Below are 57671 nucleotides of genomic sequence, written 5' to 3'. Positions count from 1 at the left end.
ATACCAACAAGTGAGCTTGGTAAAGAAGATGTAAAACAACTTCGTGACAATGTGTTTGAATTAATGTGGAATTATATTGAATCAAGAAAATAACGAACTACTCCGGTAAATTATAGAAGAACTTCGAACGGTTGATACGGAGGTCACGCAACAATCCTGACTTTGGATTAATACTTATACTGAATGAACGGTAAATACCAACCGGTGTAACATTAATGGCCAGCTGCCAGCAATGAAGATCTCTCGAAATAGAGGTGGTTAAATATTGTAATGTTTTTGTTTGAATATCAAACACACCATTCGCCTGCACTTTCCATTTCTCTGTTAAATTAAAATCACCGTTGAAGGTCACTGATTGAGTGATCAATGTTTCAAATCCAGAGTAATCAAGTTTTAACTGGCGGTTAAGATTCAATGAATAGCTGAGGTTCAAACTCCAGGGAATATTAAAATCAGCAAACTCGCCCGGATTACGTTGGATTGCATTCAACTCACGGCTTTGTTCATCGAAATCGGCATTATTCCGCCTGTTGCGTTCTGATTCCTGTTTTTCCTTTTCTTTCTTTTCGTCTTTTGGTTTGCTTTTGAATTGGGTACTCACTGATACAAACCCGCTGGTAAAACGGCCTAATGAAAACTTATCGGCCTGCCAGGCATATTGCCGTTTACGGAAACCTGTTTTAGTATCAACCTGGTAAGGCGAAACGTTTGCTCCTGCCGTTAAATTGATCTTTTCAAACAAATTACTACGCAGGTAAAAATTAAAATCACTTAATGCAAAAGAATCGGCAAGCATATTGTAACTGGTGCTCATGCCAAAACCATCAATCAATCTTATCTTTTTTTCCGCCGCTTCTGAAGTATCTTTTTTATCACGCACTTTCATCTCCAGGTTATTATCGATTGATAAATTGATGGAGCCCGAACGGCCATCAGGAATATTCGCTGCCTGCGAGCCATTAAATTTATCGAACCACAATTCTCTTCCTGTTGAATCAACCTGTGATCGGTACCATTTACTTCGGTTCATATCCGGCCTGTACCCTAAACCAAATGTTGGACGAATGACATGACGCAACGCTTTTACATTCCCTTTCTTAAAATCAAGCTTGCCAAACACAGCCGTGCTGAAGTTTAAACCAAAACTCATTTGCCGTTCCTGGTAAAAACCTTTTTCACTTACCGTTTCAACTGATTTTGTTGCAGGATTCCAACGGCGAACAAAAGTGCGTGAATGCCATGTTTCATCATAACTGATGGCAGGACCAACCTGCAGAGGCCCCAACGCAGGCAATGAAAGCTGAATAGGAATGCTGTGTCTTGCACTCCAGTTCAACGTATCAAGTAAATGTTTGAGTGTAAACGTTGTGTCTGTAAATGAGAACTGGTTACGGAACGTACCGTTATACGACACGCCTAATTTTTCGTACCATTTAGGTGTACCCACCAACTCTTTTTTCTGAAAAGGATACAGAGTGTTCACTGTAAATCCAATATCCGGCAAACTGATGTTATACTGTTTTGAATTTGTATTCTGGCTATGGTTTGCTGTTACCGATAAATTATATGGCTTACCTGCCCAGGTACGTTGGTAAGCAATGGAAGATTGTAATGTATTATTAAAGTTCTGCGATGCATTATTGGGAAAATAGCGGTTAAACAAACTCGTGGCAACGTTTACACTTGCACTGAACGATTGTCCGGGTCTTGCCTTGCCATCTAAACTATGATTCCATTGAACAGAAAAGTTACGGTTAGGCGGCACATAATCAGGATCACCTTTGAAACCGATTTTTGTATTGAGGTAACTGATGTTAAAACCGCCGCTGTAACGGTAACGCTTACGGTATGTTGGTGAAAGAAACAAGCTGTACGAACCATATGAATAAATATTGGCCCTGATGGTGGCATCCCAATATTCACCAACTGTTTTATAATATCCCAATCCTTCCAAACCAAAACCAAGCTGATCATTCGCTACAGGTTGAGGAGGTAACAATCCTGTTCTCCTGCCTTGCTTCATCGGAAATAAACCAAACGGTAAACCAAGAGGGATCGGTACATTTTCAAATTCAGGTCGCACCAAACCTGTTACAGCCACTTTATTACTGATGAATTTTACTTTACGTGCTTTAAACGCAAAGTGAGGTGTATCGTAATTACAGGAAGTAAATCTTGCTTTCTCTGCGAAGAAAACTGTGGGGCTGATGCGTTTAACCTTCTCACCGTAAATAAACATCTCCCCTTCCTGGGTATAAGTGCCGATGGTTAAACCACGTTGAGTTTTAAAATTATAGCGGATGGTATCAGATGTAAATGCACTTTCTGCCTGTTTAAAGGCAGGCACTCCAATCCGTTTTCCTGTACTGTCTTTTGTAGAAAAAGCAGTAAGAATCTGCGTAGGCTGATCAAGCCGTATAACAGCGGCATCGAGTGCCACATCTTTAAATTTAACCGATGCTTTGTTATAAAGGAAGATCTGTTTGCCTGGTATATCGATTACCATTGAATCTTCTGCTTCAAAGTCAACCTGTGCATCAATGGAATCTTTTGACAGTTTAAGATCAAACGTATCGATCTTTTGGATCATTGAGTCCTTACGCTGTAAAGAATCGACAAGATTGACTGAATCTTTTTTCACCGGCACCGTATCAATTAACATTCTGTTCTGCTGCGCTGTTGATCCTTCTCTCGTCTGTAAAGCAGGTTTAGTGATCGGCTTCTTTGCTGGTTTAACAGGTGTTGTATCAGCAACTGAAAATGTTAAAGCTTGCAGAAAATGCGATGGCGAATGAAATGCAGAACGACCACTTACCGTTAGGCCATAGAGCAGCAATGCTGCAACAGCGGTGATGAAAACAGATTTATGATTAACTTTACGGCGTTGGAACATATACGGTGGCGACAAAAATAGCCACAATTGCATTAACGAACTGTGAATGTTGCTTTTGAATTACTAACGCAAAACGAAATTCGAACTATGAACAAGAACTGGTTTCCCGGAATTGCCTGTTTGCTGATGTTGGGTCTGGTGGCTATCTCCTTCACCAGTAAGAAAAATAATGCTGCAGCAGCAGGAAAGATCAGGACCATTATAGTAGATGCAGGTCATGGTTTTAAAGGGACCATCGGCGCACGCCATGGCTCTTTTGGTACAGAAGTATCGGAAGATCAGATTTCGTATGAAGTTGCCAAACGACTGGTGGCCATTCTTCAAAAAGAAATGCCTGAAGTAAAAATCCTTGAATCAAGACCTACCGTTTATTTTGTAGAGAACAAGGCACGTGCTGAATTTGCCAATAATAATAAAGGCGATCTGTTTGTATCGATCCACTGTAACTATGTACCTAAGTTGAGGGAAGTAGTGAGAACAGGTTCCCGTAAAGAAACCTATTATGTTACAACCGGAAAAGGCAAAAGCAAAAAACGTGTAAAGAAAACAAGAACAGTTCCTGTATATAAAACTTACTACCACGCAAACCCTGCACACGGTACCGAAACATATGTATTTGCTGCACACAAGCAAGACGATAAAGAAGATTTCATTCTTGAAAACGGTGATATTTTCAGCAATGAGGAAGATGATGGAACCATTAATGTTAACATTAACGACCCGATTGTTAAACAGCAGGTGGCATTATGGACCAAACAGTTTTTTGGCAACAGCGTAAAACTGGCTTCTATTGTTGAGGAAGAATTTGTAGGCATCGGCCGCTTCAGCCGTGGTGTAAAACAACGCCAGAAAGGTATTTGGGTATTGCAGGCCACTGCTATGCCAAGTATTTTGATCGAGCTGGGCTTTTTATCGCACAGACCAGAAGAGGAATACCTCATCAGCGAAGAAGGCCAGCAACAAATGGTTGAAAGCATTGCCCGCTCTATCAAGCGCTACAAAGACCTGGTGGAAAAGCCTGCGGTGCAAAATGCGGCTAATAATTCCCGTAAGTAATTAGTTTACACTTTTTAACAGCTGTTTCTCCCCTTCTTCATTGCGGCGGGTAAACATTTCTTATTTTTGACTCAGGGAAGGCAACAATTAGCCTTCCTATCACCAATTAATGAAATGAGCCATACTATTTTCGGGCTGTTTTACTAACCGGCTAAGAAAATTTTATGGCGAGTGATCCCGGTAACCATCGGGGTGGCTAAAAAGCAATTAAACACACATGCAAGTTTCAAACGAAACCAAAGTCGGCGCCTTAACCGTAATAGCTGTTACCCTTTTGATCCTCGGTTTTAATTTCCTGAAGGGCAAAACCCTCCTCAAAAAATCAAATGTGCTCTATGCACGTTTCCCCGATGTAGGTGCACTTGAGCCGGCCAACCAGGTAAAAATAAAAGGTTACCGGATTGGTAATGTGTATAAAATCGATAAGCTTGATAAAGATGTAAGTGAAGTGGTGGTAACCATTAACCTGCTCGATGAAATCAATATACCCAGCAATTCAGTGGCTGTTATTAACAGCAGCCTTACCGGCAATTCATCTATCAGCGTTGTGCCCGGCGATTCCAAAACCTTTCTTGCGAAAGGCGATACATTACAAAGCATCAGCAACCCCGATATCCTGTCAAAAGTGATGACAAGTATTGACCCGGTGATGGCTAATGTGAAACAGGCGGTTGATTCGCTGAAACTCTTATTGAGCAATGTGAACAGTATGTTTGATGCGAATACAAAAGCCAACCTGAAACATACCATTGCCAATCTGAAAACCACATCCGATAATTTATCGGTGATGCTCAATAGCAAAAATGGTGCGCTGGCAAAAACATTAACCAATGTTGAAACCTTTACCACCAATCTTAATACCAACAACGAGAAGCTGAATACCACGATTGAGAACTTCAAAACAACTTCTCAAAAGTTATCGGAACTGGAATTAAAGGAAACAGTTACCAATCTTAACAACAGCATCACACAATTACAGGGAATTTTGCAGAAAGCCAATAGTAAAGATGGTTCACTTGGTTTGCTGATTCATGATCCGAAACTTTATAACAACCTGCAGAACACAACTCGCAGCTTAAATATTTTGCTGGATGATTTCAAACTGCATCCGAAGCGTTATATAAATGTTTCTGTCTTTGGGGGCAAAAAAGATAAATCCGAACCATTGAAAGCACCATTGGCCGATAGCATCTATAACAATCAAAAATAATTGAACGTGTTTGTTCGCATTGGTTTACTGTGCTGTTTGCTTTTTTGTGTGAGTGTATTATCTGCCCAGCAAAAAACACTTCCTCCCCGCCCCTCACAATCAAGTGACACGGTCAGGGTCGTTGAGATCCTGAAGACCAATCGTTTTGATTTCAGAACAATTGATTCTGCTACTCAATTGCAGATACTTGTTGGCGATGTGCATATTCGCCAGGGACGCACTTTGTTCTGGGCCGATAGTGTTGTGTACAATGAAAAAACAAATTTCATGCAGGCCTATGGCAGTGTACACATCAATGATGCGGATTCTGTCAACATCTATTCTCAGTACATGCAATACGACGGTACGAAGAAATTAGCCACCTTTCGTGATAAAGTAAAACTCAGCGATGGCAACAGTACTTTGTACACCGATGAGATGGATTATGATATGAACGGCAAGGTTGGTACTTACCGTAATGGCGGCCGTATTGAAAGCAAACAAACTACACTCTACAGTAAGGAAGGATTTTATTATGCCGATATAAAAGATATTTATTTTGTTGGCAATGTAAAAATGAGTGATCCTGAAGTTGCACTGGCAAGTGATTCGTTGTTATATAATACCAGCAGCCAGGTTGCAACATTTATTGCGCCAACAACCATCAAGAGCGGAAAATCGATCATTAATACAAGAGAAGGTTATTATGATCTGAAATTGAAGAAAGCAAAGTTCGGCAAACGATCAATCATGCGAGACAGTACTACCTACATGATCTCAGACGATTTTGCATTTGATGATAAGACCGGTTACGGTGAAGCAACAGGAAATGTTCAATACAAGGATACTGCACAAGGTGCATTACTTTTTGCCAACAGGGTTTTCTTTAATAAAGAGAAAAAGAATTTTCTTGCTACGGAAAAGCCGGTGATGGTAGTGGTACAGAATAAAGATTCAGTTTACATTGCTGCTGATACGATCTATTCAGGATTAATGCGGGACCTGGCAGGAATGAAGAATGGCTATATCAGTGCGTTTGATACATTAAAAGGCAAACAGATCATCCAGGTTGATTCCATTTTAAAGAATGATTCGAGCACTCTTATAAAAGATTCATCGTTGGTTATTGCTGACAGTATTGCTGTTCAAACAAAAGATACCATTGCAGCAGTCGTTGAAAAGCCAATCGTTGTTGCACAAAAAGACAGCATCAGCAATCAACCTCCTCCACTCAAAGTAAAACCCGTATTGGTTTTAAATGATTCAACAAAACTGCCAACAGCCGACAGTAATGCTGTTGCTGTAATGGATTCATCTGCCATCAAAAAAATACGACCCAAAGAAGAAACAGATACCCTTCGCTTTATCACCGCCTTCAGACATGTACGCATCTTTAATGATTCATTGCAGGCCGTTGCTGACAGTTTATTTTATTCAGGTGTTGATAGTGTATTTCAACTCTTTCATAACCCTGTTGCATGGAGCAAAGGCAGCCAGGTAAGCGGAGATACCATTTTCATCTTTACCGAAAATAAAAAGCCGAAACGTCTCTACGTATTCGAGAATGGTTTGCTTGTGCAAAGTGTAAAAGAAAGTGCAAGTTTTTTTAACCAGATCAAAGGACGCACCATTAACGGTTATTTTATAGATGGTGAACTTGATTTTGTAAAAGCAAAAGGCACGGCAGAAAGTATTTATTATGCGCAGGATGATGACAGTGCTTTTGTAGGTATGAACCGCACTACTGCAGATATGATCGATATGTATTTTAAAGACCGCAGTCCGCAGAAAGTAAAATTCACCAGCTCGGTAAAAGGCACCACTTTCCCTATCCGTCAATTACCGGAAGAACAAAAGAAACTGCAGAACTTTCAATGGCTCGAAGACAAGAGGCCAAAGAATAAACTGGAGTTGTTCCTTTAATAAAATAACATTCTTTCAAGAAGAAAGACCGCAATTGCTGCAAAGAAACCAACCAATGCCAGCCAGCTTATTTTTTTGAGATACCATACAAAGTTGATGGCTTCAATACCCATTGCAGCAACACCTGCTGCCGAACCAATAATAATGGCGCTGCCACCAGTGCCGGTTGTTAATGCAAGAAATTCCCAGAACGGATGATCAGTTGGATAAGTTGTAAGATCGTACATGCCTTGCGCTGCCGCAACCAGCGGAACGTTATCAACTAATGCTGAAAGTAGCCCCAACGCCGTTCCAATTAAATAATCATTTTTGAAGAAAGAATTGAGATGCGTAGCAGCTTCTTTCAGCAATCCGTTTGATTGTAAAGCTGCAACAGCCAATAAAATTCCAAGGAAAAAAAGAATGCTGGGCGTATCGATTTTTTGTAAAGCCCCTGCAACACTATAACGTTGCATCAGCCTTTCTTCTTTCTTTTTGTGAAGAACAGTTGTAATGATCCACATACAACCCAATGCAAGCAACATCCCCATAAATGGCGGCAAATGTGTAACAGTTTTAAACAGCGGTACAAACACAAGGAAACCCAACCCGGTTGCAAGAATAATTTTACCATCCCTTTTATCTGTTTCAGTCGATGTTGCTTTTGGCATGGCAATGATCTTTTTCCCTTTGAACCTGTACATCACAATCAAAACAGGAATAATAGCTGCCACCAAACTTGGCAGAAACAATTGCTTAATAATATGTGCAGCGGTTATTTGTCCGCCAATCCACAGCATAGTAGTGGTCACATCACCCAAAGGCGACCATGCACCACCGGCATTTGCAGCAATAACGATCATACCTGCAAACCAAAGACGATCTTCTTTTTCACTCAGCAATTTTGTGCATAAGGAGGTCATTACAATGGTTGTGGTTAAATTATCCAGTATGGCCGATAAGAAAAAAGTAATGAAAGAAACAATGAGCAATAACCTGCTTTTGCTGGTTGTATTGATCTGCCGGGTAATGATGGCAAAACCATTGTGTGAATCAATCAGCTCCACAATCGTCATGGCACCCAACAGGAAAAACAGGATCGATGCAATATCGCCTATGTGATGCATCAACGCTTCGTTTACATCATGTGACGATGAACTGTCAAGCATAAAGATGGTCCAGCAAAGAGCACCCGTCATCAATGCAGTTGCGGCTTTATTAATTTTAACTGCATGCTCAAATGCAATCGTCAAATAACCAAGAATGAAAACAGTAATGATCAACGCAGCAGCCATTGGAAATTGTGTTAGAGGCGCAAATATAAACCATAAAAAAAGAACGATCGTAATTACGGCTAAGAGCAATAAAGCAGAACAGTACGTAGTTCTTTCTATTGTTATGTTTTCTTTCACACAGTAAACGAAGAAATCAACGTTTTTGAAAACAACAGCTCGTTACAGTTTAACAACTCATGCAAACACCCCCGATTGATTGGCATTATTTTAGTTAATACGATCACAACTTCAACACTATGATTCAAAAAGGAATTCTTGTATCGTTTGTTTTTTTACTTACTGTTGTAACCTGTTCCTACGCACAATACCGTCACCAGGCAGGTGTTCGTTTAGGCAGTGCCGACCAGGTTGTTTCCACCGGATTCACGTATCGCTATCATTTCAATAACGGCAAAGCTGTGGAAGCAATTCTGAATCTCAGAGATCCCATTTCATTGGGTGCTCTGTATGAAGTGTTCAAACCCATCAATGCCGTTCCTAATCTGCAATGGTTTTATGGAGGCGGTGCTTATGTTGGTTTTAAGGGAGCAGATAACCTTGGTATTGCCGGCATTGCAGGTCTCGATTACCAGTTTAATGAAGTGCCCATCAATTTATCCATCGATTGGAAACCTGAATTAAATTTCATTCAGTCGGTTCGCTTCCGTGCATCAACCGTTGCTGTATCCGTTCGATTCTCGTTTCTCAAAAAATAATTTCGTTCTCTTGGTTTCTGAAAAAGGTCTGATCTTCATCAGGCCTTTTCTTTTTCATGGAAAAGGTTGCCAACCTTTCTGCAAAATAGTTTTAATGATCAGGTACAATCAAGGTTGGCAACCTTGTAAACACAACCCTTTCTTTTTCATCTTTGCTATTGTAACTTTAGTATATGAAGATCTTCACCTCTGAACAGGTAAGAGCATGGGATGCTTGTACCATAGCACTGGAACCAGTTGCTTCCATCGATTTAATGGAACGTGCTGCCATTGCATGTACCAACTGGATATTGCAACATCAGTTCTCAAAAAACAAACTGCACATTTTCTGCGGCAAAGGAAATAATGGTGGAGACGGACTTGCGATTGCACGTCTCCTGTTACAGGAAGGTGTTTCTGTAGTTGTGTATATTTTTGAAACCGGCGCAAAAGGCACCGATGATTTTCAACATAATCTTGAACGGCTGCACAAGCTCACCAAAGAAATTCATTTCATTCAGTCAGCAGACTTCTTTCCTGCATTAACAGCTGATGATGTAGCGATTGATGCATTACTGGGCACCGGCTTAAACAAACCGATCGATGGATTAATGCTTCAACTCGTAGAGCATATCAGTAACTCCCCTGCCGCTGTTATTTCCATTGATATACCAACAGGCATGTTTGCTGATAAAAGCTGTAAAGAATATACCTGCATAAGAGCCGATCATACATTGAGTTTCCAGGTGCACAAACTCTGTTTTATGATGCAGGAGAATGCAGATTGGTTTGGCGAAGTACACCTGCTTGATATTGGTTTGCATCCGGCTTATTATCAAGAGACAATTGCTTATCATCAACTCATCGATCAGGAGATCATTCGTTCTGTTTACAAAAAACGAAAACCATTTTCGCACAAAGGCGTGTTTGGTCATGCATTGATCATGGCGGGCAGTTATGGGAAAAACGGAGCAGCCGTTTTATCTGCAAAAGCTGCTTTGCGCAGCGGTGCAGGTTTGTTAACGGTGCATACACCTAAATGCGGCTACACTGTATTACAATCAACAGTGCCGGAAGCAATGCTTGAAACAGATATTGAAGAACAACATCTTTCCAAACTACCTGCAGACATGTCGAGATATACTGCAATTGGTATTGGACCGGGTATTGGATTACATGAACAAACAGCAGAACTTTTAATGAACCTGCTGCGTACTGCACATCAACCTGTGGTAATTGATGCAGATGCATTAAACCTCTTATCGATCAAAAAAGATCTCACCAAACATTTGCATGAAGAATGTATCCTCACTCCTCACCCAAAAGAATTTGAACGTTTATTCGGTAAAACAAATAATGATTTCGAACGTAAAGAACTGGCGCTGCAGAAAGCAGAAGAGTTGAATTGTGTGATCGTACTGAAAGGCCATCATACATTTATCGCAAGTCCTAATGGTGATGCTTGGTTTAATAACACAGGTAATTCCGGAATGGCAACTGCAGGCAGCGGTGATGTATTAACAGGAATATTGACGGGTTTGCTGGCGCAAGGTTATAATGCAGAAGATGCAGCGATACTCGGCGTGTACATTCATGGAGCTGCAGGTGATCTTGCTGCACAGCAATTATCGCAGGAAGCAATGATGGCAGGTGACATCAATCAATACATCGGTAATGTATTTCTTCAACTGTAACAAACTAAATACATGCAGTTGAAGATCTTTCTGAAATCGTTTAGTTCTATCCTGCTGCACATATTTGTTTTGATCGAAGTTGCAGCACAAACAAATAATGATTCATCTGTCAATAAAAGTCATTTAATTGCTTTACCGGTTATTTCCCGATCCATTGAAACTGATTGGTCGTTTGGCGCAGGCGGTACTTATACATTTTATACAACACGGAAAAAAGATTCTACTACCCGAACCTCCTCTATTCGTTTTCTTGGAACTTATTCACTGCGAAAACAATTTTTGTTTACAGTGAATGGACCGGTATTCTTTCCCGGTGAAAAATATATTCTCAACAGTCATTTCTCCTTCAGTTCTTTTCCTGATCGCTTTTGGGGATTGGGAAATCACACACCCGACTGCAACGAAGAAGAATATAATTTCAGGCAATTCTATATACGGTTGCATGGTGAACGTTTGATTGGCCAAAAATTATTTGCAGGACTCATTTATGATTTTCAACGAGTGATTAATATAAATACACAACCAGGCGGTTTGTTTGATCAGCAAAATGTTGCAGGTAAAAATCCTTATCAGGTATCGGGATTGGGATTAAGTTTTTCCTGGGATACACGCAACAATACTTTCTGGCCAAACAAAGGACATTTATTCTCGTTGCAGGCCACGCATTATACATCGCTGTTGTTTTCTGATCATCGTTACAATAATATTATTGCAGATGCAAGATGGTTCATGCAAATCAACCGTAAGCAGATACTTGCATTGCAGGGTTATATCTTTTTAAATACAGGTGCTGATGTGCCTGTCAGGAGTATTGCCTCACTTGGTGGCGCCGACCGGATGCGGGGCTTTTTTAACGGCCGCTACAGGGATGATCATTTGCTGAGTTTACAAACAGAATATCGTATTCACTTATATAAACGCATCAGTGCCGTTGGTTTTGCAGGTATGGGTGATGTGGCAGGTCGTTTCAGTACACTTTCATTACAGCGTTTGAAGTATTCGTATGGTGGCGGACTTCGTTTTGCGGTAAACAAAAATGAAAAGCTGCATATCCGTTTCGATTATGGTTTTGGAAGTGGTAAAGGCAACAACGGTTTTTACCTGCAGTTTGGAGAAGCGTTTTAAGAAATAAAAAAGGCAGTCCGCATAAACGGACCGCCTTTGAACTTAACCCCTGCCCGACGGCAGGCGGGAAAAACCAACCTAACTAATCTTTATCTCCTGTTGTTTGGTTTGCGCACCTGCAATAACAGGTAAGCTCACCTGCAACACACCATCCTCATACTTTGCTGTAATAGCAGTAGCATCAATGGTTTCATCTAACGTGAACGTACGTGCAAAACCGCCACGACTGTATTCACGTAATACCCAATTGAATCTTGGAAAGCCTTCCGGTGGTGTGTAGGAAACAGTTAACTCATTCCCTTTTACATTCACCGCAAAATGCTCCTTGATTCGTCCGGGTGCAAATACCAGCATTTCAAAACTGGATTCGGTTTTGTAAATATTAACTGCGGCTCGTTGCATTGAACGGTAAAGCAGGTGCCGTTTGCTGCTTCCGTAGTGATCGCCTTTTGCGGCGTGTGACTGATGATACATAGTCATTTCTTTTTTGTGAGAAAAAATGTTTACCCCAAAACAGACGGACAATTAAAAAAAATACTTTAACCGCTTTGGTTAACCATACTGCACAAAAAAACCCAGGCAATGCCCGGGTTAAAAAAATGATTGAATACCTTATGTACAATGCGTAATTTATTCAACACCCTGTTTGTTTTCTACATTTGTGGTTGTCACTTTTTCTTCCGGGTAACGACCGCAACGCTTCCACCACTCCTGTTTAAAACGGGCTTTCTCTTCATCCGTCATGGTGCTCCAGTTTTGTTTCCAGGCCGGGCCACCTCTGTGTTTTCCTTTTCCGCCAAAACCGCTGAACAATATCTTACTCAATAAAAGTATACCTATCGCCTGCCAGAACGTGATCACATGAAAACCTGTTGCCGGCACCAATGCTGTATTCCACAAAAACATCACCAGCCATCCAAACCCAAACACGGCTGCAATAATCAGCACGGGTATAAAGGCCATCCATTTTTTATTCCTGTTCCTCATCATCGTTAAAAATATTAATTGTTTAGAAAATCGTTGTACAATGTTTCAAGTCTTGTACGCAGGTGTAACACTGCATACCGCTTGCGTGAGATAATGGTTTTAATATTTTCATTTTCACGGTCGGCAATTTCCTGCAGCGTCATATCTTCCAGTTCGTTCCACACAAATACGTTTTGCTGTTTTTCCGGAAGTTCCTGCAGGGCATCCATCAATTCATCCCAAAACAAACGCTGCATACTTTGTGTTTCAGCATCTTCATCATCACTCCGGAGTATGGATGAAAAGAAACTTGTCCCCTCATCATCTTCGTATGAATAGTCATCAATCAACGCATCTTTCTTCTTTCTCGATTTATCGATAATACGGTTACGGGCTACCCGGAATAACCATCCGCCTATATTATTAATATCGTCCACAGCCGGTAAGTTGCTGAATTGGTACCACACATCCTGCAGAATGTCTTCCGCATCTTCGTTTGTCTTTACACGACTGCGTATAAAGCCAAACAACTGCCTGCTGTAGTTGCTGATGGTTGATATGATTGTTTGCTGTTTGGCCATTGCCTCCATGCCATCGTACATTTGAATAGGTAGACGAAGGCTATTTTGATTTTACTTTAAAGGTGCGGGAAAAAGTTGAACCGGCTGTTTATTGCCATGACCCATGCTGTTCAATAGGACATAAACCAAATTATTAGAACCTATAACTTCAGGTTCGCTATTTTGAACTGCAACTTTTTATAGAATTCCATTAATTGATCTTCATCTTGGGGATTTTCGGATGTTTCATCAATTATTTTATCGAGTTGTCTTTTTAAACTTTCAGTAGGGTAGTTTTTTAAGAAATCTATCTGAAAATTGACATAAAGGGAGTGACCTTGTGTTTTTGCTTCCAATGCAAGTTTTAAAGAGTTGGATATAAATCGGATTACATTTGATTTCTCATAGTCAGATAGAACCCTTTCACTTGAATTTGGAGTTAAGGCTAACTTTAGGGCCATGATTTCATCCTTCAAATTTTTAACTTTCGTATCAATATCTATTTGAGTCATAATATCATCAAATGAGTACTTGTAAGAATTTAACCTATTTAATATTGCGTTTTCTATTTCGCAGAATATTAAATAGCAAATATGCTAAAAAGGGAATACCTATATAAACTATAAGTTCAGTTAAGTCGTATACATTGATCCCATATGAGCTGTTACTAAAAGGCCAAAAGAACTCACTTTTCTTAATCTGATAATGTGTAGCATCTGAAAAAGTTGGTCTATTAAATACATTATACTCTTTCTGTATCGATGATTCTAAACCGCTCTTTGCCAATAAAAACATGTGCCCTACAATCCAAATTGCAAGTACCAATCTAAAAATTTTCATATTTAGCGTTTACGGTTCATGACACCACTATTTAATGCGGGTCAAATTTAATTTTAAGCAAAATAGTCGTTTTCTCTTTTGCCTCTGTGGTATGCTAAAGAAAAAAAACGCCGCCCTTGTTGTGTGTTGTCATCAGCAAGGGATTTCAAGAATTTGTCCATCCTTCGCTGATGAAGCATAGATAAAGGCAGGATAAAGCCTACTTAAAGCGTGGTAAAAGCGCTCAACAGGTAAAAAACAGACGGTGCCAACGCCAAACAAAAAGATACATGAAGCACCAACACGCCCGCCACATAACCCTTAACTCTTCACACATAACCAAACTCAGAACTTTTCACCAATACCTCTTAACCCGTGACCAAAACTAAAAAATCAGCACGAACGAGCCCTTTTTTCCCGCTTTTCCACAACCATTAACGCCCTATACTATTTTACACCCATTCCCCTATCTTTGCCGCCCTTGATCACACTGGCTTTTAGGGTGATCTTAATAAAAATCAACAACATAGAATTATTGTTTATGGAGAATTTGATTTATCTCGTTCCCGCTATGGCAGTCGTTGGCTTGCTGTACATGTTTGTGAAGTACAACTGGGTTTCAAAACAGGAAGCCGGTAACCCACGGATGCAGGAAATCAGTAATTACATTGCTGAAGGTGCAATGGCCTTCTTAAAAGCTGAGTGGAAAGTGCTTGGCTACTTTGTGGTAATTGTGGCTATTCTTTTGGGTGTAATGTCAATGGCGAACCCTAACAGCCACTGGAGTATTGCCCTCGCTTTCATTGTGGGTGCAGTTTTTAGTGCAACTGCCGGTTATATTGGTATGAAGATCGCTACCAAAAGCAACGTACGTACGGCACAAGCTGCACGTACAAGTTTAAGCAAGGCATTGAATGTGTCGTTCACCGGTGGTTCTGTAATGGGGCTTGGTGTGGCAGGTTTGGCTGTGCTTGGTTTGGGTGGTTTGTTTATTATACTGAAAGCCATCTTTGTTCCTGCAGGTGCAGATGTAAATGGTGCAGAAATGCTCACCGCTATTGAAGTGCTCACGGGCTTTTCATTAGGTGCTGAGTCAATTGCCCTGTTTGCCCGTGTGGGTGGTGGTATCTATACAAAAGCGGCCGACGTAGGCGCTGATCTGGTTGGTAAAGTAGAAGCAGGTATTCCTGAAGACGATCCACGCAACCCGGCAACCATTGCCGATAACGTTGGTGACAACGTTGGTGATGTGGCGGGTATGGGTGCTGATCTGTTCGGTTCTTATGTTGCAACCGTATTGGCAACAATGGTACTCGGTCAGGAAACCAAATCAATCGATGCATTTGGTGGTATGGCTCCTATTTTATTACCCATGATGATCGCCGGTATCGGTATTCTCTTTTCTATTGTTGGTACCTGGATGGTTCGTGTAAGCGATAATGCAGGCATCAGTACAGATAATGTACAGAAAGCCCTGAACATGGGTAACTGGGGATCAATTGTTCTTACAGCTATTGCCTGTGTTGGTCTGGTTTATTTTATCCTTCCTGAAACAATGGTGCTGCGTGGTGCTGAATTCACCAAATGGGGTGTATTGGGCGCTATTGCAGTTGGTTTGGTAGTGGGCGCTTTAATGAGCATCATTACAGAATACTATACAGCTATGGGTAAACGCCCTGTGCTGAGCATCATCCGCCAGTCTTCTACCGGTCATGCAACTAACGTAATTGGTGGTTTGGCTGTTGGTATGGAATCTACCTTCTTACCAATTCTTGTTTTGGCTGCCGGTATTTATGGTTCATTCTTATGTGCAGGTTTATATGGTGTGGCTATTGCTGCTGCAGGTATGATGTCGACTACTGCTATGCAGCTGGCGATCGATGCCTTCGGACCAATTGCTGATAATGCCGGTGGTATTGCTGAAATGAGTGAATTACCAAAAGAGGTGCGTGAAAAAACAGACGTATTGGATGCGGTTGGTAACACCACTGCTGCAACAGGTAAAGGTTTTGCGATCGCTTCTGCTGCCTTAACAGCCTTGGCTTTGTTTGCTGCCTTCGTTGGTGTGGCTGGTATCAGTGGTATCGATATTTACAAAGCTGATGTATTGGCTTGTTTATTTGTTGGTGCAATGATCCCCTTCATCTTCTCTTCACTGGCCATTCGTGCAGTGGGTGAAGCAGCCATGGCAATGGTGGAAGAAGTGCGCAGGCAGTTCCGTACCATTCCCGGTATTATGGAAGGAACAGGCAAACCTGAGTATGATAAATGTGTTGCCATTTCAACAGAAGCTTCTATTAAGAAAATGATGTTGCCTGGTGCTATCACCATCGCTTCTCCTTTGATCATTGGTTTTGCAATGGGACCTGAAGCATTAGGTGGTTTCCTTGCAGGTGCTACTGTAAGTGGTGTGTTGATGGGAATGTTCCAGAACAACGCCGGTGGTGCATGGGATAATGCCAAGAAGAGCTTTGAAAAAGGTGTTGAGATCAACGGCGAAACATTCTACAAAAAATCGGAGCCACATAAAGCATCTGTTACGGGTGATACAGTGGGTGATCCGTTTAAAGATACTTCTGGTCCATCAATGAACATCCTCATTAAATTAATGTCGATCGTATCATTGGTCATTGCTCCTACCCTTGCGCAGATGTATGGCACAGGTGGTCATGCAAACCATGAGCAAAAGGTTGAAGTTAAAATGGAACAAACAACTTCATTAACAGATACAAAATTTGAAAATCCATTTGTAGCAGCTATTGTTGCTGATGGTTTAGTTGATGCAAAGAAATTCAGTATTGAATTGAAAGACGATCAACTGAGCATTAACGGTACAGTACAACCGAAAGAAGTATTGGAGAAATACCAATCGCTGCTGAATGGCAAAACAGAATTAAAGATCGATGTGAATTGATCGGTCATATTATAGATTTCAATGAACTGACCCCGGGATTTTTCCTGGGGTTTTTCATATCCAGCCAAAAAAAATCCCTCCAAACTCCCTTTTCGTTAAAACTGGAATGATGTTTGAATTAGTATGCATCACGAATTGGATTCTAAAACAATAAAATTTACTTTATGAAACTGAAATTCAGTACAATTCTTTCAGGAATTGTGATCATGACTACGGTATTACTCTCTGTCGGTTGCCAGAAGAACAAGAGCAATGGCGATAAACCCCGTTTACAGGTTCGCTTAACAGATGCTCCTGATCCTAACGTAAAGGAAGTTTGGGTTGATATTAAAGGTATTGCTATTAAAATGGGTGATAGTGCCGAAATCACTTTGGCCAACTCTTATCCCGGGCTTTATAACCTGCTCAACTTTACCAACGGCAAGGATACCCTCCTAGCAGATGCAGAAATTCCTGTAGGTCGTATTTCACAGATTCGCCTGTTACTTGGAGATAACAATTACATCATTACAAAAAGTGGTGAAAAAATCGCCCTTACTACACCCAGTGCACAACAGTCTGGCTTGAAAGTACAGATCCAGCAGGATGTTACGGGTGGTATACTCTATCGCCTCATATTAGATTTTGATGCAGGTAAATCAATTGTAAAAGCAGGCAACAGTGGTCAATATATATTGAAGCCAGTATTGCGTGTTCTTTCCTTTGTTCCATCTGGTGGCAGCGTGAAAGGTGTTGTTGCACCTGATTCAATTGTAACAGCAATTTATGCCATCAAAGGACCAGATACAATCGCATCAACCTTTACACAAGTCGGTAACGGTAACTATATGATCAAGGATATTCCTGCAGGTAGCTACAGTTTCTCTTATGTGCCTAATGATACGATTCATAAAACAGCAGCACGTACAGTGCCTGTAACACTTGGTCAGATTACCATAGTTGATACAGTGAAACTGGAGAAAAAATAATTGTTTCCTTTGATGTCCGTTTAAACCGCCCATGTCTGGGCGGTTTTTTTATGCCCCTGCTTTTGTTAACCATTTCTGAATTTTACGAGCGGTCTTGGTTTTTACGAACAGGGTCGTATATTTGATACGAAACAAGTCGTAAGCAATGAGTATAAAGCAAATGAAACCTACGGAAAGTGAATTGGAAATCCTTCGTGTTTTATGGGAGCGTGGAGAAGCAACCGTAAGAGACGTACACGAAGAACTCAGCAAAACAAAGGATGCCGGTTATACCACCACCCTTAAGTTGATGCAGATCATGCATGAAAAAGGAATGGTGAAACGTGATGAGAGCAGCAAAACGCATAAATACACTCCTTTGATCTCACGTGAAAAAACACAAAAGCAATTTGTAGGTAAGATGATCGATACCTTGTTCCAGGGATCTTCTTCACAACTGGTGATGCAGGCCCTGGGTAACCACAAAGCATCAAAAGAAGAACTGGATGAAATTCAAAAACTAATTGATAACCTGAAACAGCAGTAACCGCATGCAGGATCTATTCCAATCTGCATTTTTACAGGCTTTGGGAAAAGCAATTGCCGACAGTATCTGGCAAATGGGTCTGTTGTTTTTGCTTTATCAGCTGCTTGTATTTTTATTCCGCATTAAACAGGCTACCGTTAAAAACTTCATCAGTACTGTTTTTTCATTGGGCGGATTTGTATGGTTCATTTCAGGCATTGCACTGCGCTGGCAACAGCAACTTCAACAGAAAACAGCACTCATCATCAGCGAAGGGAATTTGAATAATTCGCTGCTGAGCAGTTTTACAAAAGATAATCGCTGGGAATTATTCTTCAACTGGCTCGATTATAAAATACAGTTTGTTCTCCCCTATCTCTCCATTGCATACTTATTTGTATTGCTTTGGTTTGGGGTGAAACTGATGGTGCAGTTACAAGCCGCCAATTCATTACGGTATAAAGGATTGAGTTCTGTTAACGATGATATGCAGGAATTCTTTGCATACCTGGTTGAAACAATGGGACTGCAACGACCTGTTCAGCTTTTCATCAGCAAACAAATTGATATACCTGCTACCCTTGGTTTCTTAAAACCAATTGTGCTGTTACCTGCAACTGCAGTTACACATTTAACTGCCGCACAGTTGGAAGCAGTATTGTTACATGAGTTGGCGCATATTAAACGCAATGATTATTTCTGGAACCTGTTACTTTCTGTTTCAGAAACCATGTTATTCTTCAATCCATTTGCATTATTACTCATTGGTATTGCAAGAAGAGAACGGGAAAACAGTTGCGATGATCATGTAATGAACTTTCAGCAAAATGCAGCTGTGTATGCAGAAGCATTACTGAATGTAGAGAAAGCAAGAATTCAAAACCCGCAACTGGTAATGGCACTTGGTGATAATAAACATCACCTGATGGACCGTGTGAAACGCATCCTGAATATGCCTGCTGAGAAAAACAAGATCAGCACCAGGTTACTGGCGTTAGTCCTTTTCACGATTGTATTTGCATTGATGGGTTGGCTCATCAAAGAACGCCAACCGGTTAAAGAAGAAATGAAGCAGGCAGTATTGAAAGAGCAACCCTTAAAGGAAAAAATTAAGACCGTTTATTTTACAACAGACGCCGTGGTGAAACAAAAGAATGATGCGGTGTTGCTGCGTGATGATAAACAAAAAATAAGACTCGAACTGAAGGATAAAATAAATGAAGAAGATATTCTTGTATGGAATGAAAGCGAAGACAAAGAGATCAAGTTTGATAAAGTGATCTTTAATGATCTTCCTGTTGAGTGGTTTGAGCAATTGGTAAAACCAGGCGTGCGTGTTCGTTTACCTGATGATAAGCAAAGACCGGGCATACTGTTGCATCATGGCCCCGACTCTGTCTTTATTGCCGAACGGGAAAGAGAAATGGAATTATATGTTGAAAATGTTGATCGTTTAAAACAGTGGCGTGAGCGTTTTCCGCAACCCAAGATGCGTAACAAAGGTGGCGCAACAATGATGCAGTATCCTAAAGGCGCAAACTTTGATTCACTCATGCAAAAATTAAGCGGTCAGTTTAATTTCACCTTTGAAGGCAACCACCCACCTCCTGAGGTTATGTTCCGTGAATACTTTTCAACGGAAAGTTTTTTTAATCATTCAAAAGGCGCTGCTCAGCAACAGGCAGCAGATGATGAGAAGAAAGAACGCATCAAAACAAGAATCAGCATTAACCGTAAGCCAAGAAAAGATACAACCGATAATGCACAAGTGAAAAGCAGAATACAGATTGCAGCACCTGTAGTTGCTTATCTCTATAACGACAAGGGATTACGTGAAGACATGCAACTGGCACAACAACATGTACAGATCATTTTAGAAAACAATCATGTGCGGATGATGAATCAACAACCTTGCGGCTGTCCCGATTCATTGCAGGTGGAAGGACAACGGACTCCACAAACTCCACCCCAACCAAAGAGAGTAATCAGAAGATTAGAAGTAATTAAATTGTAACGATTACCAAACACGGCGTGGACAAAGATCGCCGTACTTATTTCCCAATAAAAAGCCGATCACAATTTCATGTGTGCCTCTTTGTGCGTATTGCAAAAGATATTTTGAATTATTTACATCGTAAGAGTAACCTACGTTCACTACATTGGAAATATTGAAGCCAGCCATTGCAGCAAAGCCTTCTTTTATACGATAGTTACCTCCTATCCAGAAACGATCCTGGTATTGTGCTTTTACATTTATATCTACATACAATGGCATGCTTGGGATATAACGCAGCATTACAGATGGCATCACATTCACATCTTCACCTGCAAGCACACGGTAACCGGTAGTAACAAATACATGCGGTACCAATGTTGATTTATACAGGTCATCATCAACCAGATTTATCTTCTGTGGAATGATCTGCTGCACCGATGCACCTGCAAAAAACTTATCAGAATAAAGCCAAAGACCTGCATTCAGTTCAGGTTTAATCTTACGCAGTTCACTTGTAAAACCTCCAATAGCAGGATCAACAGGATTTGCCAATTGAATTTTTGAAGCATCCACATTAACACCTGAAATACCGGCTGCAAAACCTGCAGACAAATTAAGTTTTGGTGTTAATCCTAAATGATAAGCATAAGATGCTGTTGCATAAAAACGATTGATATATCCCGTTTTATAATTCACTACACTTGCTCCTACTCCATGGTGTGCTTCAGCTGCAGTGTATTCTTCCCAATATTGTTTTCCCCTTGGATTTTCGCCCGGCACTCCAAATGAAGTGGCACTTGTTCTGTAATCTTCTTTACCAATGGGCGTATGAATAGTTGCATAAACCGTTTGTGGCGCTCCGGGAAAACCAACCCACTGATTGCGGTAACTCAGTTTTATATCGGTATAATTTTCTATTCCTGTTAATGCAGGGTTAAGTACATAAGGATTTAAAATGTACTGGGTATAATGCGGACGTTGCTGTGCGGCAGCCACTACTCCAATCATCACCATCAATCCAACAACTAATAATTTCTTTCTCATCATTAACATGGCTGCTTCATTATCGTAAAATAGTTACATAACCTGTTATGCGTTTGCGGCCGTTCTTTGGATCAAGCACATAGTAATAAGTTCCGGCCGGCAAAGGCGATCCTTTATACTTACCATCCCAAGGCGTAGAATAACCGACAGATCGATACATCATAGTCCCGGCTGTATTGTATACTTCAATAACAGCACCCGGATAATCATTCAGGAATTTAATTTCCCAGAAATCATTAATGCCATCACCGTTTGGCGTAAATGTATTTGGTGGTGTTGGCGATTTAAGAATTTTCACAAAGAGATCATCTGTTGCCTTACAGCCAAACCCATTTGTAACAGTGAGTAAATAAGTAATATCATCTTTTGGCTGCAGAATAGTTGGTGATTGCAAAGTAACGTTATCAAGATAAGTTGATGGCGACCATAAGAATTGTAAACCTGTTCCACTGGCAGTAACGTTTGTGATCTTGCGTACACCATCTTCCAATACAGTAAGGTCAGACCCTGCATTTACAATGGGTACCGGCCACACTTCAATTGTTTGATCACTTGTACTTACACAACCATTGCTGGCATTGAATGTGTAACGGATGTTATGCGTACCAACACCTGCAACTGAAGGATTGAATAATCCATTTGCATTAACTCCCGGTCCTGTATAAACGCCTGTACCAATCAAGCCCCCCATTTCTGATGCCTGTCCCAATGAGAATGGCTGATCATTCAAACACACACCAAACAATGTACTGAATTGCGTAAGCGGACTTGCATTAACGGTAATGGTTTTAATGATCTCATTTACACAAAGAATACCTGAATAAGATCTGTAACGAATCTGGTATGTTTTGGTCAATGGTGATTGGAATGCAGGATACAGATGTTTGTATACTTTACCGGCAGCAGGTTGATCATCGGTTTCTACCACAGTTGGTGCATTGGCATTATCCCAATAGATCTCCACTTTGGTAACAGTACCAAAATCAACAGTCGATCTGTCTTCCAGTTCAATATCCTGGTTACTGCAAAGTGTGCTTGCAGAACGAACCGTGAAATCAGCTTTTGGAATAGAACCATTCACAGTAAACGGTATAGCAACAACAGAATCTTTACAACCATCTTTTGATGTTACTTCAAGAGACAGTAGATAGTTATCTGCTTTATTAAACTTAATCGAAGGAGTTTTGGATACACTTGATACAGGTGTTGGCCCCGGAACAATTGCAGGAGTACCTGTATTAAATTTCCACAGGTAACTCATTTGCCCTGCACTGTTATCTGCAATGGAAGAGGTATCTGTAAAGATGGCTTGTGCATCACTTAAACAAACTTCAGGTAAAACAAAGCCAACTTTGGGTAATGGATTAATGCGCATGGTACGAACGAGCGTATCACTCTTACAACCTTTTGAGTTCTCCGTTACAAAGCGAACTGTATAATCTCCCCAGTTGGAATACGTATTGTTTGCAGACAGGTTACTGTTATTAATTGTATTAGCATCGCCAAACTGCCAATAGCTTCTTACAATTGAACCAGTGTTTGCAGTTGATGTATTAGTAAATGTGATCGCATTCTTTTCACAAACCAAAGCACTTGTGGTGAAGTTTGCAGTTGGCCAGGGATTCACCACAACTGTTTTCACAACCGTATCACTTACACAGTTCTGATCGGTAAATACCCAAAGTGTTGCCGTGTAAGTACCGGGATTTGTAAAATTCTTTACAGGATCTTTTTGTGTTGAAGAAGTACCATCGCTGAAACGCCACTCCCACTTTGTAACAGGATGCGTAAAACCATTCGATGCATTTGTAAAAGTTACCGGCGTTTGCCAGCATACTTCAGCAGGTGCTGTAAAGTCAGCTTTGGGCTGCGGATAAATTTTATCGACTGCTTTCGTAGTTGAATCGGCACAACCATAAGCAGTTGTTATTTTCAGCTTTGCATTAAACGGTCCAACTGATGGATACAGATGAGAAGGACTTTGAATGGTTGAACTATTCAATGCCCCGCTTGCAGCATCACCAAAATTCCAGACATAGTTAAATGCGCTTTGCGATCCATCAGCAATGGTTGATGTGCTGTTGAAACTGATCACAGGGTTCGGCATACAACCATATGAAACAGTAAAATCAACTACAGGATTTGGCCTGATGGTAAACGGCAATGAATAAACCGGGCTCAAGCAACCGGTATTTGTTTTCAATTGTAAGGTAGCGGTATAATTTCCTGTTGCGGCAAAAGTGGAACTTACGTTTGCTGCAGTTGTATTATTAATTGGCGAACCTGTGCCGGTATTCCATGTCCAGTTTGTGATTGAACCAAACCCACCGGGCAGTGAAGATGAATCTTTGAACGTAAGTGCTTTGCCAACACATAACGGATCAATCATTCCAAACTTTGCAACAGGTGCTTTTGTAACCGTAATGAACTGCTCGGTGGTATCACTCAAACAGCCTGCATCCGTCATAGCTACATAACGTATTTTAAATTGCCCGGGATTACTGAAAGCTTTTGAAGGATTAAATGTGCCGGCAGTCGTTGCATCGCCAAAATCCCAATAATGTTTTATGATCGGTCGTCCGCTGCTTGTATTAATTCCTGTAAAGGAAATCAATGAATCGGTACACCCTGCTGCGGGTGTATTGGCCCATGAAAAAGTTGCTGCAGGCGGATCAAGCACTTCCAGGTCGAAGTTGATGATCTGTTCACCCAAACAACCATCGGGGGTTGGGTTGTTCACTGTAACCACCACAGGATATTTGCCCGCTGTATTATAAATGTAATTACCCGGCAGTTTAAATACATACAATGTTTTGCCATTCAGTATAAATGTTGAATCAGCAACCGGCGCATTATCAATTACATCAGGATAACCTGTGAAGTCCCACTTCATACTGATGGGCAGGTAAGGAAGTGTCAACGATAAAAAGAAAGGAGAACTTTTGCAGGTAACCGGACTTTTAATCACTGCATTGGCGTTCTGTGTTGTTACATATTGATACAGGTCGATCACATTGGTGCCCGCATTGTAACCGTAAGATTCTGCGTTACCAAACCCATAGGCAATGGCATTAAAACCGGAATCCGACTGGATGGTATAAACACCGGAGGTTGGTAAGCTTTGTTTCAGGTAAGAATAATTTGCATCACCCGGGTGAACCGTGAATGCCCCTGTTGGCAATGTATTGCCATTTGCATCTTTTAATCTGAATGAGCTGACGCCTGTTCCTTTATTCGGGACCACCACGTTTATATAATGCTGGGTAATGGCAAAATTGGACGTAGCATTCCAGATCACCTTATTGATATTCTGTTCCACCGGACTCAGATAAATTACTTCAGGATCACCGGGAGAAGCGTTACCACACGCTCCCTGCGAGGTGAAATATTGCGCAACAGTAATTGGATTATCTGCCTCAATCAACATCGGTTGATTGGTTAATGGAAGATCATAATAGAATCCGCCAACCAATGAAGCTGTTGAAAGAGCTACACCGTTTACTTTTACGACTGTTGAAGAACTGGACACACAAATTCTGTACAGGTTAAAGGCCTGCGGACTTGAGGCTGTTGCCGTTAAATACTTTTTCCCCCAGGCATTTTTTGGAAACGCCTGTGCCATATAGTTATCGGATGAGGAGGAAGTGCTGTTCGTTGGGCAAGTAATGCTGATACGACCGCTTCCGGAAAACACAGCTATTTTTTTACAACCACTACCGGTGTTGATTGAACGAATAAACGTTCCTGTAAGATCCACACCTGAATGATTGTTACCGGAGGAAGCATTGGTAAACTGCCCCATTATATTATATACCTGTCCCTGTGTAAGTGTTACTGTAAACGGAACACCCGCCGGTCTGCCTAATGTTGCCTGGCTGGGAATAATTTCAACGCTGGTAGTACCTGTATCGGCAGCAATTACATAAGCCCATGAATTGGCATTTACCGTATTGGCCCTGTTTTGAAAATTGATGGAATAATACTCACGCCCCAATGTATTGGTTGGAAAAAGAATGGTAGCACCGGAAACACTCTGGTTGTAGATATGAGCATAAGCTACAATGGGCTGATCACTCGTAATATGAATTCCTTTGTTTTCCGGAGCCGAACTTTCGTTTAATAAACGGGCATCCTGCGCTCCTGATTTGGGTAATGGGTTCGACGTAAAAACGGTATTGGCGGGAACTGAATAAGTTACCGAATAACCTACACCTGGAATGGTTACAGTTACATTGGTGGCAACTTCAGTGGCGAAGTACAACACCATGTCCTGACTGTTGCCTGTGGTCATCACCTGGTGGTAACCGTAAGCAACCCAAAAGTCTCTTCCTTTATTGGAGAAATCCTGGGCGAAGGAGTACAGATTAGTCAGCAGCAAGCAGGCTGACAACAACATCAATTTTCTCATTACGTAAGCATGTGGATGTGGACGTACAAGTTAAGTGTTTTCTTGTACAAGACAGGGTGCTAAAAGATCAAGTTCAGGATTTTTTTATCCGGCGGAGATAATCTGTGGCAAGCGGTCCTTCACAAAAGAGCAAATCGAGGATGCCGAGGTTGGGTACAAACCCATGCCGCTCAGAAAAAACCTGCTGGTAAACGGGGAAATTTTCAGACGGTATTGGTTCAGATTTTTCAGGTCGCCGGGAAATCAGTTTCGCTGCTTCCTCCTCACTATAAGCCAAAATGTCAACTTTCAGTTTCAATCGCTGAAGACAGTAATCCATCGTTTTCAGGTTCAGATCCAGCAGATATTTTTCCTTCCGCAAAAACAGCTGCTCCAGGTCCGGGGCATAATCTTCAAACCAGGGAGCTTTCCGGTAATTGTCGTGGATGCCCCGCCAGTGGATCCGCTGCCAGGGTTCGGCATAGTTGATCTTCACATCCTTCCATTTTACTTTTTGATTACGACCACCTTCCAGCGGAACGGAGAGCGGGAGGGGGCCATTTGCGCCCATGAGCTTCGTCCGGTTCAAATGAAGCGCACGGAAGTAGCTTTCGTATGCAGAAAAATATACATTTGTTTGATTGATAAACTTTAAATAAGAATAAATATCTCCAAAATAATGTAAATCAATAGTTTGATTACTTTTATTACCCTGCAAATTTAACTCTGAATCATTTTTCATTTTACATACCTTATTTCAGTTTTCTAACCCTTATTAACCAGATTATTAATACCATTAAAAATAACCTAACTGATTTTAAAACAAATTTTTAAGAACAAATTTTACAACTACATTTTTGGGTGTTGATTTTCAACCTGCTGTGCACCGGAACCGGCTAACTATTTTAGCGCAAATTTAAGGCTTCTTTAAAAGCACGCCGAAGAAATGTGAACGGCTTGACTTAATTTGCAGCAAAACAATTTGAACGTGTACAGGCTCCCTTCCCTCCTTTTTTTACTCTTCATTTCCAGCCTTTCCTGCAACAGTTTTAAGATCCCTGAATACAAGGAATTTCAAAACCTGCGGCTTGAGTCGATCGGACTGAATGAGACCACCGTGTACATGGAACTGGTTTACAACAACCCGAACCGGATCGGTTTCCGGGTGAGCCATACTGAATGCGATGTGTATGTGGATGATGTTTATTTGGGAAGAGCGATGAGCGACACCCTGATCAAGGTTGCCAGAAAGTCAGATTTTATTATTCCCCTCCGGATCAAAACTGATATGAAGAATGTGTTTAAAAATGCCTGGTCGGCATTGTCGAGTCGGGAGGTAACGGTGAGGGCATCGGGCGTAATTACGGCCGGAGTTGGCGGACTTTACAAAACCATTCCCTTGGCCTATGAAGGAAAACATGAGGTGGGGTTGTTTGAGCCGAGGCCATAAATTCAATCCTTGAATATGCTATTGATCATGTCTTTAGTGACACTGCTGCTATACCTCTTTCATCGAAAATTTCCTGATGGCCCGGGGAGATCGCAATATTATAAGTATGGTTATTTGTTTTTCTCGGCTCTGACATTTTATTCATTTGTCATTTACAGCATTTTTTTTGACCTCAGCTTACCCGTGTTTTTATTATTTTTTTGCATTGGAGTAGTGGCCATCCCTATCATTATTTACATATATCGAGCAAGGCTTTAATCCGTGAATGACGAAATTATTGAAAAAGCTGTTTTTGCGATAAAAGGCCATTTGTACATATACCAAAACCTGGTTTTAACCGTTTTTACCTTAACACTTCTGCGTTACCGGTGCGATAGCTAACGCAGAGATAACGCAGTTGACAGGCTGTATTCAGCTATTAAACACATTTCACCTGACCTCATAAAAACAGCAACCTGTGGCTTTTCAAACTTCTGCCTTTCTTAAAGGCAAACTCGGCAACATTGTTTTTTACACCCGCAACGGCCGGCACATTGCCCGGTCAGTTCCTGATAAAGTGCGTCAAACAGATGCTACCAAACAGCGCAGTAAAAATTTTGGTATTGCATCAGCAGCCGGAAAACCCTTACGTGGTTTACTGGCCCCGGTTCTTCCTTTTCCAAAAGACAGGAGTATGCAGGTGCGTTTTTCAGGCGTGCTTGCAAAATGGCTGGCTTTGCAACAGGTTCATGAGCTGGTGCCACAACGCCCACTCCCATTTGTTACGGGCTTTTGTTTTAACCCTGCCACCAGCATTACCGAACGTGTGCGTATACCGTTCCGGATAGAAACACAGGATGCATCCGGCGTGCGGATAATTGTACCTGCTTTTGTGCCTGTAAAATCGATTTCAGCTCCTGCCCATACCACGCTTGTTGATGTGCATTTTAGCGTGGCATCCTGCAACCTGCTGAAGGCTGCAGCCACCGGCAGCAGTATACAAAGCATACGAATTCCCTATACCAGCAGCCTGCAACCCGAACAGGAACTGTTTTTTCCTGTTGCCGCAGTTCCGGGATCAGTGGTGCTGGTTGCAGCTTCTGTAATTTATACGTTACAGAACGGTAAACAGGAATTACGGCCGGCGTTTTTACCATCAGCTGTCATAGATGCCTGGTATTTGTGAGTTTGTTGATTACTTCGTCTCCTACTATCAATGTTCAGCCAAAACATGCCCCACAGTTTACATAAATTAGTAAAAGAAAGTAACTGGTAAACAGGCAAAGAAATTTCGTTTTCAGTCTGGATGCTTTAGATAGGGTGTTTAAAACATGCATACCTCCGGGGAATATAATGCCGGTAAATGTTGGCTAATATGTTTGCCGGATATTTTATGCTGCAGAACAGTATGATAGCCCTTTCATTTATGATAGCGGAAACTTATATTTGTTTTATGGATACTTCAACTAAAACAATACATGAGGGCCGCAATGTAAAACGTTTCCGTGAAATGCTGGGCATAAAACAGGAAGCACTTGCAAGTGCGTTGGGAGAAGATTGGAACCAAAAGAAAATATCGTTGCTGGAAGCAAAGGAAAGTATTGAGCCGCCAATTTTAGAAGATGTGGCAAAGGCTTTGAAAGTGCCGGTTGATGCAATTAAGAATTTTGATGAAGAAGCTGCTATAAATATTATCGGAAATTCATTTCATGATGAAGCTGCTGCTTATAACGAAAATTACAAATGTAATTTCAATCCATTAGACAAGTATATTGAAGCAATAGAAGAAAACAAAAAGCTTTATGAACGTTTACTGCAGACCGAACGGGAAAAGGTAACATTGCTTGAAAAATTATTAGAAAAGAAATAAGCATCAAACGGATTAGCTAAAAAACCTCTGCAAAATGCAGGGGTTTTTCGTTTTACATAATCAGGCAACAACAGCTGGTTTCTCTAAATTAAGAGCGAGCGTCTGAACTTACCAATGGGCTGTGTCCAGCCTGCCAATGCAGCAATCTTTTTCAAATGTTTATTAAAATTGGTAAGTGCGAGGGCAGGAAACACTTTCGCATTCCGCTTTTTATACCGACAGAAAGAACAAAAAATTGAAGCGTCAAAAAGCGGGCATTATATGACAACACCTTACAGTAAGGGCATTTTTCGAAATACGATATCTCAATCTTTAAGCTTTATTAGCCAGCCATCCTCTACCATATTTGGCCCATACTTTTTAAATTCGAAGCTCCCTGTATAGCCAGTAATCATATAAGAATAATCAGGTAAGGTAATTATGGCTTTAGCTTCTTCGTCACCATTTCCTCCTAAAGTTTTTTGCCAAAGTTTATTTCCATTCTGGTCTATTTTATAAATTAACATGTCTCTGCCTCCATGATATCCTGTTACATCTCCATCATTGCTCCAAGTAACTCCACCTACTAAACACCCCCCATCGCTTGCAGCTGAAATAGAATTCGCCCTATCAGGATTTGATCCCCCAAATATTTTTTGCCATATCAAACTACCATTATCAGAAAGTTTAGCTATCCAAAGATCTTCATCAATGGTTCCTAAAGAAGTTTGTCTGTTTCTGAAAATTTTTCCTGCAACTACATAGTTGTTGTCTGATGTCATAGTTATTGAAAAAGCCCTGAGCCCTTTTTCGGAAGTTATTGGTCTTTGCCATATTAAATTTCCATTTCCATCCAGTTTCAAGATCCATGCATCGGAACCGCTTCCCCCAATTACGTCTCCATCCGTACTTTGTGCATATCCAGCTATTACGCAACCGCCATCTGTAGATTTGACGATGCTATATGCTTCTTCAACTTGTAAGCCACCAAAAAATTTCTGCCAAATTCTATTCCCATTTGCATCTAATTTTAATATCAACATATTGCGATTCATCGTATTGCCAATAAAATCTCCATCGTTGCTATAAGTTGCTCCAGCAATCAAATAACCGCCATCATCTGTTGATATGGCAGCGTTGGCGTAATCAAAACCGCTTCCGCCAAAAGATTTTTGCCAAAGTTTATTGCCATTCCTATCTGTTTTTATTATCACGATATCCGAATTCCCTTGGTTAGAAGAAATATCACCATCACTACTATGACTTTCTCCGGCAACAACATAACCACCATCTGATGATGTTAGAACACATTTCGCCTCGTCGATTTTAATCCCACCAAATGTTTTCTGCCAGATTTTGTTACCATAAATATCCGTTTTTATCAGCCACATGTCAGTTTCACCGTAAGTAGTATTATGTTCGATTTCTCCACTCATTGTCACTCCTGCCATAATAAATCCATTATCGCTGGTTTTTGCTAAAGATTGTATGTGATCAACAGAACCTCCACCATAAACTCTATACCATATTTTTTGGCTAATTACAATATTAATAGGCTGTGGAATATTGGTGCCAATCGGTGTTATTGTAATAGTTGCGGATTTGTTTCCGCCAGTCGTATTGTCATCTAAGGAGTTAATAAATACTTTAGCGTTACCATTTCCATTTGTATTGTCAACCTGAATCCAGTTGACATTTGTGGTTATCTTCCAATTAATATTCGATTCAATATAAAATGAATCTTGATTATTTTTAATTCCAATTGTAGTCAGGCTATTTAAATTGGTTCGTAAAAATGGATATCTGCTTTGCTGCTCCAAAAGAATATTAAACGATTGAACACCTTGTGTACCGGGTGAACTAATTGTTATGGTAGCATTTTTAGCGGAATTACCATAATTTGTTTCTAATGCAGTAACAACAATTATTTGTTTACCGCTTCCAGAAGTTACGTTTGTTTTTATCCAATTTGTAGCTTCTGAAGGAGATATGGTTATTACCCAATTTACGTTACCTAAAACCTCAAAAGAATCTACAGAGCCAGCATCAGCATTTAATGATATCTTAGTTTCGTTGACTAATAACTCAGATTTTGGTTTGCTATCGTTGGGCTTATTACAGGCGAAGAGAAAGGTCAGGGTTATAGTAGTGATTAGAAATGTTTTCATGTCATTGTACGATTATATCAAATGTAAGAAATTAAGATTTCCTAAATGACAAGAAAAATACTTTATTTCATCAATCATGAATCAACATAGAAATATTCCCCAAGTGAAAACACACGGCACAGGCAATAAAATAGAACGATATTATTCGTACGGCAAAGCAATAATAAAAATCCCGACAATACTTGCCGGGATTTTTTATCATAAAAGTCTTTATTGCTTTTTCGGTGGCCCTCCTCCATCTTCCACCCGTTTACAACAGATCGGCAAACGTTTATAAACTTCTTCATTTGCTTTTTCATCATCGGCATCGAAACCGAGATTATTCATTGCTGCCCGGATATTTTCAATATTGGTACGGTCGCTGAGATAAGTGATGGTGGTGATTTTTTTACGGATGTCCACCACAACTTTCGCCACACCTTCTTCCACTTTCATGAATTTTTCGATCTTGTCTTTACACTCGGCACATTGTGCCTGCGGTGTTTTTATCTGCACAACAATGGGCTTTTTGTATTGGGCAGAGAGGCCTACTGTTACGGATAGAAATAATACAGTTAAGAATGTCTTCATTGGTTTATATTTTATTTGATAACGTTATCGTAAGCCTGTTTTGTTATTTGGTAAACTTTAGGAGTACCCACCCCAACCCCTCCCGGGAGGGGATTCAGCACAGTTCAGCTTCAGATTAAGAAATTCTGCAGCAGCATACTTTTACTCACAAGAACAATAATGAAATTATCGAATTCCTGTCCAATTTGCCGGGTCGGCGCTCCATTTTAACAAAACTTCCTGTTCGCCGGCTTCCACAATATTCTTTTCAATTGCCAGTTGAATGAGTGTTGGGTAGTTTGTGAGAGAGCGATAGCCCAGATCGTATTTTTCAAACGCCTGTTTGGCCACATCAAAACCATAGTTGAAGATGGACACCATACCAATCACTTCCACACCAGCCTGGCGCAACACATCCACTACCTGCAGACTGCTTTTTCCCGTTGAAATAAGGTCTTCAATCACCACCACCTTTTGTCCTGGTTCGTATGAACCTTCAATCTGGTTGCCCAGCCCATGTTCTTTTGGTTTGGGACGCACATAGATATACGGCAGTTTTAACTGATCGGCCGCCATTGCTCCCCATGCTATACCTGCTGTGGCAACACCTGCCAGCAGTTCTGCCTCTGGAAACTCTTCGAAAATAACGTTACACATCTCACTTTTTATGAATTCCCGCACGTGTGGAAAGGATAATACCTTGCGGTTGTCGCAATAAATGGGGCTCTTCCAACCACTTGCCCAGGTAAAGGGCTCTTTTACATTTAACCGAATGGCCTTAACTTGTAATAGTTTCTCAGCAACAGCTTGTTCGTTTGTCATGCGGCAAAATTAAGGGACAAGGCACAAGGTGAAAAACCAAAATCCAAAAGCCAAGGCAGAAGAGGAAATACAAGGAACAAGGCACAAAAGGAAAAAACAGAATCCAAAACCCAAAAAACAAAAGACAAATTACAATGCAAAAGGAACAAGGCACAAGAGGAAAGCCCAAAATCCAAGTGACAAAACCCAAGGGAAAAGACACAAGGAACAAGGTACAAGTGGAAAAACCAAAACCCAATATCCAAACAACAAGAACAGACAAGGAACAAGGAACAAGGCTCAAGAAAAAAAACAAAATCCAATACCCAAAAAACAAGAAACAAAATATAACAGAGGCAATGATTAAGGAACCTAACTTGTAACCTTAAACCTTCAACTTTAAACCCTTCTATGTACATCAAAATTTACTTTGGAGATAAGCCTGTTTTTCTTTGCGATGAAATTGATGAGATGATTCATGAATACATGCATCACCCTGATGCGGTGTTTATTGATGAAATATCAGGTCCCGCCATTAAATCATTACTCCACGAAATTGTGAAAGAAGAATTTCATGCCGGTATTTTATGGAACGAAGACCTGGAAAAACTGAAGAAAGCTTTCTTTAAACATTTCACTATTGTTACAGCCGCAGGCGGGTTAGTTGAAAATGAAAAAGGAGAATATTTATTGATACATCGCAGAGGTAAATGGGATCTGCCAAAGGGAAAGCTTGATCCAGGTGAAACCATTGAACAATGTGCCGTGCGTGAAGTGGAAGAAGAAACCGGTTTGCAAAAACCTGAACTTAAAAAACCAATCACCATTACTTATCATACCTATGATGAATTTGGTAAACACATTCTGAAAGACTCACATTGGTATAAGATGAAAGTAAAAGGACAGCAATCCATCAAACCACAAACAGAAGAAGATATACACGATATTAAATGGGTGAAGAAAAAAGATCTTTCAACCTACATGGAAAATACGTTTCCGTCAATTAAGGATGTGTTAGCGATGGTATGATGATGATTTACCCCCCCCTTTCAATATCGTTTTTGGTGAAAGACAACACTGCCCCACCCGGGGAGGGGATAATCACTCTGTTAATGTAAATTGGGTTCAATTAAATCCCACAGGTTGCCATACAGATCTTCAAACACTGCAACGGTTCCGTATTCTTCTTTTGATGGTGGTCGTACAAACTTTATTCCCACAGTAAGATAGTATTCATAATCACGGTTAAGATCATCGGTGTATAAGAACAGGAATACCCTGCCACCGGTTTGATTTCCTACCCTGCTCAGTTGTTCTTCGTTGGCTGCTTTTGCCATCAAAAGACAGGTGTTGCTATTACCCGGAGGTGCCATTACCACCCATCGTTTTGTTTCACTCAACGTCGTATCTTCTATTAAACTGAATTTCAATTGATCCCTGTAAAATGCAATGGCCTCATCGTAGTCTCTGACAACCAATGCCAATTGTGCTATTCTTTGATTCATACCTTCATTTAAGTGATAAATATAAAGAGCCGGTCATTAACTATCCAAACCAAGGGTTGCAGCCTAAAATAAATCGACTGATGCGGTCAATAAAGCTTACCTTTACACGTCATTTGAGTAACTTCTGTAAGCGAATTATCATTTCCTCCCTCGTATTTTTCTTTTACACCAGTATTCTGCTCAAGTTTTTAATATTTAAATTCTCCTTGGTATGAATATTTATGTTTCCAATTTAGGTTTTAACGTGCAGGATGCCGAATTAAAACAACTTTTCAATTCGTATGGCGAAGTTACTTCTGCCAAAGTGATCATGGATAAATTCACGAATCAGAGCCGTGGTTTTGGTTTTGTGGAAATGCCTGATGATGCTGCTGCACAAAAAGCAATTGATGAGCTTAACGGTACTTCAACCGATGGCCGCTCATTAAAAGTTACTGAAGCAAGACCCCGTGAGGAAAAACCACGTACCAACAGATGGTAATTTTTAATACCGTACAATTTATTTTATCACTTTAATCAGAATACAGTATGACGAATGATATGATTGAAAAGTTTATTGAAACGAAAAATCGTGAAAATTCTCAAGTGAACATTCACTTTAAGCAAAGAGATACCGTAAAAGGTGTTTTTATCCGCAACAATGATTATGATGAGCTGAAAAGCAAAAACTTCTGGCGCATTGTTTCAGAATCAAAACTGGAGGAATGGAAAAAGACAAAAGATAATACGCTTGCCCGCATTTTCAATGGTGCAGAATTTACCCGTTTAAGCGAAATAAACTAACTGATATCGGTATCAAATAAAAACTCTGAATATGTTTACACAAACCTGGAAAAAATATTTACCAGTGATTTTAATCCTGATGAAAAGAGCTTCACAGGAAGATCAGGTATTAAAAGTGAACCAAACCGATTTTGAACGTGCAGCAGGCGGTCGTAAAATTAAATTCAGCTTTGGCAATGTAGAATTGAAAAAAGCGAAATTAAATTCACAAGCCAAGCATTCACCTTTTGCAAAAGATTTTGCTACTGTTCTGCAGGAAGATGATCTTACAAGGGGTTTTCTGTTGCAGCGCTGGTTTGAATTTTCAATGAGTACCGATTTTCAATTAACGATCAAACATCATCCATTTGAAGCAGAACCATCACAGGATACTGCTGAACTTGAAAATAACGAAGTAGCGTTAGCTGAATAAAGAATTGCAAAACACATTCAGCTGTCCTTACACTAACAGCCTATACCGCTGTCTGCAACAATTGCAGACAGCTTTTTTCATTAAAGGATTATTTCTATGCAACGTTCTGTCATTACAGGTACAGGCTCCTACATACCTCCCGTTATTCAAACAAATACAGATTTTACCAGGCACTTATTTTATTCAGAAGATCATCAACCATTACCTACTCCGCCCGGTGAAGTAGTGGAAAAGTTTAAACAGATCACAGGTATTGAAGAGCGCAGGTATGCTTCTGATGATCTTACAACTGCAGATATTGGCGCTGTTGCAGCCAAAAAAGCATTAATCGATAGTGGTGTTGATCCTGAAACGATCGATCAATTAATTGTTGCACATAATTTCGGCAATGTATTAAAGAATACCATTCAAACAGATGCAGTGCCTTCGCTTGCTGCAGGCATCAAACATAAACTGGGTATTAAAAATCCCAATTGCGTAGCATATGATGTGTTGTTTGGTTGCCCCGGCTGGTTGCAGGGAGTAATACAAGCCGATGCATTTTTTAAAGCAGGCATTGCGAAGAAAGCACTGATCGTTGGAGCTGAAACATTATCCAGAGTAATTGATGTATATGATCGTGACAGCATGATCTTCAGCGATGGTGCTGGCGCAGCTGTACTGGAATACAAAGAAACCACAGAAAATGGTGCAGGCATCCTCAGCGCATCTGTGCAAACTCATTCAATGGAAGAGGTTGATTACATCAACATGGGACCATCATTTTATCCCGGAAGTGACCCGCATGTGCGTTATATTAAAATGAAAGGAAGAAAGGTATATGAATATGCTATGAAGCATGTACCAGCTGCCATGAAAGACTGCTTAGATAAAAGTGGTGTGGCTATTACTGATCTTAAAAAAGTTTTCATTCACCAGGCCAATGAAAAAATGGATGAAGGTATTATCAACCGCTTGTATAAACTATACAATATCCCTACGCCTGCTGAACATGTAATGCCGATGAGTATCCATTGGCTGGGCAACAGTTCCGTTGCAACAATTCCAACATTGCTTGATCTTGTTCGACGGGAAGAAATAAAAAATCACCGGCTTTCGACCGGTGATGTAATTATGTTTGCCTCTGTTGGCGCAGGCATGAATATTAATGCTGTCTGCTACCGTTACTGATCTTTATGATCAACGTTGTGAAAACGTTTTCCCATAACGGCGACCACCACCCGCACTTCTCATAGTACTCACAGGTGCCGCACCAGCTGATGCTGCTACAGGTGAGTTATGCATAAAGCTGATGTCAAACGGATGATCTTTTACAACATCGATCTGCTTTTTGATCAGTTTCTGAATATCGGTGAGGAATGTCTTCTCACTCCAATCACAAAACGAAATGGCAACGCCACTTGCTCCTGCCCTTCCTGTACGGCCAATACGGTGTACATACGTTTCAGGAACGTTTGGTAACTCGAAATTGAACACATGCGTTAACTCATCAATATCAATACCACGTGCAGCAATATCTGTTGCAACAAGCACACGTGTTTTACGCTTCTTGAAATTGCTTAATGCATTTTGTCTTGCATTCTGCGATTTATTTCCATGAATCGCTTCAGTACGTATACCGGCATTGTTCAGGTTCTTCGCTAATTTATCAGCTGCATGTTTCATTTGTGTAAACACAAGTACCGATTCAATGGTATGGTCTTTCAGCAACTGCACCATCAACGGAAGTTTATTTTGCTTTTCAACATAATAAACTGATTGCTGAATGATTTCTACGGTAGATGATACCGGTGTTACTTCCACCTTTACAGGGTTGGTAAGCAACATAGATGCTAACTGTTGAATTTCAGGAGGCATGGTTGCCGAGAAAAATAATGTTTGACGCTTGGATGGTAATTTGGCAATGATGCGTTTTACATCATGCACAAAACCCATATCAAGCATACGATCTGCTTCATCCAATACAAAGTATTTGATGTTGTTGAGATTGATATGACCTTGTTGCATCAGATCGAGTAAACGACCGGGTGTGGCAACAATAACATCAACACCACGTCTGATATTCTGCACCTGGCTGTATTGCGGCACGCCACCAAAGATCACCTGGTGTTTAATGTTGAGAAAATGACCATATGCATTTACACTCTCACCGATCTGGATGGCCAGCTCACGTGTGGGTGTAAGAATAAGCGTTTGTAACTGCGGTTGCTTTTTACCTGATTGCTGTTGCTCAAGATGCATGAGTTGTAAAACAGGAATGGTAAATGCGGCTGTTTTTCCGGTACCGGTTTGCGCACATCCAAGCAAATCTCTTTGTTGTAAAATGGCGGGGATGGCTTTTTCCTGGATAGGTGTGGGGCTGCTGTAGCCTTCTTTGCTCAATGCCTGTAATACAGGCTCAATGAGCTGTAATTCGTTAAATAACACGTAAAAGTTTTTTAGTTTAAAAATGTGATAAGGCTATCAAAAAAGAATTTGATACATTATCTGCCTTAGGTTAACACATCACATATTTGAGGAGGGTAACTACTACACAAACAGGGAGAGATAACAATAAGAAAAGCAAAACTACCTTTTTTTTGGCCAATGCAGGTATTTATTTTAAAAGGGCTCAATCGCAGGCTTTTTCCACAATTCGTAAAAGTGAATGAAGCAGCACATAGTTTTCGCTGATTGATCGGCAGTAAAATCGTACCTTTAACCAGTCTTCAGAAATTACAATCCCTTTTTCTCAGAACTTTTTGGCAATTCCGGCAACGGGGATTCTTTTATCATTAAATCATTTATACGTATGGCTGATACTTGGAACAAAAAAGAAAGAGAAAAGAAAAAACAACAAACAAAAAAGGAAAAAGAAGAACGCAAACAAGAGCGTAAAGAGAATTCAAAAACAAAAACGCTTGATGATATGCTTGCGTATGTAGATGAGAATGGAAACATTTCAGCTACACCTCCCGACCTCAGCAAAGTAAGAAAAGTAAAACTTGAAGATATAGAGATTGGTGTGCCTAAACAGGCTCCTGTTGATCCTGCCGATCTCATCAGAACAGGTATTGTTACCTTCTTTAATGAATCAAAAGGATATGGTTTTATTAAGGATCTTCAAACCCAGGAAAGTGTGTTTGTGCATGTGAATGGTTTGAAAGAAGCGATCAAAGAAAATAACAAAGTGAGTTTTGAAGTGGAGATGACACATAAAGGTGCAAGCGCCATTAATGTGAAACAGGTTGTTTAAAAACTCAGTGACTGAAATATAAAAGGTATCGCTCAATGCGATACCTTTTTTTGTTAGAGGTATTTTTATTGATCGCTACGGCTTATCTACTTCACGGAACAACAGCATATCTCCTATACGTGCTGAAGCACCATCGTAAAATCCTGTTTCATATTCGTAGGCTGACGGATTACGGAATGTACCAAAGAGTATATCAAACAAGGGCAGATCAGAATAGTTATAGGCATGAATACCTTTTGCATGATGCACAGTATGGCTTTCAGGCCGCTGAATAAAATAACCCAACCATACAGGTGTTTTAATATTTGCATGCTGAAAGATGCTGAAGAAATTTGTCACCAGCAGAATAACAGTGATGGCCTGTGGTTCGAACCCGGTAAGTATCGAAAAACAAATGGTGCCTAAAGCGGTCCAGCCAATTATATCCAATGGGCTGAAATAAAATGCACCATAGGTATCTAAACGTTCTGCACTGTGATGCATCTGGTGAAACATCTTCCACAAATATTTATTGCGATGCATGCTGCGATGCCATACATACACCCCAAGCTCATACAACAACACACCAACAACTGCTCCGCCAATAGTTCCGATACCTGACAGATCGAGCAATTGTGCAGATGGTAAATAACTTGCCCAAAACAATGGCAGGTAAGATGAGATGTAGAAATAGCAAAAGAAGACTAGGATACCCCGTAGCCTCCAGTATTTTATAACAGGAAGTTTGCGGCCGGGAAATGCAGCTTCCCACAACATGAGTGCTGCATACATGCCAAGGATGGCAAGTGAAATAGGATCGAGTAAAAGGTCTAATGGTGATGGCATATACTGATGTTTATTGTTTCAACAGATATGCAAAACTCCATCATTACAATACCTTACACAATCCCTCACTCAGGGAAATATCTAACCAAAACCGGTGATAAAAAAGCCAGTGAATTATAAGTACCAGCGATCGCCTGCAGGAATATTAAAACCAAGCACCTCTCCTTTTTGTGGTACACGACCTGTATGCAACACAAAAAAATGTTGCTGTTGCAATACCACTTCAAGCAACGTATAAGCGCCACGATAATGCACAGCTTCAATAATGCCTTTTAAAGATGAGATGCCATTTGTGCTGATCTGCACCTGGTGTGGACGAAGAAAAAGTTTTTGCTGATTGCCTGTAACATCCGTTTCAAAATGAATGGCTGATGTATCGATCAAACTATAATCGCCTAACAAACCGGCAGCATATTCATTCACCGGTTGAAGATATACTTGCTGTGCTGTTCCCTGCTGTACAATTTGTCCATCTTTCAACAGCAACAATGTATCGGCCCATGAAAGCAGATCAGCTGGTTCATGACTCACCATCATACAGGTAATGCCCAACTGATCACCAAGATCATGGATCACCTGTTTCATTGTTTGTTTGTGCAGAAAATCTAGATTGGAAAACGGTTCATCCAATATCAGAAGTTGAGGAGAACCGGTAAGGAGTCTTGCCAATGCAATACGTTGCTTTTCGCCACCTGAAAGCTGATGTGTTCTTCTACGCAGCAAATGCTCAACCTGGCAAACAGTATAGATCTGCATGGCTTGCTCAGGTGTGAGTTTGTTGGCCATCTCTAAAAAATCACCCACCCAGTAATTATTCCGGAGTTCAAAATGTTGAGATAAATAACCAATGCCTTTATGGCCGGGAATAAGTTGCTCCCATGGGCCTAACACTTTCTCATCATTAAAATAAACTTCACCTGCATCGGGTTGAGCCAACCCTGCAATCATTTTCAGCAGTGTTGTTTTGCCCGATCCTGTTTCGCCCGCAATACCAATTTTTTGAAAAGCAGTTTGTGTAAAACTGATGCCATTCACTGCATCCGTATCTCCCTCCTTTTTATACAAACCATTTACCTCCAGAAAAGCCATGCCCGAAAATAGAACATAAGCTTAATACAGCAAACTGTTTGAACGATCCTTACTGACTGTAACGTTGAGCCAGTGAATGTGAGATCACTTTAAATTCCTGTTCCTTCATTGCTAGTTGATAGCTGTTATCAATGGCTTTTATGTTGGGATTGGAAAGATGGCGCTCATTATAAGGCCTTATGAGATCTATTTCACGAACTACCTTGCCATTTTCATCAATCGTTTTTGCAAACACTCTGTATTGAAAATGCCATGGGTTCAATTGATCGTCAGCACCGTTAGAACTATAAGTGTCGTTAAAGCCTTCAAAGATCAGTTCGCTGCTGTATTCCGGATGTTCGTGGAGGAGATCAGTGATGTTGATGAATTGGTTGATCTCAGGATCACCATGAACAATACCACTGTCCCAAACCGTTTCGCCGTTCAGGAATATAACCAGCCTGTTATCAACGTGTTTTACGTTGATCCAATACTCTTTTTTCATATTACTTACATTAAATCGTTAAAGAATTGTGTGTTGAATAACAGGTATAAAAGTCCAAAATCTGCTACAGGCAGGTAATGACGAATGTTATTTTTTCAACTGATTAACATCCATTTTTAGCATTGGAAAAAGAGTACAATGGCTATACTTCGAAGTAGAGATGATTATGATTACTGCACTTGGGGTTGAAGCTGTTGCTGCAATTCGGGCATTGGTAATTACTGTGTTGATATTGATTGATGGTCATTTCATGCCGGCATACACCGCAAAGAATAGCCTTAGTATCAAATTCACTTTTGTTCCAGACTTCAGCTTTATGTCCGGCTGTTTCTTCATGACAATAAAAGCAGGGATAGTAAGTGTCGCAGCATTTAAACTTAATGGCAATTACATCAAGCAGAGAATGATAATGGGTGCAACGTGTTTGCTCATCAACTGTTTTTCCTTTTACTACAATCATTTCTGTTTCGTTTAACTTACCACTAATTGATCAAGCAGTTTCTCGACTGTTTTTTCAGCATCACTGCAAATGCCGGGATGTACTGCCGATGTTTGTACAACCGTACTACGCTTTGCTGTGAGCCAACGAAACCTTGCCGCATGATCGAGTAATGCAATGGGACCTGCTTCCTTATTTCCTTTGCTGATCTGCTCAAATGCCTGCAGATGCTGCCGCACATCTTCAAGATCAATTTTTGGATACAGTGCCAGTATCCTCTTCTCATCCAACACATATTTCATTTCAAGAAAAGCGGGGCGTTTGCAGAATACAATAACACCCACATTCAGGAATTCTTCCCGTTCAACACGTGGCACTACACGTATGATGGCATACTCAAATGTGAATTTTTCCTGCATTAATCGCTTCGTTTACAAAATTGGATGAATGTGTTATTCTTGTTGTTAGAAACTGATAATAAACATTTCTTATTTCATCAGCCGAAAGTTTTCCTTCTTCATCTTTCAACCATGTATCAGGAAGAATAGAAACAATTGCCTGAATGAGTTCAGGAACCAATACCTGTTTCAACATTGTATCAGCTTCCTGAATATTTTTCGCCTGTGGTAACAGCACATGATCTTTGATCTGCACAAAAGGTCGTAACGCCTGCTCTTCCCAGCTATATCCTGAATGATGAAAATACAATGAAGCACCATGATCGATCATCCACAATTCATTTCGCCATGTGAGCATGTTTGTATTGCGTGCCGTACGATCTACATTGGTGAGTAATGCATCGAGCCAAACAATTTTTGACGCAGTTGTTGCATCAATTTTTGCAACAGCAGGATCGTATGTGATAGCGCCGGATAAATAATGTAAGCCAAGATTCAATCCTTCACTGGCACGTAACAGATCCTGAATCTCTTCATCGGGTTCCATGCGACCAAAGGCTTCATCCAGTTCGGCAAAAACAAGTTCAGGAACTTTTAAACCAATTGCCCTTGCAATTTCAGCACCAATCACATCGGCGATCAATGCTTTTGTTCCCTGCCCTGCTCCACGAAATTTCAATACATATAAAAATCCATCATCAGCTTCAGCAATAGCGGGCAATGAACCACCTTCACGCAAAGGCGTAACATAGCGTGTTACCTGCACAGTTCTGATATCGGGTGGTTGAATACTCATTGTTGCTTGCTGTTCCAGTAATTTTTGCTAAGCTATAATAAGATTGGTTGAAAACAAAAACAGAAGATGTGAAAAGAAGGTGCATTGTTTCATGAAATGAAAGATGTAACTATTATTCTTAACCATTCCTGTTAAACTTTCTGTTGCGGAATTATTATGAAATCATCATGAAATATTTACCTGAATGTTATTCCCTCATTAAGAAACTGTAAAGCTGTTCGTTCACAATGTTCACCGTTCACATTTGCAATTCAAAACCAATTGCGCATGAAACGTTTCACTTTTCTCTCAATACAGGTAATGCTGTTGATATTAACATTGCTTGTAACAACATCTCTCACCGCTCAAACAATTAAAGGTATCATAAGCGACAGTACCGGCAAGCCCTTAGCGGGAGCAACCATTGAACTTAAAGGTTCATCTGCAACAACTCAAACAAATGCAGAAGGCAACTTCAGTATTAGCCCACCGAAAGTACTCACAAAAAAAGATGTGTTCATTATCAGTTATACCGGCTACAAAGAACTGGAATGGTCTTACGATGGCAGCAACAATGTAAAATTACAGTTGCAACCTGATGAAAAAATACTGGGAGAAGTGGTAGTAACAGCGTTGGGCATACGCCGGGAAGAAAAATCACTTGGCTTTGCAGCGCAAACAGTAAAAGAGAATGCGGTTAAGGATGCACGAACGAACAACTGGGCCAACAGTTTAACAGGAAAAGTTGCCGGATTAAACATTCAGGGGACGGGAGCAGGCCCTATGGGTTCATCACGCATTACTTTGCGTGGAGAATCATCATTAAATCTTGATAATAACCAGGCACTGATTATTATTGATGGCGTTCCTGTTAGTAATAAAATAACTGGCACAGGTTTCTCTTCGCATCTTTCACAGGATAATCCTGTTGACTATGGTTCAGCAGTAAATGATATTAACCCGGATGATATTGAAAAAATATCAGTATTAAAAGGAGCAGGCGCAACTGCATTGTACGGCAGCCGTGCATCGGGTGGTGTAATCATCATCACCACAAAAAGCGGTCAACGCAAAGACAAAGGCTTAGGCATCACCTACAACATGAACTATAGTCTTGATCAGGTGAACCGCTGGCCCGATTACCAATTTGAATATGGCGAAGGGCGGACATCTGCTTATTATTCCTATCTCGATAGCCAAGATGGCTTGAACACCTCAACTGGCGTTGCAGCAGGTCGGGCATGGGGACCGAAATTTAATGGTCAACAATATTTTCAGTACGATCCCAATACGCCAAGTGGTAAAGCAAGTGAACGAACTCCATGGGTTGCACACAAAGATTATATCTCCGGCTATTTCAGGTTGGGTTCAACGATTACCAACAGCATTTCAATTGAAGGTGGTTCAGATAAAGGAAGTGCAAGGTTATCACTTACTCATTTGAAAAATCAATGGATACTTCCAAATTATGGTTTTGAACGATACAATGCTGCATTATCTGTGAATCAAAAAATAACAGATAAGCTTCGCATTAACGGAAGAGTAAATTATACCAATAAAAAAAGTGACAATCTTCCCGGTGCTGGTTACAATAACCAATCAACAATGTATTTTCTCATTATTGGTACAGCTCCAAATATCCGTCCTGAATGGTTTAAACCTTATTGGGAACCGGGTTTGGAAAATGTACAACAACGCAACCGGTTTAACCCAGGACCAGATAATCCCTATCTCGCATTTTATGAAATGCTGAACAAAATGAACAGACATGGCGTGATCGGTAATGTATCAGCCACTTACACATTTAACGATAACCTGGAATTATTAGTTCGTTCAGGAATGGATATGTCATTTGAATATCGTTCGCAGCAACGTCCATTCAGCATGACGAAATATCCAAGAGGGATGTTTCGTGAACAGAATGTTTTCAGTTATGAGTCGAATACAGATGCGTTGTTGAGTTATAACAATAAGATCAGCAGTAATTGGAAATACAATGTGTCAGTTGGTGGCAACCTCATGCGTCAAACCTATGATTTTGCAGGCATGTATGCCGATCAGTTGGCACAACCCGGCATCTATCAAATTTCAAACAGTTTAGATCAGGCAGTTGCTGATCCATTGAAAACAAAAAAAGCGATCAACAGTGTTTACGGTACCGGTCAGCTTTCGTTCCGTGATCAGATTTTTGTAGATGTAACAGGACGTAACGATTGGTCGAGTACACTACCCTATCAAAACAATTCATTCTTTTATCCATCGGTAAGTACAAGTTTTATTTTATCGGACATGTTTGAATTACCATCGAAAATTTCCTTTGCCAAAGTTCGTATGTCATGGGCGCAGGTTGGTAACGATACAAGACCTTATCAAACCGATAAATATTACGATCGTATTTATGGCAACAACTTCACTAACCCTTCTGTATTGTTTAATCCCGATCTGAAACCTGAGATCACTTCGAGTTATGAAGCGGGTATTGATCTTCGTTTGTTCCGCAACCGCTTATCGTTTGATGTAGCTGTGTACAGTAACAACAGTCGTAACCAGATATTGGCGATTCCATTAGATCCTGTTAGCGGTTACAGCAGTGCGTTAGTGAATGCCGGTTTGATCAACAGTCGTGGTGTGGAAGTGGCCGTAACAGGAAAACCTGTTGTGAAAAAGAATTTCAGTTGGACCACAACTTTAGTCTGGAGCCAAAACAGAAGCTATGTAAAAGAACTTGCTGATGGCATTACTAACCAGGTGATTTATTCACATGGAAGTAACGTTTCCATTGAGGCAAGAGTTGGTGGAAGAATGGGTGATATGTATGGAAGAGGCTTTCAACGCTCCCCTGACGGGCAGATCATTTATGGTTCAAACGGATTACCTGCACAATTGGATCCTGTTCAGAAAAGATGGGGCAATGCGTTTGCCGATTGGAAAGCAGGTTTAACCAATGAGTTCATGATCAAAAACTTCCGCATCAGTATTTTACTGGATGGACAAATGGGCGGCAGCATGTATTCACAAACCAATCACAAGAACAATACCCTCGGTAAAACAAAAGTAACCTTACCGGGTCGTGATAACGGTATTGTTGGACAGGGTGTTGTTTACAACAGTGCTACACAGAAATATGAACCGAATACCAGAAACGTTGCAGCCAGTTCGTATTACGACAATTATTACCAGATCAGCAATGCTGAAACAAATATTTTCGATGCATCATTCCTGAAAATTCGTGAAGTACGATTTGAATTTAATCTGCCCCAACGTTTACTGAGTAAGTTATTGGTAAAACAAACCAGCGTAGCACTCTATGGTCGTGAGCTTTTCAATTTCACTAAATTTCCCGGCTTCGATCCGGAAGGTGGCAACCTGAATAATGGCACACTCACACCAGGTGTTGAGTTAACACAATTCCCTTCTACAAGAAACATGGGTATCAACCTCACATTTAAATTTTAAAACCTAACAAGCATGAAATTCAGATATTCTTTTTCCACGCTTCTTGTTGCAGTGTTGCTGCTGGCAGCCTGTTCAAAAAAATTCGAAGAGCTAAATACAGATCCCAACAGACCGAAACAAATTACACCGGGTGTAATGCTGGGTCAGTTGCAACATCGTATTGTGAGTACCAGTATACAGGCAAGCCGTGGATTTACTCATGAGCTGATGCAGGTTGATGCACCACGTTCAAGCCCCGGCGGACAGGGATTACATCGTTACGTGGTAAACCCGGGTGCTGGTGTATGGAGCAATTTCTATAACTATCTCATCGATATTGAAGACATTTACAATATTGCCACAACATTGAAAGAAGATAATTACAGAGCCATTGCCCTGGTTTATAAAACATGGGCTTACTCTATTCTTACAGATCTGTATGGTGATGTGCCTTTTTCGCAGGCAAGCAAAGCAACAGAAGGAATTTTTCAACCTGCTTTTGACAAGCAGAAAGATATTTATATCCAATTGTTGAAAAATCTTGATACTGCGATTGTTCTTTTCAATTCAACCAAAGCACTCACGTTTGGTGGCGATATGCTGTACAATGCCAATACAGTAAGTGGCAACAGCAATGCAGGGATTATAAAATGGAAGAAGTTTGCAAACTCACTTAAGCTTCGTTTATTATTGCGTTTGTCGAAAAGAGATGGTGAGCTGAACATTACGGAACAGATCAATGCAATACTTTCCAATCCTGCACAGTTTCCTGTATTTACTTCAAATGCTGATGAAGCGATCTTCCGGTTCCCCGGTACGTTTCCTTACTTCAATCCGTATTATAATGCGAGGCAACTGGAGTGGAGAGATGGTACTTATTTCACAAAATTCTTTCTCGATAAAATGAATGCAGATAATGATCCGAGACGAACTGTATGGATACGCCCAATTACAGTAAACGGAGCAAGTGTATATCGTGGAATTGAAAGCGGTTATCCAACCACAACTGAATACCAGGTTGGTGCCAATTCAAGTTACAATGATGTCATGCGGACACTTCCATCGCTAGGTGTAATGTTTACATATGCAGAAGTAGAATTTATAAAAGCGGAGTTAGCATTGAAAGGATTTGTTACAGGTAAAACAGCCAAGCAACATTACGAAGCAGGTATCACCGCCTCTATGAATCAATGGGCTGTTACAATGCCTGCAGGCTATTTAACACAGCCGGGAGTGGTATATGATGAAAATGCAGCTACTGAAGAACAACTTGAACGCATCATGCTGCAGAAGTATTATGCGTATTTCTTTGTAGATTACCAATCGTGGTTTGAAAAAAGAAGAACAGGCTATCCTGTTTTACCAAGGGGAAATGGCATTCCGGCTGAAAATAAATTTCCTTCACGTGTACCCTATCCTACTTACTTACAATCGCTCAATCCCGAAAACCTGGCTGCTGCACAAACAGCGATGGGTGGAGATAACAGCGATGTGAAAGTTTGGTGGGATAAATAATTACATCTTAAAACAACAGTTACATGAAAAAAAATATCGGCTTCATACTGTGTTTGATGCTTGCGTGCACAATGTATGGGCAGACAAAGCAAAACGACAGCATCCGAACATTGATCGTTTTCTTTGATGGTTTACGACCGGATTATATTACAGCAGAAGGAATGCCCAACCTCCATGCATTCAGCAAACGATCAAGTTATGGAAAAGCACACCACAGTGTATTTCCTACTGTAACAAGAGTAAATGCAACATCTTATGCAACGGGCAGCTATCCCGGTACGCATGGTTTAATGGGCAACAGTGTTTATTTCCCACAGGTTAGTACAACTAAAAGTTTAAATACAGGAGATGCATCTGAATTAAATGCCATCAGCAAAGCACTGGATGGTCATTTAATTACAGCCATTTCATTGGGAGAAGTATTGAAGCAACATGGTAAAGACATGATGGTGTTCAGCTCTGGCACTACCGGTCAGGCGTTGATGCAAAACCATACGGTAAGCGGGGCAGTTATTAATCCTGCTATGATCTTACCGGAAAGCATCAAAGAAAAAGTGATTGCAGAAGTAGGCACTATTCCTGCTGCTGCGAAACCAAATACAGCAAGGCACGAATGGATCACTAACGCATTGATGAAATATGGATTGCGTTTGGATGGGCCGCTGGTAAGTGCAATCTGGTTTTCTGATCCTGATGGAACTGCACACGCAGATGGTATTGGTTCGCCTACTGCAATAGCTTCGATAAAATCGGTGGATGAGCAGTTTGGCCGAATCCTTGCCGATCTTGAACAAAAAGGTTTAGCCGATAATTTCAACATTGTTATTTCAACCGATCATGGATTTGTTACGCATGTTGGAAAAGACGGGCTTGTTGAATTTCTCATCCGAAAAGGATTAAAAAAAGAAAAAGAGTCGGATGATGTTGTGGTGGCAGGTGGTGCTATTTACATTAAAGATCATAACAAAGACTTATTGCAGCAGATCGTAACTGCATTACAGGCAGAAGAATGGATCGGCGCCATTTTTACAAAGGGAAACAAGAAAGGCGATATGAAAGGACATATTGCCGGTACACTTTCGTTTGAAAGCATTCATTGGAATCATGTAGAAAGAATGGCCGACATATTGGTGGATGTAAACTGGAGCGATGAAAAAAATACCGCTGGCTACGCAGGTACCAGTTATTCAAAAGGTGTTGCCGGACATGGAAGTTTAAGTCCGTACGAAGTGCATATTGCATTGTTGGCATCAGGCCCTTCTTTCAAACAATCATTTGAAAGCGATTTACCAACTTCAAATGTTGATCTTGTACCTACTATTCTTCACCTTCACCAATTGCCCATTCCTGCCACAGTGAACGGTCGTGTAATGCACGAGTTACTCATTAACAGCAAAACAACAGCAAAACCAATTGTAAAAAATGATGTAATTGAAACTTCAGTGAATTTTAAAGACGGCATTTATAAACTGATACTCAACCGTACAACACTTGACAACTATCAATACATCAACTTTGCAAAGGTGATTCGTGAAAAACAAACATCAACGGGTCAATAATGTTGAAGAGATTAATAAAAACGGTTAGAGTTTCACTCTATCCGTTTTTATTTTCTGGCAATGCTGATTCATCATACATCATGTGTAATAACGGGAACGGCCGGCCCAAACCATCTGTTTCCTTTCGCTCAATAACGGTGAAGCCCATGTGCTGATAAAATCCAACAGCCTGTTCATTTTGCTCATTCACATCCAACTCATATGCGCCGAGGATATGCATTGAGTAATGGAGCAATATTTTACCAATACCCTTCCCTCTTGCTTCCGGATGAAGAAAGAGCATTTCAATTTTTCCTTCTGCCACACCTGTAAACCCAAGAATCCGTTTTAATTCATCTTCATATACGTATATGGGTACCGTGGGGAAGATGGCTGGTAACATCAATTTAATTTCCTGCAGATAATCTTCCGGCAAAAAATGATGGGTAGCTCTTACTGATTGCTCCCATACATCAATTAAAACCGGGTAATCTTTTTCTGTTGCAACCCTGATCATCTTGAATTTGTTTTACAGAATTCACGGATCATATCGGCAAGCACAACATTATTTACTTTTTCAATAGGATGGGCTGTTTGCTCCAGCAGTTGAAAGCGGCTGTTTGGCAATGCTTTTTGTACGGCTTCAGTTTCTTCTCTTGTAACCATTTTATCATTGTCACCAAGCAATAAAAACGCAGGCTGTTCAATAGTTGTATAATCGTTTAGTTGAAGTGGGTTTTCTTTTCCCATTTGCACGAGCATTGCTTTTGTTTTGTCCAATACAAGTTTCCAATCATTTGGTGCATGTCGCTGTTTTAACTGCTCCGCAAATACAGGTACTTTTTCAAGGATTATTTCTGCATTCAACATAGCCACTTCTTTTGCTGCTATCATTTCATCCCATTGAAATTTTGTAGCGAGTGTTACAATTTCGCTGAGCAGTTGCGGATGTTGTTTAGCAAGATACAAAGCTACATAACCACCCATGCTGTAACCAAATACCGATGCCTGTTGAATTTTATGCGTTGAAAGATATTCTCCTACTTCATTTGCAAATGCTTCTATTAAAAAAGGTTCTTGCACAAAGGGTTTGCCCCCATGTCCACTGAAGTTGAAAAGATGAACACTAAAATCATTCTTCAATAAATCAGCCAATGGTTGTAATTGATCCTTTGAGCCGACGGCGCCATGCAATAACAGGAGATGTTTCATTCTATAAATAAACTCATTTTTCAGCAGCACAACAACAGGCATTGAATTTTTCAGGTAAACAAAAAATCCATTTACTTTACTGTATGAACCGCATGGATCGCCTTTTAGGAATTGTTACACTGCTGCAATCGAAAAAATATGTTCCTGCAGAAAAGATCGCTGATAAATACAACATCAGCGTACGGACTGTTTACCGTGATGTAAAAGCATTGGTGGAATTGGGCATACCGGTGAGTTTTGAACCGAACCGTGGTTATTTTGTAGTGCAGGGTTATTTTCTGCCGCCTGTTGCTTTCAGCAGCGAAGAAGCAAATGCATTGTTACTCACGGAATCGCTGGTGTATGGCTTTGCTGATAAATCGATCCAGAAACACTACTCGTCTGCATTGAATAAAGTAAAGGCTGTTCTCCGATCCACCCAAAAAGAAAAACTGGATTTTCTCGATAACAGCATTCGCATGCAGATGCACCCTAACCTTCAAATGAACTTTGAATACCTGTCGCAATTACAGGCAGCCATCACCAATCAAACAATCATTTATCTCGATTATACAAATGCCAAAGAAGAGAGCAGTAAACGCAAGTTAGAACCCATTGGTCTCATTTATTATGCATTCAGTTGGCACCTGATCGGCTGGTGCTATTTAAGAAAAGATTACCGTGATTTTAAGTTGATGCGTATCAAAAGTCTGCAGGTATCTGACCAGCCATTTCAGAAAAAAGACCATATCAGCATATCTGAATTCATGAAGCAATTGCCGGTGAGTTATTAATTTTTTCGAAGTTGAAAAACACACTGCCATAGGGTTGTCAGCGGGTCATTGTTGCTTTGTATCAAAATCAAAACATCATGACATTTACCGAATCATTTCTCAACGAACTCAACCACGAAGCTGTAACAACCCGTAAAATGCTGGAGCGTGTGCCGGCTGATCTTTTTCATTGGCAACCACATCCAAAAAGTATGACGTTAAAGCAACTCGCCACGCATGTTGCTGAGTTACCCACGTGGATCAATATGGTGATCAATACTAAAGAACTGGATTTTGAGGCCAACCCTTACCAACCTGTGCCCATTGCAAATGAACAGGAATTACTCAGCTACTTTGAAGAGTCACTATCAGAAGGGAAAAATGCCTTAGCAGCTGCAAAAGATGAACAGCTCACCGACCGGTGGGTATTGCGCAGTGGAGATGCCATTTACAGTAACGAATTAAAACGTGATTTTTTGCGCCACTGCTTTTGCCAGGTAGTTCATCACCGTGCGCAATTAGGCGTATATCTTCGTTTGCTCGATATTCCTATTCCGGGCAGCTATGGGCCGAGTGCTGATGAACAGAATTTTAATTAATGCAGATTAACCGGGGCTTGCAAAAGCTCCGGTTATGTTATACTGTACTTTCCAACTTCTTTACCGGCATCATCAAGCATTTGCAATTTCAATTGTTGCTGATTAGCTATGATCTTTATTAACGTTCTTGTGCCCGGGGACGGGCCGCCGCCAATAACGATCGGGTATTCATGCTGACCTTTTACAGGTGGATGCACACCATACACATGCGTATGTCCGCAAACAACAAGATCAACTTTGTATTTATCGAATAGTGGAGAAAATAATTTTCTGCTATGTACACTTCCATGCGCATCATTTGAGTAAAACGGCGGAATATGCATGAACACTACTTTATACCGTGCATTCCTGTAAGCTTCTGATTGCATGATTTTCTCCATCCATACCGCTTGCTTTTCTCTGAATGCATCAAAAGCAGCAAGTCCTGCATACACAGGTTTATCATCTTCTTTATCTTCTCCTGTATCAAGTGCAATTGCAAACACAGGTCCGCATTGAAAATGAAAATAATATCCCTGTGGATAAGAGAAATAATCTTTCAATTGATGAGCAAATGGTCCACGCACTTCATGATTACCTCTTACAAATAACAGCGGCTTTTGTATGGCAAAGTCATTTGTACAAGGTGTAATAAGATGGTTGATGATCTGCTCCTCTCCTGTTTGATAGTTGAACATATCTCCATTGAGAAAAACAAGATCATAAGGATCGTTACCGTTCAGTTTCAACAAATGCGGAAATGATGATGGCGTATCGTGCAGATCATTCAACACGAGAAGATTCACTTCATCTGCATCTTCAGCAACTGTGTTGAAAGTATATGTTTTGCTATAGATAGTTTCGCCAAAGAAGGGAACATCTTCATCATACCGCCTGATCTCTTTGGAAGCCACACGGTATTGATATGTTTTTCCCGGAACAAGATCTTCCAGGATAATTTCATGCACACGGTTATTTGAATTTACCAATCCATCTGTAACAGCATGAACTTTTTTACCAAGTGCAGCTGTTTCGCCATACTCCACCCAACTGTAACAGTTACGGTTAGTGATCCAGCGGATATACATTTGCCTGTTATCAAGTGTATGCAGGTATGGCTGTGTAAGAAATTCGTGTTGAATGATTGGCGGAGGAACTACTACTGCTTTATCATCGGTATTACAGCCCCGGATGTAGATATAACCCGCAGCACCAACGCCTGCAATTTTTGCTGCATTGGTTAAAAATTTACGGCGGTTAAAGGATGGTTTTTGGTTTTCCATTTTCAAGGATGGGCTTTTTCATTTGCAGTGATCGAATAAATCAATCAGCTACAGCCCAATATTACAACCAACGGCCTGATTTTACAAATTGGGTTTAGCTGTTGGCTTTATAATATTCACAAACCTTTGTCATCAAACATTTCTCACAATTCGGTTTTGGCCTGCAGATCTCCCGTCCTAAAAACGACATCGCCATACCTGCATCCCAATCTTTCTGCGGTAATACTTCCATGATCTGTTTTTCAATTTTTTTGGGATCAGTTCCTGTTGCAATACCAAGCCTTGGTGCCACACGCACCACATGCAGATCAACAATAACGCCTTCTGCAGGCTTTCCGCTTTCACGAAGAATTACGCAAGCTGATTTCCTTCCGATACCCGGCAGCTCAACCAACGCATCCAACGTATCAGGAATACTACTGTCCTTTTTTATTTTTTCTGCAATGCCTGTGAGCCATTTTGCTTTGTTACCAAAATTCCGAACCTTGCTGATGAAAGGGAATAAGGTTTCTTCTGTTGCTTTAGTCAATGCCTGCATATTGGGATATGCTTCGAATAATTTTGGTGCAAGGCTGTTAATATTTCTGTCAGAATCCTGAGCAGACAATACCACCATCACCACTAATTGATAAGTATTTTTATACTCCAGCGGATGTTGTTTGCCTTTGTATTTTTTCAGTAATGGTTTAATGGCTTCCGGCCAGTTGGTTTTTGTTGGCATGATGAATGGTTTAAGATATACAGCAATCTACAAAAAATACCTTTATGCATTTTGCAGATCGGCAATAATGATCTTCTTCATCTTCATCATAGCCTGCATTGCCCGGCCCGCTTTCTCCCGGTCAGGATCGCCTAATAATTTCCCAAGAATTGGCGGAACGATCTGCCAGCTTAAACCAAATTTATCTTTCAGCCAGCCACACATGCTTTCCTCTCCACCATCGGCTGTAAGTTTTTCCCAATAATAATCGATCTCCTCTTGTGTATCGGACTTTACAAAAAACGAAACAGCTTCGTTGAACTTGAACATGGGCCCTGCATTCAGTCCCTGGAATTCCAATCCTTCCAATTCAAAAGTAACGCCCATTACAGAACCGCCGGGGCCAGGCATGGTTGCAATTTGCTTTGAATTCTTAAACACAGATAAGTAAAAATTCATGGCTTCTTCGGCATTGCCATCGAACCATAAAAACGGAGTGATCTTTTGCATGATGATGTAGTTTTTTGTTGTTGATGAACACAACAAACATAGAACCATTCTGCAAGGATTAAAAGGTGTAATAACGACAATCTGAGGGGTTGTTTGCGCACCACGTTCTACTTGCTTAACCAGGCATTACCAGGTTTTAATTGCAGCATTTTTTTATTGACAGTCGGATAAAAGGTTATCTCAACACGTTTGTCATTTCGCAGTACAAACAATTTTGCCTCCATTGAAGGATCACCGTAAATACTATACCCTTTCAACACATCGCCTTTTTGTAAACCGGCTTTAAGAACAGATGCGTCTTCCTCTACGGCGGTAACAACAGCATCTTTTGCCAAACCACCTTTATCGGTTGTGAAACCATACGCAAATACAGGTACAGCACGTATTTCAAAACTGTTTTGTGTAACTGCGTTAAATGCATCCGGCGAAATAAATTTCCCTTGATGAATATATTGCTCCATTGCGGAAGAAAAACCTGCGGGAATATACTTCTCCATTGCTTTTGTAAAAGAGGCAACAGACACCCGTTCTCCTTTTCGTGCTTCGCTTAACAATTCCTGCATAACATCCTTTAACCGTGTTTTACCATTGGTTGCATGTTGTAAACTTGCATCGGCATACAATGCAAATACAAAACCACGGTTGTATGGTAATTTTTGAATAACGGGGTCGGTCCAGAATTTTTCTTTGATCACAGCATTTGCTGATTCATGTGCCGGATTATTGTAGTGAACAGCCAATAACGAATCAATACTTTGCTGGTATTGTTGTTTGTTAATAAAGCCGTTCTCATATAAATTCAAATGCGTAAAATAATCGGTAAACCCTTCGCTGAACCAATACATCAATTCTTCCGGATCACTTACTTTAATGCTGTTGCCGATCCAGTAATGCATCAATTCATGATTGTACAAATACAAGAGTTTCGACAGCTGGATATTTTTAACCGGTGTTGCGAAGCTGGTAAAGCAATTGGTTAAAGCAGTGCCCCCATAGCTATAGCTGTCTTCGTTTTCTATTCGCAACGGCACCAGTGATACACTGAAACGATCAATGGCATAATCGTTCCAGAATTTCCGTTGAAAATAAACTGTTCGCTGCACCATGTTGTACAATACAGTATCTGTAAACTGCCAGCTACCACGAATGGCAAGATAGACCGGCTTCCCGTTCACGTCAAAATTGTAAACCCTGAAATCACCTGCCGTCCACAGACTTCCGGTAAAAGCTTCAAGTGTTGTATTACTGATCCTGTGATTTGTTTCCGTGGAAAAGCTGCTGAGAAATTTCCAGTTTGCAGGGATTCCCTTCCAGTTGATATCAATTGTATAAACAGCCGTTGCCGTATCAGCCGGATGTACAAGAAATGTTGTTCCGATAAAATGCATGTATTTACTGCTGATAAACGGTTTATAACGATCACTGTTATCCGGCACACTATCCTGCACTGCAGTGCTTACCTGGTAGTGTAAACGAAGTTTTGCAGCACGTTTATGACTGATGATCACTTGTGAACTATCACCTTCTTTATACGTGTAAGATCCGCCTTCTACTTTTAAATTTTCAATGGAGCGATAAAGAAAGGATAAACCACCCCACTCGTTTGGCAACTGTAACACAGTTGTCCCCTTTTTAGAACCGGTAAACGTAAGAGAAATCGTCAATTGCCTTTTATCAGGCGCAAGATCAAATTGGTATGCCAGTTGTTTTGCATCCTGCGCCACCAACTGCAGTGTAAGAAAAAGAAGAATGATTGATAAGGTTGTTTTTTTCATAATCAGCAAAATAGGATGCAAAAATAATCTGCTCAAAAAAAATAGCGATGAAAATTGGATAAACGGCAGGAACGAACACAACAAAGGCAGGAATGAATCCTGCCCTCCATTAACCGTAAACCTACAAAATGATTTCATTGCCATCAATAGTCTTTATCAGTTGATTTGCGACATGTAAGTTGTGCTTTTTTCATATGTGCTGATGTTGAAGAACCCATTGTATAACTCAGCAACACGAAAGCCATGCCATTGCGTGCTGAACGGCGTGCTTCTGATACATCAACATTTACAAATCCTCTCTGTACACCTCCTTCCAAAATAAACCGTGGTGTGAAGCGAAATCCAATGGAAGCCATGGCCCCTGCGTCATGATTTGTTATTTTTTCAAAATTCAGACTCATCTGTTCTGAACGGTGTGATAATAACGGAGCAATATATCCACCGCCGCCGGCAAATAAACGCTTCGAACGGCCAATATAAAAATGATACTGTACAGGAATTTTGAGATAGTGTAATGAGATTGTACTTCCATCTCCGTCAATATCCTTTGTTGCAACATTTACGCCTCCTTGCTGGTACTGTGCGCTAATTACCAATCGTCCGATGCGAAAGTCATCAGCAACAAAGGAGATGCCGCCAAGAAAAGACAATTTTGGGCTGAGCGTTGTACGTGGCGAGAGATCAGACACAGACATGGTTGAAAATGATTCACCCGCTTCAACTTTCCAACTGTATTCAACATTTCCTTTTTTAGTTCCCCGTCCGGAAGTATCAGGCTGATTGCTGTGGGCATAGTTTTGTATCACAACAAGCAAACACATAAGTGATCCATAAATCGCTTTCATTGTAAATCGTTTTAAGTTTAGGTTTACACGAAGAGATACGTTGTGTCTTCTTCGTTTTGCATCGGGTGTAAAACTATTTACGGCAGAAAACGAAAACAGCCTGTAAGTTAGTTACAGGCTGTTGCTATTGAGTTAACGGTTGAGCAAGATCAACGATACTTGTTTACATCAAACGGGAACCAATACAATTCTTCCACATAACGATTGGTTCCTGCAATTTTTTTCTGTCGTGCAAAGTAGATGCGTTTTTCTTTTTCATGCACGAAAGGACAAAACTCTGCATCAACAGAATTGATAGGAAGGCCGAGATTCTTCGGCGATGTCCACTTGCCATCTTTTTTAAAACTAATATAAAGATCAACTTCGCCATATCCTTTTGGATTTGTTGAAAAATAAATGATGAAATCTTCTTTTGAAGAAATGTATGGATTCGATTCCCGCTCAGTTGTATTAATAGGCGAACCAATATTTTGTGCTGCTTGATATACGCCCTTTACTTTTCTTGAAAAATAAATATCCGAACTACCTTTGCCATCTTCATTCGTCTTCATAAAATAGATCGTACCATTCTTAGTCACAGACGCAAATGATTCAGAAGAATCGGTATTGATCAAATTACCGAGATGTTTTGCTTCACTCCATCCGGTTTTTGTTTTGGTTGATTGCCATATATCAAAGCCTTTACGTTGCGGTTGACCGAGCACAGGTCTGGTTGATTGAAACAATACTGTTTTTCCATCAGGACTGAACATCGGGTCAACATCTTTCCATTCAGCATTGGCTGTTGAAAAAACGGCAGG

General features: G+C 40.6%; 53 protein-coding genes and 1 pseudogene (1 of these 54 running past the window's edge). 26 read left to right on the top strand and 28 right to left on the bottom strand.

The annotated features are described in order from the left end of the window. A protein-coding gene (locus tag VK159_RS23270) for a lysophospholipid acyltransferase family protein (protein ID WP_324232576.1) crosses the window boundary here: on the top strand, positions 1-93 show its final stretch. Its footprint begins 651 nt before the window's first position; only the last 93 of its 744 coding nucleotides appear in the window; the start codon falls outside the window, past its left edge; it ends in the stop codon at positions 91-93. Positions 94-97: 4 nt separating this feature from the next. On the opposite strand, the gene VK159_RS23265 is transcribed toward VK159_RS23270, so the two are convergent. After that, positions 98-2926, bottom strand: a complete 2829-nt coding sequence (locus VK159_RS23265) for a putative LPS assembly protein LptD (RefSeq protein ID WP_324232575.1) — start codon at positions 2924-2926, stop codon at positions 98-100. A 54-nt stretch (positions 2927-2980) separates the two neighbouring features. Between VK159_RS23265 and VK159_RS23260 the strand changes: the two genes are divergently transcribed. From VK159_RS23260 to VK159_RS23250, 3 genes are all read left to right on the top strand, one after another. After that, positions 2981-3949 (top strand): N-acetylmuramoyl-L-alanine amidase, encoded by a 969-nt coding sequence (locus VK159_RS23260; protein ID WP_324232574.1) that lies wholly within the window; start codon positions 2981-2983, stop codon positions 3947-3949. A 217-nt stretch (positions 3950-4166) separates the two neighbouring features. Continuing rightward, the gene (locus VK159_RS23255; RefSeq protein WP_324232573.1) at positions 4167-5159 is read left to right on the top strand and encodes an MlaD family protein; all 993 of its coding nucleotides are present in this window, start codon (positions 4167-4169) and stop codon (positions 5157-5159) included. Positions 5160-5165: 6 nt separating this feature from the next. Then, positions 5166-7061, top strand: a complete 1896-nt coding sequence (locus VK159_RS23250) for an OstA-like protein (protein ID WP_324232572.1) — start codon at positions 5166-5168, stop codon at positions 7059-7061. Here VK159_RS23250 and nhaD read toward each other — a convergent pair. Further along, positions 7058-8335: a sodium:proton antiporter NhaD gene (gene nhaD, locus VK159_RS23245; RefSeq protein ID WP_324232571.1), complete on the bottom strand. Its 1278-nt coding sequence runs from the start codon at positions 8333-8335 to the stop codon at positions 7058-7060. The genes VK159_RS23250 and nhaD overlap by 4 nt on opposite strands. Positions 8336-8571: 236 nt before the next feature. On the opposite strand from nhaD, the gene VK159_RS23240 reads away from it, so the two are divergent. From VK159_RS23240 to VK159_RS23230, 3 genes are all read left to right on the top strand, one after another. Continuing rightward, positions 8572-9030, top strand: coding sequence for a hypothetical protein (locus VK159_RS23240; protein ID WP_324232570.1), 459 nt, complete (start codon positions 8572-8574; stop codon positions 9028-9030). 173 nt (positions 9031-9203) lie between these two features. Next, positions 9204-10703: an NAD(P)H-hydrate dehydratase gene (locus tag VK159_RS23235; protein ID WP_324232569.1), complete on the top strand. Its 1500-nt coding sequence runs from the start codon at positions 9204-9206 to the stop codon at positions 10701-10703. A 12-nt stretch (positions 10704-10715) separates the two neighbouring features. Next, positions 10716-11828, top strand: coding sequence for a BamA/TamA family outer membrane protein (locus VK159_RS23230; RefSeq protein WP_324232568.1), 1113 nt, complete (start codon positions 10716-10718; stop codon positions 11826-11828). A gap of 78 nt (positions 11829-11906) precedes the next feature. On the opposite strand, the gene VK159_RS23225 is transcribed toward VK159_RS23230, so the two are convergent. The 4 genes from VK159_RS23225 to VK159_RS23210 form a co-directional block, all read right to left on the bottom strand. Next, entirely contained in the window at positions 11907-12302 is a 396-nt protein-coding gene (locus VK159_RS23225) for an Hsp20/alpha crystallin family protein (protein ID WP_324232567.1), read from the bottom strand. Between the two features lie 156 nt (positions 12303-12458). Then, positions 12459-12818 carry a hypothetical protein gene (locus VK159_RS23220; RefSeq protein ID WP_324232566.1) on the bottom strand — a complete coding sequence of 120 codons (360 nt, stop codon included), beginning with the start codon at positions 12816-12818 and terminating at the stop codon, positions 12459-12461. Between the two features lie 11 nt (positions 12819-12829). Then, entirely contained in the window at positions 12830-13396 is a 567-nt protein-coding gene (locus VK159_RS23215; RefSeq protein WP_324232565.1) for a sigma-70 family RNA polymerase sigma factor, read from the bottom strand. 119 nt (positions 13397-13515) lie between these two features. After that, positions 13516-13866, bottom strand: a complete 351-nt coding sequence (locus VK159_RS23210) for a hypothetical protein (RefSeq protein ID WP_324232564.1) — start codon at positions 13864-13866, stop codon at positions 13516-13518. Positions 13867-14714: 848 nt separating this feature from the next. Between VK159_RS23210 and VK159_RS23205 the strand changes: the two genes are divergently transcribed. From VK159_RS23205 to VK159_RS23190, 4 genes are all read left to right on the top strand, one after another. Beyond that, complete coding sequence (locus VK159_RS23205; protein ID WP_324232563.1) at positions 14715-17087, top strand: sodium-translocating pyrophosphatase; 2373 nt, start codon at positions 14715-14717, stop codon at positions 17085-17087. A 164-nt stretch (positions 17088-17251) separates the two neighbouring features. Further along, on the top strand, positions 17252-18055 hold the full coding sequence (locus VK159_RS23200; RefSeq protein WP_324232562.1) for a DUF4382 domain-containing protein: 804 nt from the start codon (positions 17252-17254) through the stop codon (positions 18053-18055). A 160-nt stretch (positions 18056-18215) separates the two neighbouring features. Further along, positions 18216-18581, top strand: a complete 366-nt coding sequence (locus VK159_RS23195; RefSeq protein ID WP_324232561.1) for a BlaI/MecI/CopY family transcriptional regulator — start codon at positions 18216-18218, stop codon at positions 18579-18581. Between the two features lie 4 nt (positions 18582-18585). Then, positions 18586-20574, top strand: coding sequence for a M56 family metallopeptidase (locus VK159_RS23190; protein WP_324232560.1), 1989 nt, complete (start codon positions 18586-18588; stop codon positions 20572-20574). Between the two features lie 3 nt (positions 20575-20577). Here the strand turns inward: VK159_RS23190 and VK159_RS23185 are convergent, their stop codons facing one another. The 3 genes from VK159_RS23185 to VK159_RS23175 form a co-directional block, all read right to left on the bottom strand. Then, complete coding sequence (locus VK159_RS23185; protein ID WP_324232559.1) at positions 20578-21600, bottom strand: type IX secretion system membrane protein PorP/SprF; 1023 nt, start codon at positions 21598-21600, stop codon at positions 20578-20580. Between the two features lie 19 nt (positions 21601-21619). Beyond that, entirely contained in the window at positions 21620-26008 is a 4389-nt protein-coding gene (locus VK159_RS23180; protein ID WP_324232558.1) for a PKD domain-containing protein, read from the bottom strand. Positions 26009-26081: 73 nt separating this feature from the next. Continuing rightward, complete coding sequence (locus tag VK159_RS23175) at positions 26082-26729, bottom strand: WbqC family protein (protein ID WP_324232557.1); 648 nt, start codon at positions 26727-26729, stop codon at positions 26082-26084. Between the two features lie 246 nt (positions 26730-26975). Between VK159_RS23175 and VK159_RS23170 the strand changes: the two genes are divergently transcribed. The 3 genes from VK159_RS23170 (at position 26976) to VK159_RS23160 (ending at position 29286) form a co-directional block, all read left to right on the top strand. Then, on the top strand, positions 26976-27437 hold the full coding sequence (locus VK159_RS23170; RefSeq protein ID WP_324232556.1) for an LEA type 2 family protein: 462 nt from the start codon (positions 26976-26978) through the stop codon (positions 27435-27437). A 457-nt stretch (positions 27438-27894) separates the two neighbouring features. Beyond that, entirely contained in the window at positions 27895-28602 is a 708-nt protein-coding gene (locus VK159_RS23165) for a hypothetical protein (RefSeq protein ID WP_324232555.1), read from the top strand. Between the two features lie 267 nt (positions 28603-28869). Next, the gene (locus tag VK159_RS23160; RefSeq protein ID WP_324232554.1) at positions 28870-29286 is read left to right on the top strand and encodes a helix-turn-helix transcriptional regulator; all 417 of its coding nucleotides are present in this window, start codon (positions 28870-28872) and stop codon (positions 29284-29286) included. Between the two features lie 305 nt (positions 29287-29591). On the opposite strand, the gene VK159_RS23155 is transcribed toward VK159_RS23160, so the two are convergent. From VK159_RS23155 to pyrE, 3 genes are all read right to left on the bottom strand, one after another. Continuing rightward, the gene (locus VK159_RS23155) at positions 29592-31433 is read right to left on the bottom strand and encodes a BACON domain-containing protein (RefSeq protein WP_324232553.1); all 1842 of its coding nucleotides are present in this window, start codon (positions 31431-31433) and stop codon (positions 29592-29594) included. A 210-nt stretch (positions 31434-31643) separates the two neighbouring features. Continuing rightward, positions 31644-32003, bottom strand: coding sequence for a heavy-metal-associated domain-containing protein (locus VK159_RS23150; RefSeq protein ID WP_324232552.1), 360 nt, complete (start codon positions 32001-32003; stop codon positions 31644-31646). A gap of 165 nt (positions 32004-32168) precedes the next feature. Then, positions 32169-32804, bottom strand: coding sequence for an orotate phosphoribosyltransferase (gene pyrE, locus VK159_RS23145; protein WP_324232551.1), 636 nt, complete (start codon positions 32802-32804; stop codon positions 32169-32171). A 28-nt stretch (positions 32805-32832) separates the two neighbouring features. Between pyrE and VK159_RS23140 the strand changes: the two genes are divergently transcribed. Continuing rightward, positions 32833-33150 carry a hypothetical protein gene (locus VK159_RS23140; RefSeq protein ID WP_324232550.1) on the top strand — a complete coding sequence of 106 codons (318 nt, stop codon included), beginning with the start codon at positions 32833-32835 and terminating at the stop codon, positions 33148-33150. Between the two features lie 44 nt (positions 33151-33194). Beyond that, positions 33195-33812, top strand: coding sequence for an NUDIX hydrolase (locus VK159_RS23135; RefSeq protein ID WP_324232549.1), 618 nt, complete (start codon positions 33195-33197; stop codon positions 33810-33812). An 80-nt stretch (positions 33813-33892) separates the two neighbouring features. Here VK159_RS23135 and VK159_RS23130 read toward each other — a convergent pair whose 3' ends face one another. Beyond that, positions 33893-34288 (bottom strand): VOC family protein, encoded by a 396-nt coding sequence (locus tag VK159_RS23130; RefSeq protein ID WP_324232548.1) that lies wholly within the window; start codon positions 34286-34288, stop codon positions 33893-33895. 211 nt (positions 34289-34499) lie between these two features. On the opposite strand from VK159_RS23130, the gene VK159_RS23125 reads away from it, so the two are divergent. The 4 genes from VK159_RS23125 to VK159_RS23110 all read left to right on the top strand — a co-directional run bounded on the left by VK159_RS23125 (position 34500) and on the right by VK159_RS23110 (position 36653). Then, positions 34500-34769: an RNA recognition motif domain-containing protein gene (locus VK159_RS23125; protein ID WP_182801365.1), complete on the top strand. Its 270-nt coding sequence runs from the start codon at positions 34500-34502 to the stop codon at positions 34767-34769. A 47-nt stretch (positions 34770-34816) separates the two neighbouring features. Further along, positions 34817-35071 carry a short-chain dehydrogenase gene (locus VK159_RS23120; protein ID WP_182801366.1) on the top strand — a complete coding sequence of 85 codons (255 nt, stop codon included), beginning with the start codon at positions 34817-34819 and terminating at the stop codon, positions 35069-35071. Between the two features lie 31 nt (positions 35072-35102). Continuing rightward, complete coding sequence (locus tag VK159_RS23115; protein WP_324232547.1) at positions 35103-35483, top strand: hypothetical protein; 381 nt, start codon at positions 35103-35105, stop codon at positions 35481-35483. 96 nt (positions 35484-35579) lie between these two features. Beyond that, positions 35580-36653, top strand: coding sequence for a ketoacyl-ACP synthase III (locus VK159_RS23110; RefSeq protein WP_324232546.1), 1074 nt, complete (start codon positions 35580-35582; stop codon positions 36651-36653). 9 nt (positions 36654-36662) lie between these two features. Here the strand turns inward: VK159_RS23110 and VK159_RS23105 are convergent, their stop codons facing one another. Further along, positions 36663-37910 (bottom strand): DEAD/DEAH box helicase, encoded by a 1248-nt coding sequence (locus tag VK159_RS23105; protein ID WP_324232545.1) that lies wholly within the window; start codon positions 37908-37910, stop codon positions 36663-36665. A gap of 364 nt (positions 37911-38274) precedes the next feature. Here VK159_RS23105 and VK159_RS23100 point away from each other — a divergent pair, with 364 nt between their 5' ends. After that, on the top strand, positions 38275-38718 hold the full coding sequence (locus tag VK159_RS23100; RefSeq protein ID WP_182801370.1) for a cold-shock protein: 444 nt from the start codon (positions 38275-38277) through the stop codon (positions 38716-38718). A gap of 75 nt (positions 38719-38793) precedes the next feature. Here the strand turns inward: VK159_RS23100 and VK159_RS23095 are convergent, their stop codons facing one another. The 6 genes from VK159_RS23095 to VK159_RS23070 all read right to left on the bottom strand — a co-directional run bounded on the left by VK159_RS23095 (position 38794) and on the right by VK159_RS23070 (position 42749). After that, positions 38794-39543 carry a sterol desaturase family protein gene (locus VK159_RS23095; protein WP_324232544.1) on the bottom strand — a complete coding sequence of 250 codons (750 nt, stop codon included), beginning with the start codon at positions 39541-39543 and terminating at the stop codon, positions 38794-38796. Positions 39544-39657: 114 nt separating this feature from the next. Then, positions 39658-40632 (bottom strand): ABC transporter ATP-binding protein, encoded by a 975-nt coding sequence (locus VK159_RS23090; protein ID WP_324232543.1) that lies wholly within the window; start codon positions 40630-40632, stop codon positions 39658-39660. 49 nt (positions 40633-40681) lie between these two features. After that, complete coding sequence (locus VK159_RS23085) at positions 40682-41116, bottom strand: hypothetical protein (protein ID WP_324232542.1); 435 nt, start codon at positions 41114-41116, stop codon at positions 40682-40684. Positions 41117-41258: 142 nt separating this feature from the next. Beyond that, positions 41259-41576, bottom strand: coding sequence for a CHY zinc finger protein (locus tag VK159_RS23080; RefSeq protein ID WP_324232541.1), 318 nt, complete (start codon positions 41574-41576; stop codon positions 41259-41261). An 11-nt stretch (positions 41577-41587) separates the two neighbouring features. Further along, entirely contained in the window at positions 41588-41974 is a 387-nt protein-coding gene (locus VK159_RS23075) for a DUF3037 domain-containing protein (RefSeq protein WP_324232540.1), read from the bottom strand. Beyond that, positions 41952-42749: a HipA family kinase gene (locus tag VK159_RS23070; RefSeq protein WP_324232539.1), complete on the bottom strand. Its 798-nt coding sequence runs from the start codon at positions 42747-42749 to the stop codon at positions 41952-41954. The genes VK159_RS23075 and VK159_RS23070 overlap by 23 nt, the downstream gene beginning before the upstream one ends. 267 nt (positions 42750-43016) lie before the next feature. On the opposite strand from VK159_RS23070, the gene VK159_RS23065 reads away from it, so the two are divergent. Genes VK159_RS23065 through VK159_RS23055 form a run of 3 tightly spaced genes read left to right on the top strand, consistent with a single transcriptional unit; the run spans position 43017 to position 49237 of the window. After that, complete coding sequence (locus tag VK159_RS23065; RefSeq protein ID WP_324232538.1) at positions 43017-46184, top strand: SusC/RagA family TonB-linked outer membrane protein; 3168 nt, start codon at positions 43017-43019, stop codon at positions 46182-46184. A 12-nt stretch (positions 46185-46196) separates the two neighbouring features. After that, positions 46197-47678: a SusD/RagB family nutrient-binding outer membrane lipoprotein gene (locus VK159_RS23060; RefSeq protein ID WP_324232537.1), complete on the top strand. Its 1482-nt coding sequence runs from the start codon at positions 46197-46199 to the stop codon at positions 47676-47678. Between the two features lie 23 nt (positions 47679-47701). Beyond that, positions 47702-49237 carry an alkaline phosphatase family protein gene (locus VK159_RS23055; RefSeq protein ID WP_324232536.1) on the top strand — a complete coding sequence of 512 codons (1536 nt, stop codon included), beginning with the start codon at positions 47702-47704 and terminating at the stop codon, positions 49235-49237. A 37-nt stretch (positions 49238-49274) separates the two neighbouring features. On the opposite strand, the gene VK159_RS23050 is transcribed toward VK159_RS23055, so the two are convergent. Together VK159_RS23050 and VK159_RS23045 are read right to left on the bottom strand one after the other, a co-directional pair. Beyond that, positions 49275-49733, bottom strand: a complete 459-nt coding sequence (locus tag VK159_RS23050) for an acetyltransferase (protein ID WP_324232535.1) — start codon at positions 49731-49733, stop codon at positions 49275-49277. Then, complete coding sequence (locus VK159_RS23045) at positions 49730-50428, bottom strand: alpha/beta fold hydrolase (protein ID WP_324232534.1); 699 nt, start codon at positions 50426-50428, stop codon at positions 49730-49732. The genes VK159_RS23050 and VK159_RS23045 overlap by 4 nt, the downstream gene beginning before the upstream one ends. 92 nt (positions 50429-50520) lie before the next feature. On the opposite strand from VK159_RS23045, the gene VK159_RS23040 reads away from it, so the two are divergent. Both VK159_RS23040 and VK159_RS23035 read left to right on the top strand, forming a co-directional pair. Next, positions 50521-51201, top strand: a complete 681-nt coding sequence (locus VK159_RS23040; RefSeq protein ID WP_324232533.1) for a YafY family protein — start codon at positions 50521-50523, stop codon at positions 51199-51201. A gap of 77 nt (positions 51202-51278) precedes the next feature. Further along, positions 51279-51779 (top strand): DinB family protein, encoded by a 501-nt coding sequence (locus VK159_RS23035; protein ID WP_324232532.1) that lies wholly within the window; start codon positions 51279-51281, stop codon positions 51777-51779. Positions 51780-51811: 32 nt separating this feature from the next. Here VK159_RS23035 and VK159_RS23030 read toward each other — a convergent pair whose 3' ends face one another. The 6 genes and pseudogenes from VK159_RS23030 to VK159_RS23005 form a co-directional block, all read right to left on the bottom strand. Next, positions 51812-53041, bottom strand: a complete 1230-nt coding sequence (locus VK159_RS23030) for an FN3 domain-containing metallophosphoesterase family protein (protein ID WP_324232531.1) — start codon at positions 53039-53041, stop codon at positions 51812-51814. A gap of 94 nt (positions 53042-53135) precedes the next feature. Beyond that, the gene (locus tag VK159_RS23025) at positions 53136-53762 is read right to left on the bottom strand and encodes an endonuclease III (protein ID WP_324232530.1); all 627 of its coding nucleotides are present in this window, start codon (positions 53760-53762) and stop codon (positions 53136-53138) included. A gap of 42 nt (positions 53763-53804) precedes the next feature. Then, positions 53805-54251, bottom strand: coding sequence for a VOC family protein (locus VK159_RS23020; protein WP_324232529.1), 447 nt, complete (start codon positions 54249-54251; stop codon positions 53805-53807). A gap of 107 nt (positions 54252-54358) precedes the next feature. Further along, positions 54359-56026, bottom strand: a complete 1668-nt coding sequence (locus VK159_RS23015) for a hypothetical protein (protein WP_324232528.1) — start codon at positions 56024-56026, stop codon at positions 54359-54361. A gap of 143 nt (positions 56027-56169) precedes the next feature. Next, complete coding sequence (locus VK159_RS23010) at positions 56170-56871, bottom strand: outer membrane beta-barrel protein (protein WP_324232527.1); 702 nt, start codon at positions 56869-56871, stop codon at positions 56170-56172. A 149-nt stretch (positions 56872-57020) separates the two neighbouring features. Further along, positions 57021-57671: pseudogene (locus tag VK159_RS23005) on the bottom strand (hypothetical protein); the annotation flags it as partial.

Origin of the sequence: Lacibacter sp. (assembly GCF_035299325.1) — a bacterium.
Taxonomy (GTDB): domain Bacteria; phylum Bacteroidota; class Bacteroidia; order Chitinophagales; family Chitinophagaceae; genus Lacibacter.
Note: the sequence above shows the minus strand (reverse complement) of the source record. Positions and strands in the feature narration are given on the sequence as shown.

Excerpts from the sequence above, each read along its gene's own strand:
- nhaD (WP_324232571.1), bottom strand. The coding sequence starts at position 8,335 with ATGGCTGCTGCGTTGATCATTACTGTTTTCATTCTTGGTTATTTGACG.
- VK159_RS23060 (WP_324232537.1), top strand. The coding sequence starts at position 46,197 with ATGAAATTCAGATATTCTTTTTCCACGCTTCTTGTTGCAGTGTTGCTG.
- VK159_RS23225 (WP_324232567.1), bottom strand. The coding sequence starts at position 12,302 with ATGTATCATCAGTCACACGCCGCAAAAGGCGATCACTACGGAAGCAGC.
- VK159_RS23050 (WP_324232535.1), bottom strand. The coding sequence starts at position 49,733 with ATGATCAGGGTTGCAACAGAAAAAGATTACCCGGTTTTAATTGATGTA.
- VK159_RS23110 (WP_324232546.1), top strand. The coding sequence starts at position 35,580 with ATGCAACGTTCTGTCATTACAGGTACAGGCTCCTACATACCTCCCGTT.
- VK159_RS23240 (WP_324232570.1), top strand. The coding sequence starts at position 8,572 with ATGATTCAAAAAGGAATTCTTGTATCGTTTGTTTTTTTACTTACTGTT.
- VK159_RS23215 (WP_324232565.1), bottom strand. The coding sequence starts at position 13,396 with ATGTACGATGGCATGGAGGCAATGGCCAAACAGCAAACAATCATATCA.
- VK159_RS23150 (WP_324232552.1), bottom strand. The coding sequence starts at position 32,003 with ATGAAGACATTCTTAACTGTATTATTTCTATCCGTAACAGTAGGCCTC.
- VK159_RS23045 (WP_324232534.1), bottom strand. The coding sequence starts at position 50,428 with ATGAAACATCTCCTGTTATTGCATGGCGCCGTCGGCTCAAAGGATCAA.
- VK159_RS23075 (WP_324232540.1), bottom strand. The coding sequence starts at position 41,974 with ATGCAGGAAAAATTCACATTTGAGTATGCCATCATACGTGTAGTGCCA.
- VK159_RS23190 (WP_324232560.1), top strand. The coding sequence starts at position 18,586 with ATGCAGGATCTATTCCAATCTGCATTTTTACAGGCTTTGGGAAAAGCA.
- VK159_RS23080 (WP_324232541.1), bottom strand. The coding sequence starts at position 41,576 with ATGATTGTAGTAAAAGGAAAAACAGTTGATGAGCAAACACGTTGCACC.
- VK159_RS23085 (WP_324232542.1), bottom strand. The coding sequence starts at position 41,116 with ATGAAAAAAGAGTATTGGATCAACGTAAAACACGTTGATAACAGGCTG.
- VK159_RS23220 (WP_324232566.1), bottom strand. The coding sequence starts at position 12,818 with ATGATGAGGAACAGGAATAAAAAATGGATGGCCTTTATACCCGTGCTG.
- VK159_RS23125 (WP_182801365.1), top strand. The coding sequence starts at position 34,500 with ATGAATATTTATGTTTCCAATTTAGGTTTTAACGTGCAGGATGCCGAA.
- VK159_RS23195 (WP_324232561.1), top strand. The coding sequence starts at position 18,216 with ATGAAACCTACGGAAAGTGAATTGGAAATCCTTCGTGTTTTATGGGAG.
- VK159_RS23230 (WP_324232568.1), top strand. The coding sequence starts at position 10,716 with ATGCAGTTGAAGATCTTTCTGAAATCGTTTAGTTCTATCCTGCTGCAC.
- VK159_RS23160 (WP_324232554.1), top strand. The coding sequence starts at position 28,870 with ATGGATACTTCAACTAAAACAATACATGAGGGCCGCAATGTAAAACGT.
- VK159_RS23095 (WP_324232544.1), bottom strand. The coding sequence starts at position 39,543 with ATGCCATCACCATTAGACCTTTTACTCGATCCTATTTCACTTGCCATC.
- VK159_RS23255 (WP_324232573.1), top strand. The coding sequence starts at position 4,167 with ATGCAAGTTTCAAACGAAACCAAAGTCGGCGCCTTAACCGTAATAGCT.
- VK159_RS23020 (WP_324232529.1), bottom strand. The coding sequence starts at position 54,251 with ATGCAAAAGATCACTCCGTTTTTATGGTTCGATGGCAATGCCGAAGAA.
- VK159_RS23040 (WP_324232533.1), top strand. The coding sequence starts at position 50,521 with ATGGATCGCCTTTTAGGAATTGTTACACTGCTGCAATCGAAAAAATAT.
- VK159_RS23235 (WP_324232569.1), top strand. The coding sequence starts at position 9,204 with ATGAAGATCTTCACCTCTGAACAGGTAAGAGCATGGGATGCTTGTACC.
- VK159_RS23015 (WP_324232528.1), bottom strand. The coding sequence starts at position 56,026 with ATGAAAAAAACAACCTTATCAATCATTCTTCTTTTTCTTACACTGCAG.
- VK159_RS23135 (WP_324232549.1), top strand. The coding sequence starts at position 33,195 with ATGTACATCAAAATTTACTTTGGAGATAAGCCTGTTTTTCTTTGCGAT.
- VK159_RS23175 (WP_324232557.1), bottom strand. The coding sequence starts at position 26,729 with ATGAAAAATGATTCAGAGTTAAATTTGCAGGGTAATAAAAGTAATCAA.
- VK159_RS23100 (WP_182801370.1), top strand. The coding sequence starts at position 38,275 with ATGGCTGATACTTGGAACAAAAAAGAAAGAGAAAAGAAAAAACAACAA.
- VK159_RS23055 (WP_324232536.1), top strand. The coding sequence starts at position 47,702 with ATGAAAAAAAATATCGGCTTCATACTGTGTTTGATGCTTGCGTGCACA.
- VK159_RS23090 (WP_324232543.1), bottom strand. The coding sequence starts at position 40,632 with ATGGCTTTTCTGGAGGTAAATGGTTTGTATAAAAAGGAGGGAGATACG.
- VK159_RS23200 (WP_324232562.1), top strand. The coding sequence starts at position 17,252 with ATGAAACTGAAATTCAGTACAATTCTTTCAGGAATTGTGATCATGACT.
- VK159_RS23010 (WP_324232527.1), bottom strand. The coding sequence starts at position 56,871 with ATGAAAGCGATTTATGGATCACTTATGTGTTTGCTTGTTGTGATACAA.
- VK159_RS23025 (WP_324232530.1), bottom strand. The coding sequence starts at position 53,762 with ATGCCAACAAAAACCAACTGGCCGGAAGCCATTAAACCATTACTGAAA.
- VK159_RS23205 (WP_324232563.1), top strand. The coding sequence starts at position 14,715 with ATGGAGAATTTGATTTATCTCGTTCCCGCTATGGCAGTCGTTGGCTTG.
- VK159_RS23065 (WP_324232538.1), top strand. The coding sequence starts at position 43,017 with ATGAAACGTTTCACTTTTCTCTCAATACAGGTAATGCTGTTGATATTA.
- VK159_RS23035 (WP_324232532.1), top strand. The coding sequence starts at position 51,279 with ATGACATTTACCGAATCATTTCTCAACGAACTCAACCACGAAGCTGTA.
- VK159_RS23260 (WP_324232574.1), top strand. The coding sequence starts at position 2,981 with ATGAACAAGAACTGGTTTCCCGGAATTGCCTGTTTGCTGATGTTGGGT.
- VK159_RS23030 (WP_324232531.1), bottom strand. The coding sequence starts at position 53,041 with ATGGAAAACCAAAAACCATCCTTTAACCGCCGTAAATTTTTAACCAAT.
- VK159_RS23070 (WP_324232539.1), bottom strand. The coding sequence starts at position 42,749 with ATGAGTATTCAACCACCCGATATCAGAACTGTGCAGGTAACACGCTAT.
- VK159_RS23180 (WP_324232558.1), bottom strand. The coding sequence starts at position 26,008 with ATGAGAAAATTGATGTTGTTGTCAGCCTGCTTGCTGCTGACTAATCTG.
- VK159_RS23265 (WP_324232575.1), bottom strand. The coding sequence starts at position 2,926 with ATGCAATTGTGGCTATTTTTGTCGCCACCGTATATGTTCCAACGCCGT.
- VK159_RS23155 (WP_324232553.1), bottom strand. The coding sequence starts at position 31,433 with ATGAAAACATTTCTAATCACTACTATAACCCTGACCTTTCTCTTCGCC.
- VK159_RS23210 (WP_324232564.1), bottom strand. The coding sequence starts at position 13,866 with ATGACTCAAATAGATATTGATACGAAAGTTAAAAATTTGAAGGATGAA.
- VK159_RS23120 (WP_182801366.1), top strand. The coding sequence starts at position 34,817 with ATGACGAATGATATGATTGAAAAGTTTATTGAAACGAAAAATCGTGAA.
- VK159_RS23130 (WP_324232548.1), bottom strand. The coding sequence starts at position 34,288 with ATGAATCAAAGAATAGCACAATTGGCATTGGTTGTCAGAGACTACGAT.
- pyrE (WP_324232551.1), bottom strand. The coding sequence starts at position 32,804 with ATGACAAACGAACAAGCTGTTGCTGAGAAACTATTACAAGTTAAGGCC.
- VK159_RS23185 (WP_324232559.1), bottom strand. The coding sequence starts at position 21,600 with ATGAGAAAGAAATTATTAGTTGTTGGATTGATGGTGATGATTGGAGTA.
- VK159_RS23115 (WP_324232547.1), top strand. The coding sequence starts at position 35,103 with ATGTTTACACAAACCTGGAAAAAATATTTACCAGTGATTTTAATCCTG.